The following is a 56,153-nucleotide window of genomic DNA, read 5'->3' as shown; positions in this document are numbered from 1 at the left end:
GACCGCGGAGACCGCGACGTCGATCCTGACCTCCTGCCGGGAGAAGCTGCCGCCGTTCAAACGGATCCGACGCATCGAGCGGATCGAGCTGCCCAAGACGATCTCCGGGAAGATCCGCCGCGTGGAGCTCCGCGCGCTTGAGGAGAGCCGCGGCGGCGAGCGGGGGGTCGAAGAATTCCGCGACGCCGAGCTGCCAGCCTTCCGGAGGTGATGCGCCACGGATGTCCTGAGCGCCTCAGGTGGTGGCGGACCGCCAGACGAGCAGCACCACGGCGACCGTCATCACCCCGAGACCGACCCAGAGCAGCCAGAACGTCGGGTACCCCAGAGACCCGGCGATGCCCCAGACCATGAGCGCTGCGGCGAAGGCCAGCCAGATCAGCGAGGTCTCCCCCAGCCGGTAGAGCCGCTGGACGTTCTCGCTGGTGAGCACCTGGGGGAAGTTGAACAGCCGTGGGTGGCGGGAGAGGATCGCCATGCCGAGCACACAGGTCCCCCAGACGAGGAGTGCGGTCCAGAACAGCTCCCAGGGCGAACCGTCACGATTCACCGTGCCGTCGAAGCCGAAATGCACCGGCACCCGGTCCGGGCCGTTCATGGCGTGCCAGGCGATCAGCACCACGGGCAACGCCCCCAGAACGACGCTGACCTCGCGCAGCAGCCTCAGCCCTGCGCCCAGCTCATAGTCCCGGGCCGGACGCTCCCGAAAGCTTCCGTAGACCTCCGGCGACTCGGTGCTTCCCGCCTGCTCACGTCCGTGCGTCATGCTTCTCCCCTCCAGCGTCCTGCTGGTGTGTGATTGTCCAGATCCTCGCTCCAGAGCCCCGCGCACGCGGTGCCACGGCCGAACACTAGCGCCACCGGGAGGAATCACGACGGCGGCACCACCGAGTGCCCGACTCACGGCAGACTGCCGCCGGTCGAAGGCGGCGACGCGGATCAGTCGGAAGGATGATTCCGGCTGAGCTACCGGTGCTTCCAGCTGGGCTTGCGCTTGTTCGCGAAGGCGTCCATGCCCTCGGCCTGGTCCTCGGTGGCGAACAACGAGTGGAAGATCCGGCGTTCGAACTGAAGTCCGCTGGCCAGCGGCATCTCAAAGGCCGCCGCCACGACCTCCTTGGCCATCTGCGCTGCCGGTTTCGACTTCGAGGCGATCAGCTCGGCCACCGTCCTGGCCTCGGCGTCGAGCTCTCCGTCAGGCACCACGCGGGAGACCAGGCCGATCCGCTCGGCCTCCTCCGCGTCGACGTGCCGACCGGTGAGCACCATGTCCATCGCCTTGGCCTTCCCCACGGAGCGGGTCAGTCGCTGTGAGCCGCCCATGCCGGGGATCACTCCCAGGTTGATCTCCGGCTGACCGAACTTCGCGCTGGTGCCGGCGATGATGATGTCCGCCATCATCGCCAGCTCACATCCGCCGCCGAGGGCGTAGCCGGAGACGGCGGCCACCACCGGGGTGCGCAGCCGGGTCAGCTCCTCCCAGCGGCGGAACCAGTCGGCGGCGTACATGTCTGTGAAGGACTGCTCGGACATCTCCTTGATGTCCGCGCCCGCGGCGAAGGCCTTCTGCGAGCCGGAGAGGAGGATTGCCCCGATGTCCGGGTCGGCGTCGAAGGCGACGGCCGCGGTGACCACCTCCTCCATCGTCTCGGCATTGAGCGCGTTGAGCGCCGCCGGCCGGTTCAGCTGGATCTTCCCGACCCGTTTGGCGGAGGAGACCTTGATGGTGGTGTACGTCGGATCAGTCATGGGGCAGCTCCAAGATCTTGTGGGGCACCGGGGTGAAGAAATGGTCGAGCAGGTCGTCGTCGACGTCGGCCAGGCGGGCCGGGTTCCAGGAGGGGCTGCGGTCCTTGTCCACCAGCTGGGCGCGGATGCCTTCCCGGAAGTCGTGGGAGCGCAGCATGTGCATTCCCACCGTGTACTCCTGGATCAGCGCCCCACGCAGTGAGAGCTCGGCCGCCGTGGTGATCGCCCGGTGGGCCACGCGCACCGACAGCGGGGACCGAGCACGCAGCTCGGCCGCAGCCTCGGCGGCCTCAGGCACCTCACCGGCGACCCCGTCCAGGCGGGCCAAGATGATGTCGACGTCATTGCCGGAGTACACATGGTTGATCCACTCGGCCGCCCCCAGCGAGGAGTCGCCAGGGTCCACGGCGAACTGGGGAAGGACCTCGTCCGCCGATTCGCTGGTCAGCTCGGCGATCAGCCGATCGATGGAGGCTGAGTCGATGCGGGTGTCCGCCAGGCCGGCGTGGATCGCATCGGCGGCGTCCAGGTGTGCGCCCAGCATCCCGGCGTGCAGCCCCACCTTCCGCGGCGCATGGCCCAGCAGGTAGGAGCCTCCGACGTCAGGGCAGAAGCCGATGGTGGTCTCCGGCATGCCGGCCCGTGTGCGCTCGGTGACGATCCGGTGCGACCCATGGGCGGAGATCCCGATCCCGCCGCCCAGCACCAGCCCGTCCATCAGCGCGATGTACGGCTTGGGGTACTGCGCGATCAGCAGGTTCATCCGGTACTCGACTGCCCAAAAATCCTCGGTGGCGAAATGCGCCCGGTAGGCGGGAGTCCCGTCCGGCAACAGCGGACCGCCGTCACGCTCCTGATGCTCGACCATGTCGCGGTAGACACCGATGACGTCACCGCCGGCGCAGAGCCCCCGCTCCCCCGCGCCTCGGACCAGGACCTGAGCGACGTCGTCGTCGGAGGCCCACTCCTCCAGCTGGATGTGCACCGACTCGCACATCAGCTGGGTCAGGGCGTTCATCGCCTTGGGACGGTTCAGCGTGATGATCCCGAGATGACCTCGAACCTCGAATGCGACGTCGCCGGTGAATGTCTCCCTGCCCATCACGCCTCCTTGCCGGTCCTGGAACCGTCCGTCGGTGAGACCCGACGGTCACAGGCCGTGACCCGGGTCTCACCACAATGTACCGGCAGGCAGAGGCGCGTTCAACGCGTGACAGGAGCACCGGCACCCGGGCTGATCAGGACGTTCCGGTCGGCGGAGCAGCTCGGCTCAGTGGGGGACGGTCCCCTCGCCGGTGGGCGCGGCCTCCACCTGCCAGGGCCGCACCACCAGCAGGGCCACGAGTGTGGCCGCCGCCATCCCGCCGGCGATCACCACCGCCATGGAGGTCGCCCCGGTGCCCAACACTCCGACCAGCGGAGCTGCCGCGGCGGCGACGCCGAACTGGACCGCACCCAGTAGCGCCGCGGCCGTGCCTGCCGCCTCGCCATGCCGGGACAGCGCCAGGGCGGGCGCGTTGGGCAGCGCCAGCCCGCAGGCGGCGAGCACCAGCCAGAGCGGCACCAGGAGCCCGACCAGCCCGCCGAAGCCGGTGAGTGCGCACAGCAGCAGTCCCAGTCCGGAGAGGGTCCCGCCGAGCAGGGCGCCGGTCATGATCTGCGCGGGCCCGAAGCGGCGCAGCAGTCGGACGTTGCACTGGGTGGCGATGATCAGCCCGACCGCGCCGAGCCCGAAGACCACCCCGTACTGCTGCTCATCGAGCCCGTAGACCTGCTGGAAGACGAAGGATGAGCCGGAGACGTAGGCGAACAACGAGGCCATCGCCAGCCCGGCCACCAGGATGAGCCCCACATAGGGCCGGTCGCGCAGCAGCCGGCTGCAGTCGCGCAGCGTGCCGAGCGGGCCTCCCCGACGTCGGCGCTCCTGCGGCAGAGTCTCGGGAAGCATCGCTGCGGCCATGACCATGATCGCCACGCCGAACACCGCAAGCACCACGAACACCCCGCGCCAGGAGACCAGCGCCAGCACGAATCCCCCCAGGGTGGGGGCGAGCACCGGAGCTGCGCCCATCACCAGCATGAGTCGGGAGAGGATCTTCGCCGCCGCCATCCCCACGAACAGGTCCCGCACCACAGCCATCGCGACGACGGCGGCCGCGGCGGCACCCAGCCCCTGCAGCACACGCATCCCGCCGAGGGCCGCCAGGTCCGGGGCCAGCACGCAGCCGATGGAGGCCACGATGTGGACCGCCACACCGATCAGCAGCGGACGACGGCGCCCCACCGCGTCCGAGAGCGGACCGATCAGCAGCTGACCCACCGACAGCCCCACCAGCGTGCCGGTCAGGGTGAGCTGCACGGCGGCCTCGGTGGTCATCAGGTCATCCCTGATCGCCGGCAGCGCCGGCAGGTACATGTCCACCGTCAGCGGACCGAGGGCGATGAGGACGCCCAGCACGAGGATCAGCCGGAGCCGCTGGCCCGGGGTGTATCGCTCTCCGGCGGTCGGGGCGGCCTTCAGCTGGGCGTCCTGCATGACTCAGGCGTTCCAGAGCCCGTAGGAGTCCGCCAGGGAGGCGATCTTCTGGGCACGGGCCAGACGCGGCAGATAGGAGCCGTCACCGATGGAGGCACCGCTCTCATGGGCGGTGATCAGCTCCCGGGCCCAGTTCAGCTCGTCCTCCGAAGGGCTCAGACCCAGGTTGACGGCGTCGACCTGTCCACGGTTCAGCGAGAGCTTGCCGGTCATGCCCATCGAGGCGGTGACCGCGCAGGCCGCGGCCACGGCGTCCTCGTCGGCGTCCGGCGGGGTCGGGCCGTCGATGGCGCCGGGCAGCCCGCCCACCCGGGAGGCGATCACCAGGCGGGAGCGGGCATACGCCAGCGCCATCGGATCAGCGGAGACACCCACGTCCTTGCGGAAGTCATTGGTGCCGAACGCGAGGCGGAAGGTGCCCGGGGCCGAGGCGACCTGGGTGGCGTTCTCGACGCCGAGCGCGGACTCCACCAGGGCGATCACCGGGGTGCCGGCCCTCAGCCGCATGGCGGTGTAGGTGACCTGCTCAGGCCGTTCGGTCTCCGCCAGCATCACCCCGCGCAGGCCTCCCGCCTTGGAGAGCGCGGCGACGTCGTCCTCCCAGTGGGGGGAGGAGGTGGGGCTGATGCGCACCCAGGCGGTCATGCCCCCGTTGAGCGCCTCCAGCACCGCGGCCCGGGCGGCGTCCTTGCCGTCATCGGGCACCGAAGCCTCCAGGTCGAAGATCACCGAGTCCGCCTCACTGGCGAGGCCGGGGGCGAAGTCCTCCTGCTTGGCCGCGTTGATCAGCAACCAGGAACGGGAGAGCTTGGCAGGCAGAGCGGCGGCACGTCGGTTGCGAATCGGCATGACCCCAGCCTATCGCTCCCCCGCCGCGCCGGGGGGACTGATGCACCGTGGGACCGCATGCTGAGAACAGGCCTCATGGGCCCCGCGGCCCAGCGCGTCGTCTCCGCCGAAAGCCCAGGTGACGAAGGTCTCCAGAAGCCCTCCCACCAGGCCCCGCGCGCGGATTGACAGGGGCTCTCGGGCGGAGGAATATGGGGTGCGGGCCGACCTTCACACTGTGAAGCGTCGAGGAGACACCCCCCCCCCTCGTCTCCCGCCCGACAGAAATCGACGTCTGAGAATCCGTTCCCTCGGGCGTCGTGTTCTGCCCCGCGAGAAGGGCTGCTGACCGGCTGAGCGTCATCCCACCCCTGAGACGCACCCGGTTTCCTTCTCGCCCGCGGGCGGGGGCCATCCCCCGTTCCGGCCCCCGCCCGCCCTCCTCCTCCGGACCCCTGCGTGCCTGAAGGCATCCACACGGTCGGACCCGCGGATTCGCCGAACCCTGCCGCGGCTCGTATTCTGGCATCTATGACCATCCGCCGATCCCACCGCCTGTGCGGCGTCGCCGCGGCCGCGACGCTCCTGCTCGCGGCATGCGGGGGAGACGAGGACGATTCCCCTCAGGATCCCGAGCAGGCGATCCCTGTCCCGGAGCACGAGGCCGATGACTCGGTCCGCCTGCCCATCGGGCTCGTCAGCCCCGAAGGCCACAGCGTCAACGCCCCGATCAGCGAGGACGGGCAGGTGGAGATCCAGGAGGAGGCCGGCAGCGTCCAGCAGACCGAGGTCGCCCGGACCGCCCCTTTCGGCTGTGACGACACCGTCTCGGTGATCGCCACGGTGCCGATGGTGACCGACGACCCCGCCCAGGCGGCCGTCGAGTTCCTCCTGCAGGACCAGCACTACCATCACGGGGAGCCGGCGTTCCGGAACCCGCTGGCGATCTCGGATGACCTTGAAGTCGAGACGGTGGCCGTCGACGGCGACGTCGTCACCGTGGAGCTCAGCGGCCAGCCGGCGGTGCGCAGCACCTGCGAGTCCTGGCAGATCTATACGCAGCTCGACGCCACGGCGCGAGCCGCCACCGGTGTCGACCGGTCCGAGATTCTGCTGGACGGCGAGCCGCTGACGATCAGCCTGGGCATCGACGTCGGTGAGGTCCCGGTGACCCTTCAGCGGGTCACCGAAGTCCTCCGCTGAGCGTGTGCTCGGCCCCGCACGAGCAGCAGGCGACGCTGCCGCTCGGCGAGACCGCCCACCTCACTCCAGCAGCAGACCCGGCTGCTCCAGAACCGCGCCGACGTCGCTGATGAAGCGACCGGCGTGCTCTCCGTCGATGAGCCGGTGGTCGAAGGAGCCTCCGATGGTCATCACATCGCGCGGGACGATCTGCTCGTCCACCACCCAGGGCTTGCGCCGGACCGCCCCGAGGGCGACGATCGCGGCCTGACCGGGAGGCAGGATCGGGGTGCCGCCGTCGAGTCCCAGCGGGCCGATGTTGGTGATCGAGACCGTGCCGCCCTGCATGTCCGCCGGGGCGGTCTTGCCGTCTCGGGCGTCCACGGTGAGCTGGGTGATCGCCGCGGCGAGCCCCTTGGTGCTGTAGGTCTGGGCATCGTGGATGACCGGCACCATGAGTCCGCGCGGAGTCGCCGCCGCGATGCCCAGGTTCACGTAGTTGCGCACTGTGAAGTAGGTGTCATGCCAGGTGGCGTTGACCTGCGGGTTGCGGCGTGCCGCCCAGATGATCGCCTTGGCGGCGAACAGGAGAGGCGAGACGCTCAGACCCTCATAGCTGGGGTCCTTCTTCAGCACGGTGCGCAGCTCCATGGTGCGGGTGACGTCGATCTCCTTGAACACGGAGACGTGCGGGATCTGCGAGGCCGAGGCGCTCACGTTGGCCGCCGTGGCCTTCCGCACGCCGCGGACCTGCACATCCTCGTCACGTGGGCCTTCCCGCAGCAGCCCGGTGAAGGGCGGCTCCGCCGGGGTCGACGGCGGCGGGGCCTTCTCGCCGTTCTTCTGGCGCGCGCGACGTTCGACGTCGTCGCGGGTGATCTTCCCGTTGCCGCCTGAACCGACCAGCTCCCAGACTGCGACGCCGAGACGCTTGGCCAGTGCCCGCACCGGCGGGCTGGCCTTGGCGACCAGATCCCCGATGTCGGGTGCACCGGTGCTCGACGCCGGAGCAGGGACGGTGTCGGTGAGGCCCAGGTCTGTGACGTCGACCAGGTCCGGGGCGGTGGACCTGGTCCGTGGCCGGCGCCGGGCGGAGTCGGCCTTCGGGCCGGAACCCACCAGAGCGTCCTCCCCGCCGGCCTTCTTCTGGTCCTTCCGCGCGTCCTTTTGTGGGGTCCGTTGCGGGGCCGTCGGGGTGGTGTCCGAGGTGACCTCCTGCGCGGGGTCCGGGCCCTTCGCATCTCCGGAGCCCGAGCCACCCTGCTCCGTGCCCGGGCTCTCCGCGCCGCCGTCGGAGGATTCTGCGCCGGAGGATTCTGCGCCGGAGCCCGCCGCGGTGATGCGGATCAGCGGACTGCCCACCTCGATGGTCTCGCCCTCCTCTGCGACGAGCTCCTCGACCTGCCCCGCATACGGGATGGGAAGCTCCACCAGGGACTTGGCGGTCTCGATCTCGACGACGATGTCGTTGACCTCGACCGTGTCCCCCACTGCCACCCGCCAGGAGACGATCTCGGCCTCAGTGAGGCCCTCGCCGACGTCAGGCAGGTTGAAGGTGTCGACCATGCTCAGTCTCTCCTCGAATCTCAGGGGTCCAGGATCAGCGGCGCGGGTAGCTGAAGCTGCGATCCACAGCCTCCAGCATGCGGTCGATGTCCGGCAGGTAACGGTGCTCCTGCTGCGAGGGCGGATACGGCATGTGGAAGCCTCCGACTCGGAGGACCGGCGCGGCCAGCCGGTGGTGCGCCCGTTCACCGACCCGGGCGGCGATCTCTGCGCCGAAGCCGCCGAAGGTGGGCGCCTCGTGCGCGACGACGAGCCGCTGGGTCTTCGCCGCGGATCGTGCGATGGTCTCATCATCGAGCGGGCTGATCGATCGGACGTCGACCACCTCGATGCTTCTGCCGTCCTCTGCGGCGACCTGCGCCGCAGCCAACGCCACCGGCACCAGCGGCCCGTAGCAGGCGATGGTCGCATCGGTCCCCTCACGCACCACCTGCGCGGTGAAGGCGTCCTGGGCCGGGGTGGAGAAGTCCACGAGGCCCTTGAGCCAATAGCGCCGCTTCGGCTCGAGGATGATCACCGGGTCGTCGCACCGGATGGCTTGGCGGGTCATCCAGTAGGCGTCGTGGGCGTTGGAGGGGGTGATCACCCGCAGTCCGGCCGTGTGCGCGAACAGCGCCTCCGGGGACTCCGAATGGTGCTCGATGGAACCGATGGAACCCCCGTAGGGCAGGCGGATGGTGAGCGGAGCCGCCACCTTCCCCAGGGTCCTGCTTCGGATCTTGGCCAGCTGGGTGGTGATCTGGTTGAACGCAGGGAAGACGAATCCGTCGAACTGGATCTCCACCACTGGGCGGTAGCCGCGCATGGCCATACCGATGGAGGTGCCGATGATGCCTGACTCGGCCAGCGGGGAGTCGACGACCCGCTGCGGGCCGAACTCCTTCTGCAGGCCCTCAGTGACGCGGAATACGCCGCCCAGGGCGCCGATGTCCTCCCCGATCAGCAGGGTCTTGGCGTCCTCGGTGAGCTCGTCGCGCAGGGCGGCGTTGATCGCCTTGGCCAGCACGAGTTCACGGGGAGGCGCCGGCTGCTCGCCGGTGTCGGCACCGTGATCGGCCGTCTCCTCCTCCCCGGGCGGGACGGCGACGTCGGGAGATGTCGGAGTGGGCTCGGCGGCACGCCCGCCGCGAGATCCGTGCCGTGAGCTGCGGGGCGAGGCCGGGTGGGAGTCCGCCCGGCGGGCCTGCCCATGGTTCATCAATGTCATCGAGCCCCACCCTCTCCACGGGCCGGCGCGCCGTCCTCGGCGAACCCGGCTTCGTACTCCTTCAACCATGACTTGTCGGTCTCGACCTGACGGTGCGGCTCCGCGTAGACGGCGTCCATGGCCTCCTCCAGCGGAAGCGGCTCCAGCTCCTGGACGGCGCGGCGCAGGTCGGCGGCGACGTCAGCGGCCTCCTGGTCCACCTCGGAGAAGTAGGTCTCATCGGCATGGCCCGCGGCCTGCAGCCACCGTCGATAGCGCTCGATCGGGTCCTTGGCCTTCCAGGACTCGACCTCCTCCGAGCTGCGGTACTTGCTCGGGTCGTCCGCCGTGGTGTGGGCGCCCATGCGGTAGGTGATCGATTCGATGAGCTTCGGACCGCCCTGACGCACCTGGCCGCCCAGGTGGGCGGCGACCGCGTAGCTGGCCAGCACATCGTTGCCGTCCACCTGCACGCCCTCGAAGCCATAGCCTGCGGCCCGGTCGGCCAGCGGCCCCCGGGACTGGGTCGAGGCGGGCACGGAGATCGCCCAGTGGTTGTTCTGGATGAAGTAGAGCACCGGCAGCTCGTAGGAGCTGGCGAAGACCATGGACTCGTGGACGTCGCCCTGGCTGCTGGCGCCGTCGCCGAGGCAGGCCAGGACGAGTTCATCCGCGCCGGGACCCTGATCGGTGCCCCCGGCCGCGACGTCGCGCTGGATGCCCATCGCCCAGCCGACGGCATGCAGCGTCTGGGCCCCGAGCACCACCATGTAGGTGTTCATCGCGTGGTCGTGGGGGTTCCACCCGCTGTGAGCGGTGGCGCGGAAGAGCTGGATGAGCTCGTCCGGGCGGATGCCGCGGTGGAGGGCCATGACATGTTCCCGGTAGGTCGGGAAGATCATGTCCGTGGACCTCAGCGCCGAGACGGTCCCGGCCTGGGCGGCCTCCTGCCCGAGGGCAGGCACCCACAGGGCGAGCTGGCCCTGGCGCTGGAGTGAGGTGGCCTCGGCGTCCATGCGCCGCTCCGTGGCCATGAGTCGATACAGATCGCGCAGGTCCTGCTCGCCGAGCTGGGAGATGTACGGGCTGTACACCTCGTGCTCGGCAAGAGTTCCGTCGGGCGCGAGCAGCTGGATGGGCTGCACGGCGTGCTCCTCTCCGGTGGCGTCAGGGTGGGCCACCGTTCATTCTGTCAGCTGCCGTCAGCTCTTCCGTGTGTAGGTCCTACACAACTCGATGAGCCGATCGTTGGCTTCGGATTCGCCGATGCTGACTCGTACACCGTCACCGTCGAAGGCCCGCACGGCGAGGGCACGGAGCCCGGCCTCGTGGGCGAAGTCGCCTGCATGGTCCCGCAACGGCAGCCATATGAAGTTGCCCTGCGCGTCCGGAACGTTCCACTCAGCCTCGAGCAGGGCGTTCCGGACTCTTTGTCGTTCTTGTACAAGATTCTGCACCCTGGCGGTCACCTCGTCCAGGGCTCTGAGCGAAGCGATCGCCGCGACCTCTCCGAGAGTGGAGACGCCGAAGGGCACCGCCACCTTGCGCAGATGTTGGGTGACCTCCTGCGAGGCGATGGAGTAGCCGACCCGCAGCGCCGCCAGCCCGTGCGCCTTGGAGAAGGTGCGCAGCACCACGACATTGGGGCGCTCGCGGTAGAGCGCGAGGGTGTCGACCGGGTCGTCGATGCGCACGAACTCCTGGTAGGCCTCGTCGATCACGACGACGACGTCGCGCGGCACCTGGGCCAGGAAGTCGACCACCTCCTGATGCCGCAGCGCCGGGCCGGTCGGGTTGTTGGGGGTGCACAGCAGGATCACCCGTGTGCGGTCGGTGATGGCGGCGAGCATCGCGGGGAGGTCGTGCCGACCATCCTCGGTGACGGGGACGGCCACGTCCCTCGCCCCGGCCGTGCGCACGACGATCGGATAGGCCTCGAAGGACCGCCAGGCGTAGAGCACCTCGTCGGCCGCTCCGTCGGGGCCGGTGCCCGCGAAGGCGTTGATGATCTGTGTGAGGGCGCCGAGGCTCCCGGTGCCCGTGACGATGTCTTCCTCCGGCACCTCGAGAGTCTCGGCGAGCACGGCCCGCAGCGCCTCGGCGCCCGGGTTCGGGTACCGATGGACGGTGTCCACGTCCGCGAGCGCCTGCTCCACCGCGGGCACGGGGCCCAGCGGGTTCTCGTTGGAGGAGAGCTTGTAGGGCGTGAGGCCCTCGGCCGGGCGAGGGGGCTTCCCCGCGGCATAGACCGGGAGCAGTGACAGCGCGGGACGCGGAGTGACCGAGCCCGCGACGCTGCGGGTCAGCCCGTGAGCCACTCGGGCGGTGTCGTGGTCAGTAGTGCTCATGGATGGCATGGTCCTCTCAGGGTTCTCTCATCTCTGTCATGAGATGATCGTCCTCGTGAGAATCCTACTGGCGATCGTGCTCAATGCCTGCGCTCTGGGCGCAGCAGCTCTCCTCCTGCCCGGAATCGGTGTCCAGGGCGTCGGAGACGAGATCGGGATGACCTTGCTGGCCTATCTGTTCGTCGGCGCGGTCTTCGGCATCATCAACGCCGTGATCAAACCGGTCCTCTCCCTGCTCGCGATGCCGATCACCTGCCTGACCCTAGGCCTGTTCGCGGTGGTCATCAACGCGGCGATGCTCATGCTCACCGCCTGGGTCACCTCCTTCTTCCCGATGAGCTTCGTGGTGGACTCCTTCTTCTGGGATGCCATCCTCGGCGCCGTCATCGTCGCGGTGGTCTCTGCCCTGCTGAACCGTTTTCTGATGGCACCGGCCGCTCGACCGGCCTGACGCCGCTGCGGGCCCTGCTCACCGGCCCTGCTCACCGGCTCTGCGCCCCGTGGACATGGACTGGCATCTCCACCTCCGCCCACGGGACCCCCGGGGTGTCCAGGTTCGGGATGTCCAGGTTCGGGATGTCGAGTTCCGGATGGCCCGGCCCCCGCACGCGCGGTCCGAGGAGGCCGGGGGACAGCGGCTGGGCCTCCCGCCCCGGCCTCTCTTCCTGCCCAGCGGCGCTCTCCTGTGCCGTGGTGGTCTCCTGCGCCAGAGGAGCTCTCACCTCGTGCGCGCCCTCGGCCGCCGTGGCTTCCGGCGCCTTCCCGGTGGAGCCGGCCTCAGCGGTTGCCGGGGAATCGACTGGGGTCAGCGGCCCGAACACGTCCCCGATGCGTGACATGCCCAGGCCGTCCAGGGATTCCTGCATGATCTCCTCGAGATCGGGCTCCTCCCAGAACTCCTTCTGGAAGGGGTGGTGCACCTCGTGATCTGGGTCCTCCTTCCACCCGGTCTCGAAGACGACGGTCTCCGCCTCGCCGTCGTAGAGCTCCGCGAAGTCACGCAGGAGCGTGTCACCGTCTTCGCCGAGGTGCTCCTGCGGGTCTGCCTCGAGCTCCTCGACGATGTCCAGGTAGTGCTCATAGGAATGGGCGTCGCCGAACAGGGACAGGCCCTCGAGGTCGAGGTCCTCGTTGTGGTGGGCGACATCGATCACCTGTCGGTTCGCTCCGGTGCCCTGGTGCTCCCCGAGGATGTGCGGGACGGGATCACGGCGATCCTGAATGTGGGTCGTGGAGGTCTGCGTCCCCGGAGGGTAGCTCCCCTGCTGCCCCGGGGCCCCGAGGCTCGTGGCGGCGAGCAGGTCGTACTTCTGCCCCAACCGGCCGTTGCGCACCACATTGGACGCACCGATCCCGCCCAGGCTGTAGCCGGAAAGGGCGACGGCGTCCCCCTCCTCGGCTCCGACGGCCTGCAGCGCCTGGTCCACCGCCTCGCTGACCTGCTCGGCGTCGTTGAACACGGCGTCGACCAGCCCCAGATAACCCCGCCCATCCTCGCGGTTCATGTCTGTCACATCCATGTCCAGACCCGGAAGGTGGACCAGATACGTGGTGCCGCCGTCATCGTCGGCGACCGAGGTGACAGCCAGGTCGCCCTGCGACGGGACCTCCTGCATCTGCGCGTACCAGGAATGCAGGGTGCCGTCTCCTTCATGGATGAACCGGCCGGTCTCACCACGCAGCTCCAGCAGGTGCCGGTCCATCTCGTAGGTGCTCAGGCCGTCGTTCTCCTTCAGCGCCTCGATCGCCAGGAAGCCGGTGCTCGAGGCTCGATCCCAGGCCTTGCCGAGCCCCTGCCTGCCCGCACCCCCGAGACCTGAACGACCCCGGGAGAGCGTGAGCATCAGCACCCGCATCGCTTCCCTGCCGCCCAGCACCCCGACACTGCGCGCCCAGTCGCCGACCAGCCCGGTGTCCCCCTGGACTCCCTGCCCCACGACGTAGGGTGTCTCCTCGAGGAGGCGCGCGAGCTGCAGCCAGCGACGGACCAGCGACTCCGCGTCACGGTAGGCGTCATGGCATGCCTGGACTCCGTGCAGATAGGCCTGGACCATCTCCCCGACGAGGACGATCCGGCTAGCCAGGACCACCCCACGCACGCCCAGCAGCGGGATGCGCCAATGCGGAGCCGAGGCCAGCGGGGTCATCAGCAGCGTGTTGTTGGCGGCGATGTCGGCGGACTGGGTGTCCGAGATCTCACGCGCACGGGACAGATGCGCCGCCGACTCCATGAGCGTCTCCCAGAAGACCTCCGTCCAGGTCGGACCGCCGGTGACCTGGGTGGTGAATGATCCGGGGTGGGTCCGCGCCGGAACAAGCGGTCCGGTGATCGTGGGCTTCAGGGACGAGGGATCCATGGTGGCTCCTGAGGGACGGTGGTCGGACCAGACAGGTCCGAGGAAAATGACAGGTGCAGCCGATGACGTTCTGCGGCGAGCTGTGGCGCGGCAGGCCTCAGTCTGAGTGCAGGACCTCGGAGACGGCCTCCCGGAGGCCTGCAGGCAGGCCTCCGTAGTCCTGGATGAAACTCACCAGGGAGGTGACGTCCTCGACCGCGGCACGCGCCCGCCGCAGCAGGGCCTCCCCCGCCACGCCAGCCACATCGGCACCGGTGATCGCCTCCAGGACGGCCGCGAGGCTGCGGCCCACCTGGGCCCACTCACGAAGGACCCCCGCGATGGCGGTGGCCTCACCGGCCAGGGCGGCGGCCTCCTCCTGGACCGCGGTGCTGTCGCTCACCAGAAGGTCCAGCACCGCCCGAAACGCGTCCCCCGCCTGGGAGTTCCACTGCACGACGTCGCGTGCCAGGACCAGTTGGGCGCGATGACCGGTGCCCTGGTCTGCGGCGCGCTGGTATCTCACGGCCACGCCGTCGTAGATCGCGGCGGTGCGGTCCAGGTGTGCGGCGGCTGCGCTGAACACGGAAGCTCCTCGGGACAGGGCCGCGAGTCGGCGGCAGAGCGGACGGCCCCAGGGGCGGGACGCTCCGCCGATGACGGCGACCACGGTGATGACCACGGTGATGGCTCCGACGCTATGCTCCTGCCCGGCTCCTCGCTCGCTACGGAGAACCCCTGTGGACATTCCGGGCGCGTCACGGTCTGGACGGGCTCTCTGTGGAGGAACAGCTCCTGCACCGGGGTGCGCGAGTCGTGGAAGAATGTCAGCCATGGCCAACTCTGTCTCCTCCCCTGCCGTGTCCACGCCACTGTCCGCTCACCAGGACCGCGTCAGCCTCGCGGCGGCCGAGCCGCAGATCGCACTCGGCGCCCTCGACGGCCGCTACCGCTCCGCCGTTGCGCCGCTGATCGACCATCTCTCCGAGGCTGCGCTGAACCGCAACCGCATCCATGTGGAGGTGGAGTGGTTCATCCATCTCTGCGCCGAGCAGGCGCTGGAGGGGCTGCCGAGCCTGAGTGAGGAGCAGGTGGCCGGGCTGCGCGGCATCGTCACGGACTTCGGTCCGGAGGAGGTTGCCGAGCTGGCCGCCATCGAGGCCGAGACCGTCCACGACGTCAAGGCCGTGGAGTACTTCATCTCCCGTCGGCTGGACGCCCTCGGCCTGGCCAAGCTGACACCTCTGGTGCACTTCGCCTGCACCAGCGAAGACATCAACAACCTCAGCTACGCAGTGGGCATCCGTGACGCCGTCGAGCAGGTGTGGCTGCCGGCCGCGCGCACGGCCCTGAAGGGCCTGGGCGACCTGGCCGCCGAGGCCGCCGAGGTGCCGATGCTCTCCCGCACCCACGGCCAGCCCGCCACCCCGAGCACGCTGGGCAAGGAGATCGCCGTCTTCCTGCACCGACTGACCCGGCAGCTCCGCCGCGTGGAGGCTCAGGAGCACCTGGGCAAGATCAACGGCGCCACCGGCACCTACGCCGCGCACCTGGCCGCCGCCCCCGGTCTCGACTGGCCCGCGCTGGCCCAGCGCTTCGTGGAGAAGCTGGGCCTCACGTTCAACCCGCTGACCACCCAGATCGAGTCCCATGACTGGCAGGCCGAGCTCTACGCGGACATCGCCCGGTTCAACCGCATCCTGCACGGTCTGTGTGTGGACATCTGGTCCTACATCTCCATCGGGTTCTTCCGCCAGATCCCCGTCGCCGGCGCCACAGGCTCGTCGACGATGCCGCACAAGGTGAACCCGATCCGCTTCGAGAACGCCGAGGCCAACCTGGAGATCTCCAATGCCCTGCTCGACTCGCTGGGCGCCACGCTCGTGGAGTCACGGTGGCAGCGCGACCTCACCGACTCCTCCGGGCAGCGCAACATCGGCACCGGCATCGGCCACTCGGTGCTCGCGCTGAGCAATGTGACCAAGGGGCTCACGCAGCTCGCCGTCGCCGAGGAGACCATCGCCGCCGACCTCGACGCCAACTGGGAGGTGCTCGGCGAGGCCATCCAGACCGTGATGCGGGCCGAGGCCATTGCCGGCACCGAGGGCATGGCGAACCCCTACGAGAGGCTCAAGGAGCTGACCCGCGGGCGTCGCGTGGACGCCGAGAAGCTCAAGGAGTTCGTCACCGGGCTCGGCCTGAGCCCTGCCGCAGAGGCGCGCCTGAAGGAGCTCACCCCTGCCCAGTACACGGGTCTGGCGGCCCAGCTGGCCCGGGAGTTCGCCGCCACGAGCTGACGCCGCCGTGGACGCCGGCCGTCCCGGACGATCAGTCCTGGTCGGGCAGCAGGTCGTGCTCCTGGACATGCCGGTAGTAGTCCAGATGCTCCAGCTGCGAGGCGGCCGCCTCGTCGAGCAGCACGACGGCGTCCTGATGCCATTGGATGATCGAAGCCGGGCACATGCTGGTCAGCGGTCCCTCCACCGCGCGGGCCACCGCCGGAGCCTTGTGCTCCCCGTAAGCGACCAGCAGCAGCTCGGAGGCCTCCATGATGGTGCCAAGCCCCTGGGTGACGCAGTGCAGCGGCACCTGCTCCTCCGAGGTGAAGAACCGGGCGTTGTCCCGCCGAGTCTGCGGGGCGAGCGTCTTGACCCGCGTGCGGGAGCTGAACGAGGATGACGGCTCGTTGAACCCCAGATGGCCGGTCGCACCGATGCCGAGGATCTGCAGGTCCACTCCCCCGGCCTCGGCGATCAGCTGCTCGTACTCACGGCAGGCCTTCTCCAGGTCCCCCGCCGTGCCATCCGGGACATGCACCCGCGCGGGGTCCAGCCCGAGCTTCTCGGTGACCTCCCCCCGGATGACGGCGTGGTAGCTCTCAGGCCGGTCCGGGGAGATCCCGACATACTCATCCAGGGCGAAGGCCGTCAGGCTCGCCGCTGCCCGTGCATCCTCATCTGACTCGGCGTCCGCACGAACGTTCCTGCCTCCCGAGTGTGGAAGGCGCTGAGCGAGTGCGTCGTAGACCGGCAGCGGGGAGGATCCGGTGGCCACGCCCAGAACCCGCAGGCGACCGTCGGCGAGCCGGCGCATGAGGTGGCCTGCGGCCCACACGCCGATGGCCGTGGAGTCGGGAAGGATGATGATCTGCACGGGTCCATCCTCGCTGAGTCGCACCCCGTTGTGCAGGGCTCGCCTCCCGGACCGATCCTCAGCGCGCGACCTTCCGTGGGAAGACCATCGCCGTCATCCACACCGAGATGACGATGAAGCCGATGCACCACAGTGTCCCGATCCACCAGTCCGAGCCGACCTCGCCCCCGGTGATCAGAGCCCGGGAAGCGTCGATGATCGGCGTCATCGGCTGGTGCCCGGCGAACCCCTGGAGCCAGCTCGGCATGGACTCCACCGGAGCGAAGCCGCTGGAGACGTAGGGAAGGAACAACAGGATGAAGCCGTAGCCGTTGGCCGCCTCAGCGGACCCGGAGACCAGCCCCAGCAGGGCGAAGACGCAGGTGATCACCAGGATCCACATCGCGATGAGACCCACCGCTGCCACCAGCTCCAGCGCACTCGCCTCCGTGCGGAACCCCAGCGCGAACGCCAGCAGGAGCACCACGGAGGTGGCGAGCAGGTTCCGGACCATCGAGGAGACCGTGTGCCCCAGCAGCACGCTCACCGCGGGAAAGGGCATGGTCCGCAGGCGATCCATGAAACCGGTGGTGACGTCGTTGCTGACGACGACGGCAGTGTAGGAAGCACCGAATCCGGCGGTGGTCAGGGCGATCGCGGGCAGCACGAAGGCCAGATAGTCGGCGCGGGTGCCATCACCGACCGCCATCGACTCGCCCAGCACGAAGGTGAAGACGAGCATCAGCATCACCGGCAGCAGCACGGCCATCAGCACGGATTCGGCGTCGCGGAAGGAATGCCGCAGGCTGCGCAGGGTGAACAGGCCGATGCTGCTGAGCAGCCCGGCACCGGGTGCGCCGCCGTCATCGTCTGGGAGCGGAGCCGTGCGGTGCCGCTCCTGAGTCAGCGTGGTCATGCCGGAACCTCCTCGTGGTGGGGGTGGTGCGCCGTGTCGGCGCCGCCGCCGGGCCGGGCGTGGGCACCGGTGAGCTGGAGGAAGACCTCATCGAGGGTGGGACGACGGACGGTGACGCGCAGCTCCGGCCGACGGGCAGCGACCTCCCGAAGGGTGCGGGCGACGTCGTTGACCTCCCCGCCGGTGGGGATCTCCTCCAGGACGTGGCCGGCGGCGTCGCGCAGTTCGATGGTGGAGCCGCCGACGCGGGCCTTCAGCTGCTCGGCGGTGCCGCCGGCGACGATCTTCCCGCCGTGCAGGACCACGATCTGATCGGCCAGCACATCAGCCTCCTCCAGATACTGGGTGGTGAGGAACACCGAGGTGCCCTGCTCCGCGAGCGCTGTGATCTCATCCCACAGGGCCTGCCGGCTGCGCGTGTCCAGGCCGGTGGTGGGCTCGTCCAGGAACATCAGCCGCGGTTCGGGGATGAGGCCGACCGCGATGTCCAGCTTGCGGCGCATCCCTCCGGAGTAGGTGCTGGCCCGACGCCCTCCGGCTTCGGTGAGCTCGAATCGGGCCAGCAGGGCCTCGGCGCGGGCCCTGGCCCGGTCCTTGCTCAGCCCGAAGAGCCGGCCCATGAGCAGCATGTTCTCCCAACCGGTCAGGCTCTCGTCGACGGCGGCGTGCTGACCGGTCAGTGAGATGAGCCGCTGGATCCGGCGGCGGTCTGTGGCGGGGTCGAGGCCGAGCACACGGACCTGGCCGGCGTCGTGTGGGATGAGGGTGGACAGGATGTTGACCAAGGTCGTCTTGCCGGCGCCGTTCGGGCCCAGCAATGCGTGGACTCCCGGCCGGAGGGTGAGGTCCAGCCCGTCCAGGATCCGCTGCCGCCCGTAGTTCTTGGTCAGCCCGGAGATCTGGATCAGCGGTGTCGTGCTGTCAGGGGGCGCTTCATGAGAGTGTTCTGTGTATCGCATATACCGAGTATGACATACACAGTGTAGTACGTACACAGTCATACCTGGGTCGTGCGCCGTCCAGGTGAGAGAATGCGCGCATGGCCGACACCACAGAGACCGGGCTCCCCCGCGCCGTCGCCGTGGCCTGGGGGATGCAGGAGACGCCCCAGCGCGGCCCCAGCCGCGGACTGAGCCACGAGCGGATCGTCGCCGCAGCCATGGAGATCGCCGACGCCGACGGGCTGAGCGCAGTCACCATGCAGGCCGTGGCCAAATCCCTGGGGTTCACCACCATGTCGCTCTACCGCTACGTCTCCGGCAAGGATGAGCTGCTGCGCCTGATGGGTGACGCCGGTGCACAGCTGCCCGAGAAGGTCCGCCTCTCCCCCGACTGGCGGCAGGCGCTGCGCCAGTGGGCCTCGCTCCTCCGGGAGGCGTGGCGAACCCACTCCTGGCTGCTCGAGATCCCCCGTGGACAGGCCTCCGTACTCATGCCCAACTCCGTGCGTATAGCTGACCTCGGTCTCGCCGCCATGGTGTCCCTGCCGCTGAGCCGGGACGAGAAGATCGGCATCATCCTGGTGGTCTCCCAGCATGTCGCCTCCATGGTGGAGCTGGAGCTCTCGCTGGCCGACGAAGGTGAGCTGCGGGTCTCCGAGGAGGGTGTCGATCAGCTGCGCGAGGTCATCACCGAAAAGCGCTTCCCTCATGTGGCCCCGCTCGTGCAGACGGGAGAGTACGTCCCCGGCGCCGCTCCGCCACCCGGGCCCGGGGACGCCGCGGAGGCCCCGGCGGAGGACGTGGAGGCCGAGTACGACTTCGGCCTGGACCTGCTCATCGCTGGACTCGAGATCCGCATCCAGGCGGCCAGCAGCACCTCCTGACTCCCCTGAGCCCTTCGGGCACGAAGGCTTCCCCTGGGGTGAGCAGGAGGAGCACGATGGGCGACGTCGACCCGCTCACGTCCCCCGGCACGCCATCCGGACCTCGGCCCGGCAGGCGCCCGCCGACGTTGGGCGTCCGACACCCACCCATCATCTGGCGCGCCCGCCGACAGGGCGCCACCTCGTGGAAGGCATCAACATGGCCGTCACTCTGACCCCCTACCTCCAACTCCCCGGCACGGCCCGGGAGGCGCTCGAGCTGTACCACTCGGTCCTCGGCGGCGAGCTGAGCACTCTGACCTATGCCGAGGGCATGGGTGCCGAGGACGACACCAAGGACCAGATCATGCACGGCTCGCTGTTCGTGGACCGCGGACTGCACGTGATGGCCGCTGACCTGCCGCCCGGAATGCAGAGCAACGGGCTGGGCACCCTCGCGCTGAGCGTGGGCGAGCCCGACGCCGCCGAGAACACCCGGCTCGAACGGTGGTGGACCGGGCTCAGCGCGCACTCCGAGGTGCTCATGCCATTGGAGGCCGCGCCCTGGGGAGACCGATTCGGGATGCTGAAGGACCGCTTTGGCGTCACCTGGATGTTCAACACCGCAGAGACCGCCTCCCAAGGCTAGGCGGGGTGGAGCCGGCCTCGACCCGCCGCAGCTGCTCCCGAGCACAGACGCTCTGCTACTCTCAAGCCCATGGGTTCCTTCAACGCCATCTACATCATCGCCGTGGCCCGTCCCCGCACGGGCTCAGCGGCGATGAGCAGCTGACCCCTCGAGATGTCGGCGCGATCTTCTCGCGCCCGGCGCTGATCTGAGTGCCGCCTCCCTCGAGGTTCTCTCCTCCCGCCGGATCACCGGTGATCTCCGCCTGCCCGCGCGCACGTGCACCCACTGTGGGCACCGTCGCGACCAGGCCGCCGACTCCTACGATCCCGCGCCGAGCAACTGTCTGCTGCTCCCGCCGCCTCAGCTGAACGTCATGCTGGGCGGCACTTCGTGCTGCCCGGGTGGTCCCTTCACCTCCCGGAGATCAACTGTGCACACCTTCACCCACGGCCGTCATGAGAACGGCCAGAACTTCCTCACCGACCCTCGATCCATCCGCTCCGTGGTGGATCTCGTCGCCCGCACCCACGGGCCCATCCTGGAGATCGGGCCCGGCGAAGGGGCTCTGACCCTTCCGATGCAGAGATTCGGACGTCCCATCACCGCCGTCGAGATCCATCCTCGGATGGTCCGGCGCCTGCAGTCCCGTGTGGGCAGGCGCACCCGCGTGCTCGAGGGAGACTTCCTGCGGCACCGGCTGCCGCGGGAGCCGCATGTCGTCGTCGGGAACCTGCCCTTCCACCTGACCACGTCCATCCTGCGGCGTCTGCTGCATGACTCCAGCTGGGAGGAGGCGGTCCTGATCACCCAGTGGGAGGTCGCGCGGCGCCGTGCCGGCGTCGGCGGCTCCTCGATGATGACCGCCCAGTGGGCGCCGTACTACGAATTCGGCCTGGGCGGTCGGATCCCTGCCGCGGCGTACCGGCCGCGACCCAGCGTCGACGCCGGGATCCTCACGATCTCGCGTCGCGAACGGCCGCTGATTCCCTGGAAGGACCGGAAGGGATACGCCGGATTCGTGCACGGGGCCTTCACCGCTTCGGGGCACGGGATGGGCCAGATCCTGCAGCGAGGCCTGCGGCTCTCCCGCCGGGAGGTCGGCCCGCTTCTGGGATCAGCAGGGGTCCGGCGCGACGCAACGCCCTCCCATCTGACTGCGGAGCAGTGGACGGCCCTCTGGCGCCGGGCACCGTGATGTGATCCGGGCGCGGAGCCTCGCGCAGCTCCTCAGCCGCCGTGGAAGGCGACGATCCGATCCAGCCCGCGGGCCACGGCCTCCGGGCCGGGTGCCAGGGAGAGCCGCACCCATTCATGTCCGGCCACCGGGTCGAAGTCCGTGCCGGGGACGATCGCCACCCCGGCCTGTTCCAGGACCGCCTGGCAGTAGGCCGGGGCGTCCCGGAACTGCGCGAGGTGCTCGCCGATGTGCGCATACACATAGAACGCCCCGTCGGCGGGCGCCACCTCGCCCCATCCGAGCTCCGGCAGCCGGTCCAGCACCTGCTGGCGGGCGGCGGCGTAATGCTCCACCTGGGAGGCGGCGAAGGCCATCGACTCCGTGCTGAACGCCTCCACGGCGGCCAGCTGCGAGCCGTGCGGCGGGCACAGCGAGACATTGCCGGCCAGCCGCGAGATCGGATCCACCAGGTGCTCGGGCAGCACCGCCCAGCCCAGCCGCCAGCCCGGCATGCCCCAGTACTTGGAGAAGGAGGACACGACGACGGCCTCATCGGTGAGCTCCAGCGCGCTCACCCCGGGCGAGGGTGGGCCGGTGGAGGCCTCGCGCGCAGCCCCGGTCTCCGCCCCTGCGTCGGCATAAGTGATGCCGTGGTAGATCTCGTCGCTGATGAGCTGCACCTCCCGCTCGCGGCACCATCCCACCAGCGAGTCGAGCTCCTCACGGCCGATCATGGTGCCGGTGGGGTTCGCCGGGGAGGCCAGGATGAGTCCGGCGATCGGACCGCCCTGGGCCACCGCCTCCTCGAGCAGCGCCACCGTCGGCTGGAAGCGGACCTCGGGGCCGCAGTCCAAATCCACGACCTCGATGCCCAGGCTGGCCAGGATGTTCCGGTAGGCCGGATAGCCGGGGCGCGCGAGGGCCACCCGGTCGCCGACGTCGAAGGCCGCGAGGAAGCTCAGCATGAACGCCCCGGAGGAGCCCGTGGTGATGGCGATGCGGTCGGCATCGACCTCGGCCCCGTACCAGTCCAGGCAGTGGGCGGCCACTGCCTCGCGCAGCGGCCGGATGCCCAGTGCTGTGCTGTAGTTCAGCACAGTGTCCTGGGCGTGGATCAGGGCGGCCGCGCGGTTGACCGCCGGCGGGGCGCCCGAGCCGGGTTCGCCGGCAGTGAGTGAGACGACGTCGCGGCCCTGCGCCCGCAGGGAGTCGATCTTCGCCAGGATGCTCATCACCTGGAAGCCGGGGACCTCGGAGCGCTGCGACGGTTTCATGCCCGCCAGCCTAACGGTCCGCAGACGACGTTGGCTCCGCGGTGTGGGCCCTTTTTCAGGCGCTGTCAGCGCTGAGAAGGGCCCACACCGCGGAGCCAACGCAAGAGGTGCCGCAGCGGGTGCGGGAGGTCAGTCCTCCGAGGCGGCGAGCTGCCCACAGGCGCCGTCGATCTCCTTGCCACGGGTGTCGCGCAAGGTGGTGGGCACTCCCTTGGCCTCCAGACGGGCGATGAACTCCCGGGTGATGTCAGGCTCGGAGGATGTCCAGATCGAACCGGGCGTGGGGTTCAACGGGATCGGGTTCACATGGACCCAGCCGCGGCCGCGGGCATTGAGCTTGTCCGCCAGCAGATCCGCGCGCCACCCGTGATCGTTCATGTCCTTGATCAGCGCGTATTCGATGGAGACCCGACGTCCGGTCTTCTCGTAGTACTCGTAGGCCGCATCGATGGCCTCATCAGCCTTCCATCGAGAGTTCACCGGGATCAGCTCATCGCGCAGCTCATCGTCAGGCGCGTGGAGGCTCAGCGCGAAGGTGATCGGCAGGTCCTCAGCGGCAAGCTTACGGATCGCCGGCACCAGGCCCACGGTGGAGATGGTGATGCCGCGGGCGCTCATGCCCAGCCCTTCGGGGGCGTCGTCGACCATGCGGTGGACCGCGTTCATGACCCGCTTATAGTTGGCCAGCGGCTCTCCCATGCCCATGAAGACGATGTTGGAGACGCGCTGGGGACCGGTGCGTTCGACCTCCCCGGCGAACTCGGCCTCCTCGCCCAGTCCGGCGTGGTCGGCCTCTTCGGCGATCTCTGCCGCGGTGGGAGCGTCCAGCTCCCCGGCGACGATCGCGCGATTGGCCTGCACGATCTGGTCGACGATCTCGCCGGTGGACATATTGCGAGTCAGACCGTTCTGGCCGGTGGCGCAGAACGGACAGTTCATCCCGCAGCCGCACTGGGAGGAGATGCACAGGGTGATGCGGTTGCGGTACCGCATGAGCACCGACTCGACCAGGGCACCGTCGAAGAGCCGCCACAGGAACTTGATGGTGGCGCCGTCATCGGTGCGGAGCCGCCGGACCTCGGTGAGCAGCGGGGGCAGGAACTCGTTGACCAGCTCATCGCGGGTGCCGGCCGGCAGGTCGGTCATCTGCGCCGGGTCCGAGGTGTAGTGCTGGAAGTAGTGCACGGAGAGCTGCTTGGCGCGGAAGCCGGGATAGCCGAGTTCCTTGGCCCGCTGGATGCGTTCCGGCAGGGTCATGTCAGCTAGGTGCTGCGGCGGCTGCTTGACCCGCTGGGACTGGGCGAACTGCAGCTGGGGACGGCCGTCAGGGCCCATCGGCTGCTTCCAGCCCTCAGGCTTGGGGATGACCTGGGGACGAGCCTCGTCCTGACGGGCAGGGCTCGACTGCTCGGTGGCGCGCGGCGTCTGCGGGGTGTTCGATGAAGTCGACATCGACACCAGTGTCCCATGCCTGGTGCCTCGGTGGCTCGCGCCGTGCGCCCCGGGAGCGCACTACCCCGGCGGACCGCTCAGGCGCTGGCGCGGCCCTTCTTCCAGTAGCCCATGAACGAGACCTGCTTGCGGCTCATGCCGATGCCCTTGACCAGGTGGCGGCGCAGTGCGGTGATGACTCCCGCCTCTCCCGCCAGCCATGCGTATTCGCGGAAGCCGTCCGGTTCGGCCACCTCCCACAGCACGGCGTCCTCGTCCACCTCGGGGAGCTCTCCGCCCTCGGGAGCGCCGACGGCGGTGCGGGCCGGCTCGCAGGCGGCCTGCCGCTCGGCGAAGATCTCCGCGCGGCGGCGCGCCCAGTCGCTGACCGCGGCCGTGAGCTTCTCCCCCAACGGTGCCCCGTCGCGGCCGATCCAGTGGATGGTGACCCCGCAGCGAGTCTCGACGTCGAGGGCGTCGGCGCTGCTGGGAACCTCCAGGTAAGCCTCACCGGTGATGCCCTCCGGCAGCGATTCGAGGATCGCGCACATGGCGGGCACGGCGGTCTCGTCACCGGCGAGCAGAACGTCCCGGGCGGTGCCGGGGTTCCACTCGATGCCCCCGCCGTGCTCCTCGGCGCGGGCATCGGGGCCGATGACGATCAGCTCGTCGCCCGGGCGGGCGGTGCTGGCCCAGGCGGAGGCCGGGCCCTCGGTGCCGTGGACGACGAAGTCGATGTCGATCTCCGCCTGCTCGGGGCGGATGGCGCGGACCGTGTAGGTGCGGATGGGGTTGCGCTCGGCCTCGTCCAGGTCCCGCCAGCGGTGGTACCACTCCATGATGCTCGGCGCAGGGTCGGCGAACAGCCCGATCTCCGGGTACTCGCCGTCCTCACGCGGGAGGAAGACCTTGATGCGCTGATCGAGCCCACCGGGGTGGAAGTGTCGCAGGTCATCGGCGCTCAGCGTGACGCGGATGAAATGCGGGCTGAGCGCGACGACGGCGGTCGCCGTGGTGCGGAAGGCACGGGTCGGCGGAAACTCGCGAACGTCGACGTCGGCGTCAGACTGCTCGGCGTCCGGGACTGCGCGGATCTGCGGACGGGCGGGCCGTTCCTCGGCGACGTCGACCGGCTGTGCGCTCATGGACTCCTCCATCTGACGGGGCACCTGCAGGATCACTCGGACACCACAGGGAAGGTTCGCCTCACCAGACTAGACGTCATTTAGCGAACCCCGCAATGACGAAACCTTCTGTGACGAGGGTGTCGTCTCAGCGCGCGAGACCACGGAAGCCGCGCAGGCGCAGACTGTTGCCCACCACGGAGAGCGAGGAGAGCACCATCGCCGCACCTGCGAGCATGGGATTGAGCAGCCCGAGGGCGGCCAGCGGGATCGCCGCCGTGTTGTAGAGGAAGGCCCAGAACAGGTTGGAACGGATCGTGGTGAAGGTCTTCCGGGAGAGCCTGACGGCGTCGGCCACGCTGCGCAGGTCGCCCCGGATGATGGTGATGTCAGCCGCGTCGATGGCGACGTCGGTGCCGGCACCCATCGCGATGCCGAGGTCCGACTGGGCCAGGGCGGCGGCGTCGTTGACACCGTCTCCCACCATGGCGACCGTCCGTCCCTGCCGCTGAAGCCGCTTGACGGCCTCGACCTTGTCCTCCGGCAGCGCCTCGGCGATGACCTCGGCGATGCCAACCTCCTCGGCCACGCGCTGGGCGGTGCCGGCGTTGTCACCGGTGAGCAGCACCGGCATCAGCCCGAGCTCCCGCAGCTGGGCCACAGCCTCCGGCGAGGTCTCCTTCACGGCGTCGGCAACGATCAGCACGCCGGCGAAGGAACCGTCGACGGCGACCATCACAGGGGTGCGGCCGTCGCGTTCGACGGCTGCGGACATGTCCAGGACCTCCGATGGCAGCTCCACGGAGCACTCGGTGAGGAAGCTGCGCCGGCCCACGGCGACCTTCCGGCCGTCGACGCGTCCCGAGACCCCTCGACCCTGATGGCTGCGGAAGTCCTCGACCTCCGGCAGAGAGCCGCTGCGGACGCCGTGGGTCTCGCGCGCGGCGGCGGCCACCGCCCGGGCGATGGGGTGCTCGGAGAATGCCTCCAGGGCCCCGGCCAGCCGGAGCAGCTGGCCGTCGGCCTCCGCGTGGTCCACCTTGGTCCGGTCACCGTCGCTCGTCACCTCCGCACCCTGTGCGGAGTGCACAGCGGTCAGCCGCATGGAGCCGGTGGTGACGGTGCCGGTCTTGTCCAGGACCACGGCATCGATGGTGCGGGAGGACTCCAAGACCTCAGGGCCCTTGATGAGGATCCCCAGCTGGGCCCCGCGGCCGGTGCCGACCAGCAGCGCGGTGGGGGTGGCCAGGCCCAGCGCGCAGGGGCAGGCGATGATGAGCACCGCGACGGCGGCGGTGAATCCGGCCTCCACCGGGTTTCCGAGCAGCATCCAGGCAACAAGGGTGAGGACGGCGACGCCGAGCACCACGGGCACAAAGACGCCCGAGATGCGGTCGGCGAGGCGCTGGACCTCGGCCTTGCCGGACTGCGCCTCCTCGACCAGGCGAGCCATCTGGGCCAGCTGGGTGTCGGCGCCGACGCGCGTGGCGCGCACCACCAGCCGACCGGAGGTGTTGACGGTGGCACCGGCGACCGAGCCTCCGGGAGCCACCTCGACGGGAAGGGACTCCCCGGTGAGCATGGACATGTCGATCGCTGAGACGCCGTGGAGGATCTCGCCGTCCGTGGCGACCTTCTCCCCCGGGCGGACGATGAACTCGTCGCCGACGTCGAGCTGCTCCACCGGGATGCGGATCTCCTGACCCTCCCGCAGCACTGAGACCTCCTTGGCACCCATCCGGAGCAGGGATCGCAGCGCGGCCCCGGCCTGACGCTTGGATCGCTTCTCCAGATAGCGGCCGAGCAGGAGGAAGGCTGTGACGGCGGTGGCCACCTCGAGGTAGATGTTGGCGGCGCCGTCGACATGCTCGGGGAAGAGACTGAACTCGTGGCGCATGCCGGGATCTCCAGCGGTGCCGAACACCAGTGCGTAGAGCGACCAGATCAGCGCAGCCAGGGTGCCCAGGGAGATGAGCGTGTCCATGGTGGCCATGCCGTGACGAGCATTGAGCGCGGCGGCACGATGGAATGGCCAGCCGGCCCAGAGCACCACAGGCAGGCTGAGCGCCAGGGAGGCCCAGCCCCAGCGGTCGAACTGTGTGGCCGGGACCATGGCCCAGACGACGACGGGCGCACTGAGCACGGCGGCCACCAGCAGGCGGAGGCGGATGCCACGCAGCTCGCGATCAGCTCGACCCTCCTCCTCGGCGTCCTCCCGGACGGGGATCTCAGCGGTGTAGCCGGTCTTCTCCACCGCGGCGATGAGGGACTTCACGAGGTCCTGACGGTCCGTGACGTCGTCGGCGCTGACCCAGGCCTTCTCGGTGGCATAGTTGACCGACGCGGTCACTCCCTCCATGCGGTTCAGCCGTTTCTCCACGCGGTTCGCGCAGGAGGCGCAGGTCATCCCGCCGATCGCGAGCTCGATGCGCTCTGCAGGCTCCGACTGCCCTGCCGCGTCCCCGTGGGGCACCTCGGTCTCCGACGTCATGCGGTGCGCACCGCCTGGTAGCCGGCCTCGTCCACGGCGGCGAGGACGGCGTCGTCGGTGACCTTCTGCGGGTCCTCCACGTCCAGGCGGAGGCTGCCCCGTGCGGCGCTGACCTCGACGCTCTGGACACCTTGGAGAGCTTCGACCTCCTGGCGCACGGCGTTCTCGCAGTGGGCGCAGGTCATTCCGGTGACGGAGTAGCTCAGCGTGGTGAACATGATGCTCCTTCGTTGGTGAGGACGGGGCGGTGCTCCGATACCGTCGACTATACCCCTAGGGGGTACATTTGCATACCCTCCTCCGGTACACTTCACAGCATAAGGAGGCCATGAGCCATGAGCGAGACGACGGCGGCCGATGCACCGGCCGAGAGCCACGCCCCCGCCGAGGGCAAGCACGGCGCGCACACGCACGATTCCCACCACGGGTACATGTCAGACAAGTCCCGGTACCTCGCGCGGCTGCGCCGGATCGAGGGGCAGGCACGCGGAATCCACCGGATGGTCGAGGATGACACCTACTGCATCGATATCCTCACCCAGATCAGCGCCATGACGTCGGCGCTGGAGAACGTCGGGCTGGCACTCCTGGACGACCACCTCAAGCACTGCGTGGCCGGCGCCGTGGCGGCTGGAGGCGATGACGCGGAGGAGAAGCTCAAGGAGGCGTCCGAAGCCATCCGACGGCTCGTGAAGTCCTGACCCTGCCTGTCTCGACACCTCCTGCCTGAGGGACACCATCCACCATCCGGACGGCACGGGGGACGGCTGAATCGTGGCTGCGGCCCTGTGCGAGACTGGCCGCATGGTCACTGCAAGGAAGGGCACGCTGCTGGTGATCGCCGGCACGTCAGCCCTGGGCGGGACCTCGCTGCTGATCTCCACGATCCCCGCAGATCCTTCCGTGATCGCCGCGCTGCGCTGCTTCCTCGCGGTCCCGATGCTGCTGCCGATGGTGGTCTGGGAGCTTCGTCGGATCGACCGGAGCGTCACGCTGCCGCGCCGAACCGTCGTCGGCGCCCTGATGGCCGGAGCCGCACTCGGAGTGGACTACAGCCTCTGGAACACCTCCATCGGACTGGTCGGACCCGGCATCGCCACTGTGCTGCTGAACATCCAGCTCATCGCCCTGCCGCTGATCGCCTGGCTGGTGGAACGGGCTCGGCCGATGCGGCAGCTGGCGCTGATCATCCCGCTGATGTTCCTCGGCGTGGTACTGACCGCCGGAGCGTTCGACGTCGGCGGCATCCAGCTGGGCGGCGTCCTCGCCGGGCTCGCCGCCGGCACGGCCTATGCCATCTACCTTGCGGTCATCCGTCGCACTGCCCCGGCCACCGCCAAGCCGGCGCCCTTCACGGTGCTGGCCCTGGTGTGTCTGTCAGCTGGGGCGGCCGCGAGCCTCGCCGCGCTGGTGACCGGCGGGCTTCACTGGCCGCAGGAACCGAGCACCTGGGTGAAGCTGCTGGCACTGGCCTTCCTGGGACAGGTGGTGGTCTTCTGGTGCTTGAACGTAGGCATGACCGGGATCTCCGAGACCGCCACCAGCACTCTCCTGCTGCTGCCGGGCGTCTTCGCCCTCGGACTCGCCGCCGTGGTGCTGCGCGAGATCCCGACCCCGTGGCAGCTGCTCGGCTGCGCGGTGATCATCGCGGGCGCATGGTGGGCATCCTCCGCCTCACACCGGGCTCACAGGTCCCGGAGAGCCCGCGGGCTGGGGCAGGACGTCACGAAGGAGTAGCCTCTGGGGCATGAGCACACGCCTCGACACACTGGCGGACCAGCTCCGCTCCCCCATCATGCAGGCTCCGATGGCCGGAGGCCCGTCGACACCGGCACTGGCCGCGGCTGTGCACCGGGCCGGCGGCTTCGGGCAGCTGGCCGGGGGGAACCTCACCCCCGCGGCCCTAGCCGGGCATCTCGATGACGTGGATGACCTGCTGGAGGGCGAACGCACGGAGTCCGGACTGTTGCCTGTGGGTGTGAACCTCTTCGTCCCGGACCCCGACACCGCCGACCCGGACGCCCTGGAGAGCTACCGCCTCGCGCTGAGGCCGGCGGCAGAGGCCCTGGGTGTGGAGGTCCCGCAGGTGCCGGCCTGGTCCGACGACGACTACCCGGCCAAGCTGGATCTGCTGCTGTCCCGCCCGCCGGCGGCGGTGTCCTTCACCTTCGGGCTGCCGGAGGCCCCGGCCGTGCGTGCTCTGCAGGAGGCGGGTGTCACCGTCGTGCTGAGCGTGGCGGATGTGCCGGGCGCCCGACGAGCTGCGGCGCTGGGCCCGGATGCGCTGGTGGTGCAGGGGCAGCAGGCAGGTGGGCACCGAGCGGTGCTCTCCATGCACGATGAGCCGGAGCCGGTCGACACCCTGGAGCTGCTGGGTGCGGTGCGCGCGGCACTGGGCGACCATCGCGGATCAGGCGGACACGACGGCGTCGGGACGGAGCCGCCGCTGATCGCCGCCGGTGGCGTGGGGACGGTGCAAGACGTGACCGACCTGCTGGCCGCGGGCGCCCGGGCGGTGCAGGTGGGTACGCAGTTCCTCACCGCACGGGAGGCAGGCACCCGCGCGGCGCACCGACAGGCGGTGCTGGATCCGGAGCGTTCGGAGACGGTGGTGACGCGAGCTTTCTCCGGCCGTCCGGCGCGAGGGCTGCGCAATCTGTTCATCGATGAGCTGGATGATCAGGCTGTGGTCGGCTATCCGCAGGTGAACCGCATGACGGCCCCGCTGCGAGCCGCAGCGAACGCCGCTGGCGATCCGGAGCATCTGAGCCTCTGGGCTGGCACTCGCGCATCAGAATGCCGGGAGGAGTCCGCCGCCGAGATCCTGGCCCGCCTCACGCCCTGAACGACGAAGAGATCCCGTTCAGCCTTGCTGGCCGATCCAGTTGCCGTGGTCGTCGTACTGATCCTCGAAGATCTTCGGGGGTGAATCGCCCTCGTCGAGCTCGATCGGACCATTGCAGCCCCAGGACCCGAGGTCTTCACATGGCCCGGAGACGTTCCGTGACGAGATGCGCCAGATGTCCGCCTCGCCGGGCTCGGAGGTCAGAGTCGCGCTGCCTGGGATCGCGATCCACGGGCCGCCGTCGATCCGGTACTCGCCGAGGAAGACGGTGTCCACTGTGACCGGGAAGCGACCGGTCTCGGAGTAGGCGTGCGAGGTGACCGTCTCCGTATCGGTCCTGTTCACCTCGAAGCCCGCTGAATCGAACTCCGGCAGCGGCGCACCGGGCTCGCTCGTGGTGCGCGTGGTGCCGTCGCCGTAGTCCCAGTGGAACTGCGACGGCAGAGCCCGAATGTCGACGTCGTAGCCGAGCATCTCCTGAGAGATCACCTGGGTCTCGACCTCGGCGAAGATGTTCACGTGCCGGTTGAGGTATCCGAAGCCGACCAGATCGGGCTCGAACGAGACACCGGCGGGCTCGAAGGGCAGATCCAGGAAGTCACTGGTGGTGATGGTCGGAGGAGGCGGCGGTGCATCCTCCGCCTCAGCCTCGTCCGACTCGGCGGCCTGCTCTTCCAGCTCCTCCGGCTCCTCTGACTCCTCCTCCGGCTCGTCCTCCTCCTCAGGCGGGCAGAAGGTCGGGGCGAAGTTCAGACCACCACTGGGATCCTCCGAGGTGGGCATGCTAACCGGACCCGGAACTCCACAGATGCGTTGGGACAGCTCAACGCACTCTCCGTTGACCACCTCGCCGTCGACACAGAGATTCTCCTCCTGGACGGCGGGCTGATTCTCAGCCCAGGGACCGGGGCTCTGCGAGCCGCCACCGCCTCCGGGCGACTCAGACGAAGGTGAGCCCGGATCCGGCTCCGCACCACCGTCATCATTCTGCCGAGATTCCGGATGGGAGCCCGGCTGCGAGACGTCAGGTTCAGCGAAGTCTCGGATTTCGACCCACGCAGTGTCGTTTATCTCATCCATATCCGCTTGTAGGTGTTCTGGCGCCGGCCCTGGGCTGCTACTCAACGGCCCAATGAAGGCCAGGACGAGGGCGCCCATACTGAGGAAAGCCCCAACACGCACAATCAGCCCTCCTCGCCGGAATCCTGCGTCGGCATCTCGTGCCGCACCGACAACACTTTCCATCCGTCCTCAGTGAAATCCAGATGACCTGTCCAGACTTGATCGTCGGTACCTTCAGTCGTTCCGTGATACTCGTTGTCCCAGTACGCTTCGAAGTCGGACGTATCGAGCAGGAAAACTCCGCCAACAGCTCCGGAGTCAATGTCCGTGAACTGCACGTGATGGGTCTTGTGCGACTCCTGGACGAACCAGCCGTTACCCTCGAACACCTCTTCCACAGTTTCGATCATCTTGTGGCATGAGAGGCAGTCTTCGTGGGAGAGGTCTTTGACCGGCCCCACGTCACCGGTATTACGTGCGTACACGAACAGGTCGAACCAGTGACGCATCCCCGCCTCGGCTCCCTCATGGCTGTCCTCATACAGCTCGTCCGGGGCCTCGGGCACCGGGAGGTTCTCCCCAGGCCCCTCCGAGGAAGCCGGCTTCGGGGTCGGCTCAGGCGTCTCATCCTCTTGGGCGTCACCTGCCCCCTCTGCGTCGTCGGCATCCTCCCCACCATGCGCTGAGGCAGACTCTCCGCCGTCAGGTTCCGCCGTCCCTGCCGCCTCCGGACCAGTCCCACAACTGGTCAGAGCCAGTGCGGCTACCAGCAGCAATCCCGTGATGGGTCTGATCCACCCCTGGCTCAGGCCCCGTGCGTCGTCGCTGACCATCCGTCCCTTTCCGTTCCTGTTCTGCAGTTCTCTGGTGTTCCGCGGCGCCACGCCGAATCTGGTCACGCACCGCACCCCTCTGGGCAGTGTAGACAAGCCCGCCGCCCGAGGGGCCGTCATGTCGCCACTTGTGGAAAACCTGATCCCGGAACCGCCCGACCATGCACAGAAGATCGTCTCTCTGTGGCAGATCGTCGCCGGATTCGGAGACGATCTGCCACAGAGAGACGATCTTCGGGCATGCTGGAGCCGGGGCAGCAGGCGGGAGCGACAGACGGAACACCCCACGCAGAACGGCGGCCCGACCCGGAGCCGAAGCTCCGTGCCGGGCCGCCGCCCACCTACCTTGCTCAGGGTGTTGTGCACCTCGCCGTCATCCCCAGGATCCGCCCAAGAATCCCAGGCGACGAGGCGCCACCCTCATCTCGCACCTGCCAGGAGGAGTCCGCTGACGATGTCAGCGGTATCGGGTCTGGCAGAACCACCCGAGTCCATCAGAGGCGCTCCACTCAGTGGTCACCCTCGTCGTCCTCGTGATCATGGTCATGATCGTCGTCATCATGGTCATGGTCGTCGTCACCGTGGTCATGATCATCGTCGTCATCGTGATCGTGATCCCCGTGGTCATCCTCGTCGTCCTCGCCCTCAAAGTCGTCGGACACGCCCTCCACCGGGCGGCCGTCGACGGCGGCGATCTCGTTCGGCGTGAAGTCGAACTCGGCCTCGTTGATGATCTCCAGCTCGGTCAGGTCCACCATGTGGATGGCCTGAGCGTCAGGCTCGGTGATGTAGGCGATGTCATCGACCACGCGGATCGCGGGGCGGGGCTGCTGCCACTCCTCCGGCTCGGTCCACTCGTCCATGACCTGCAGCTGGTCGATGTGCTCGCCGGTCTCCTCGTCGATGACGTGCAGCTGCCCGTCCTCGGCCATGACCAGCGCCTCACCCTCCGGGCCTCGCGCCAGGGAACGGAAGTTGTAGGGGGACTCGACGTCGGCGAGGACGATCTCCTCGGTCTCGGCGTTGACCAGTGCCACCGAGGTCATCGGCTCGTCACGGTCCTCGTCGAGCAGGTAGTCGCCCAGCAGCACCGGCGACTCGTCGTGCGGGAACAGGTTGCCGATCCGGGAGAACTCCTCGCCGGTCTCCAGCTTGGTGAACTCCTCCCCGTCGAAGAGCAGAACTCCGTCCTCGCAGCCGACGGCCAGTGAGTGGTCCGGCAGAGCCGCCTCGCCGTGAACCCCCGGGCAGTCCTCGCTGCTGGCGACCTCTTCTCCGTCGGCGTCCAGGAAGCGGGCGCCGCTGCGGTCGGCCAGAGTCTCGAAGCGGGAGCCGTCAGCGTTCACCACGGCCACACCATGGTGGGCATCATCGGTCTCTGAGACTTCGGCGTCGATCTCTGTCTCGGCGTCCAGCGTGGACAGGTCGTAGCTGTGGATCTCACCGTTGCCGTCGAAGAACAGCGTGCCGATGCCGTCATGGGACACCACGTGTCCAGGCTCTGGTCCATCGACAGTGATGTCTGTCAGCAGCGGATCGGTGGTGTGGTAGTGATCGTGGTCCCCGTGCGGAGAGCCCCAGCTGCCGCCGTCGATCAGGCGGAAGGACTCACCTTCGGTGAGGAAGAAGTGCCGCCCGTCTCCGGCGGGGTTGACTCGGGTGAACCCTTCGACGTCGAACTCCCCGAGCACCTCGAGGGTCGCACCGTCCAGGACCGCGACGCCGCCGTCGTAGGTCACGGCCACGCGAGTGGTCGGACCGCCGGCCTCATGCGTCTCACGGTCGGAGGGCTCGATGCGCTCCTCCTCGCCAGAGTCGCCGTCGCCGTCGCCGCCATCGGTGTCCTCTGTCTGAGCTGCGGGATCCAGCTCCTCGTCGTCGCTGTTCGTGGCGCCGTCGTCGCCGCAGGCGGAGAGGACCAGTGCCGAGGCCATGGCAAGGGAGGTGAGAGTGAGTGCGTTCCTATTCATGCGACTCATTATCACGAACGATTCGCAACAAATGCAAACCGTTCGCATTCCTGTGACGCCGGCCCGCCCCGCACCAGGTGTCGGATTGTGTCTGCCGCCTGCGACCCCAAGGACAGGCCTCCATACAATGACAACCATGCCCAGTACCCAGTGGAACCCGGGTGCCTATCTGACCTACGCGTCCGAACGCACCCAGCCCTTCATCGACCTCCTCCAGCGCGTCCGCCTCCCCCAGGCGGGAACCATCCTGGACCTCGGCTGCGGCCCGGGCAACGGCATGCCGGTGCTCCGCGGGATGTGGCCCCACGCGGAGATCACCGGGGTCGACTCCAGCGCCGAGATGCTCGACCGCGCGCGGGAGGCCACGGACGACGACCGCATCGACTACGTCCGCGCCGACATCCGAAACCTCGAGATCGCTGAACCGGTGGACTTGGTCGTCTCCAACGCCGCCCTGCAGTGGCTGCCCGACCACCGGAAGGTCCTGCCCCACATCCTGGACCTCGTCGCCCCGGGCGGCGCCCTGGCCGTGCAGGTCCCGGGGAACTTCAGCGCACCCAGCCACGCACTGCTGGCCGAGTTCGCCTCCCGAGAGCCCTACGCCCGCCACCTGGACCAGGCCTCCCTGCTCCAGCCCACCCACGAGCTGACCGACTACATGCTCGACGTCGCTCGCTCCGGCTGGGAGGTCGAGGCCTGGGAGACCCGCTATCACCACGTGCTGCAGGGGGAGGACCCGGTGTTCCAGTGGATCTCCGCGGCCGCCGCCCGGCCGGTGCTGCAGGCTCTGCCGGAGCCCGAGCTCAGCCGCTTCACCGACGAGTACAAGGCGGCCCTGCGCGAGGCGTATCCGCAGACCGCGTTGGGGACCATCCTCCCGTTCCGGCGGCTGTTCTTCATCGCGCGCCGTCCGCAGGAGTGAGCCGCCTCTCGGCCCTCCGCGACGTTTCCCCGGACACCGCCACGGAGGGCCGGCCCTGGCGTCGGGAGGTCGGCCGGAACCCGTATCATCGAGGGCTGGACCGCAACTTCCCCGACCCGTGAGACCAGCGAGGCCTCCCATGTCGCACCACAGCCCTGACGCCCCTCCGGCCACCGGAGGTCGGCACGACGACGGATCCGCACCGTCGGATGCCGCCGCCGGCAGGACGAGCCGGCGCACCGCACCGGCGACGCCGCGCACACCGCTGGTGCTGCTGAGCACCTTCGTGATCCTGACGCTGGCGCTGGGCTGGCTGATCGGCCTGCCGCTGGTGCTGATGGACCCGCCGGACCGCCTCGAAGCACCGCTGGACCTCTTCTACAACCTGTTCATGCTCAGCCCGGCGCTGGCCGCGGTGGTGGTCCACCTGCTGGAGCGGCGCCAGTCGGCACGGGTCCTCTACGGCCACCTCGCCTCCCCTCGAGGCCCTGACGACGACGCCACGAGCGCAGAGGCAGCAGAGGACCAGACCATGCGGCTGCGCCCACAGAGCTTCACCGACGCGCTGGGCATCACCCCGCTGCGCCCCGTCTCCCGGCTGATCAGCTGGTCGATCCTGGGGATCATGCTCTTCTTCGTCTTCAGCATGGCTGCGCTCCCCATCGGCGGGCTGCTCGGCGTCTACGCCTTCGACCCCTCCATGCCGCTGTTCGTCCAGGATTTGGGCCAGCGCCTGGGCCATGAACCCACCGAGTTCATCGCCACGGGGCTCCTCGTGGAGGCCGGGGTCATCTTCGCCTCCGCCATCGGCCTGGTGTTCCTGCACGTCGGCACGGAGATCGGCTGGCGAGGGTGGTTCTTCCCCCGTGCTCAGCTGCGCTGGGGCACGATGCGTGCCGTGCTGATCACCGGCGCCGCCAACGGCCTCTGGTACGCGCCGCTGCTGGCCGTCGGGTTCTTCTATGACCAGGCGAACGTGTTCCAGGCCATGGGGCTGATGATCGGGTTCTGCATCGTCATCGGAGGGATCCTCGCGTGGCTGCGGATGCGCTCCGGCTCAATCTGGCCGGCGGCCTTCGCCCAGTCGATGATCACGGCGGCCACGATCCTGGCCTACTGGTTCACCGCTTTCGGCGAGCAGATCGACTTCCGACACTCCACGCTGCAGGGCTGGTCCGGATGGCTCCTGCCTGCCGCCCTGCTGGGCGTGCTGCTGCTGGCCCGCCGCCGCAGCTTCGCCCCGGCGAGCGCCTGAGCAACCGCAGCAGGCGAGCCCGCCCCTCACCGGAAGTCGATCTCCTCGAGCGCCTCGATCTGAGCCTCCAGGTACTCCTCGGCGACGGCCTTGTCCTCCATGTCCTCGAGGAACATGTAGAAATGGACCCCGTCACCGTCCCAGACCGCCAGCCCGGAGCTCATCGCGTGGCCCGCGAAGACCTCCTCGGCCCAGAAGCCGCCGACGTCACCGTTGTCCCAGCCCTCCAGGAACGCCTCGTCCCCGTCCTCGGACTCCAGCTCAGGGCAGGCCTCGGGCAGTGCCCCGTAGGGTTCCACCAGGTTCAGGCTGCGATCTGAGGTGAAGACGTCGACCTCGACGGTGCCGAGACCGTCGTCGTAGACCACCGCCTCTGCGGAGCCCGTGGCCATCGCAATGAGATCGTCGATGTCGGCGAGCGCCTCCTCACAGGTCTCGTCCACCGCGTAGCCGGACCAATCGAGCGCGAAGTCATAGCTGATCATGTCCTCGTCCGGCTCGATCTCGGTCAGGTAAGGGGTCGGCCCGTCGTAGTAGCTCCAGCCGTCCGGCAGCTCAGACTCGCTGAGGTAACCGGAGAGGATGTCCTGCTCGATGGCGGGGCCGGCGCCGTCCTCCCCGCCGTCGTCGTCCTCGTCGTCTACGTCCTCGTCTTCACCTTCGTCGTCGTCGCCGTCGCCGTCGCCGTCGTCTTCATCTTCGCCGTCGTCTTCGTCGTCATCCTCGTCTTCGTCGCCCGCGCGGTCCGTGTCGTCCTCGAGCGAGCCTTCGTCGGCCGCGTCCTGCTCCTCCCCCTCGGGCTCCTCCTCAACCGGCTCCTCGACGTCCTGAGGCTCCTCGTGCTCCCCCTCGGCGGCCTGGTCCTCCTCCCCCAACGTCACGCAGCCGGTGAGCATCAACGCCGCCGCGGAGAGCACGCCGACCGCCCGTGCCGTGGACCCAGGCTTCAGCGCCCGTGTCGGCACTCCTGAGACCACCCGCTGCCCGCACTCCCTCTGTCTGCGCATGATGACCCCGCCCTTTCGCCCGGCGTCCGTCCGCCGCCGCTGGGCCTGACCATAGCAATCCCCGAACCCCTGCCGGGAGGGATGGGAGCCCACCTCCTGGGCACCTCACCCTGGGATCGCTCCGTGATGAGGCTGGTTTTTCCTGCCTGAAACTCCCCGATGCACACGGCGAAACACCACCTTGGCACTCTGGACATCACCGTGAGGACGATCCGTCCCTCCGAACGAGACCCCGCAGGTTCCATCACGTGCCCGCCACTGCGCGGAGGAGAGCAGGACATCATGACCCCGCAGCCCTACAGCACCGGACCCACCACCGACGCCGAGCATGAGCTCGCCGACACAGGCCGCAGCCCCGGAGCACCCGATGCCGCCCCGCCCCGCCCGGCGGAGGGCAGCACCGGCCCCGAGGACCGGCTGGTCGTGGAACGCGGCCGGTGGATCACCAACTGGCAGCCCGAGAACGTGAGGTTCTGGGAAGGTCCCGGCCGAGTCACGGCACGGCTGAACCTCATCTGGTCGGTGTTCTGCGAGTTCCTCGGCTTCGCCGTCTGGCAGCTGTGGTCGGTCACCGTGGTGTTCCTGCCGCAGGTCGGCTTCGACCTCACCACCTCCCAGCAGTTCTGGCTGGTCTCTCTGCCGCCGCTGGTCGGCGCGACTCTGCGCGTGCCCTACAGCTTCACCGTCGCCCTGTTCGGCGGCCGGAACTGGACGATCGTCTCCGGCCTTCTTCTGCTCATCCCCACTACCGCGATGGCCTTCACCCTCGGCAACCCGGAGACCCCCACCTGGGTGCTCTTCGCCATCGCCGCCACGGCCGGCTTCGGCGGGGGCAACTTCGCCAGCTCGATGGCCAACATCACCTTCTTCTACCCGGCTAAGGAGAAGGGCGCCGCACTGGGTGTCAATGCCGCCGGCGGAAACCTCGGAGTCGCCGTCGCCCAGTTCACCGTGCCCATCGTGGTCACCGCCTTCGCCTTCGGGACCTTCCAGCCCAACCTGCCCATGGCCGGGCTGTTCTGGATCCCGTTCATCCTGCTGGCCACCTGGGGCGCCTGGAAGTACATGCACAACCTGTCCCACGCGAAGAACGACATCAAGGGCTCGCTCTCCACGCTGAAGGAGAAGCACATGTGGGTCATCGCGGTGATCTACATCGGCACCTTCGGTTCCTTCATGGGCTTCGGCTCGGTGTTCCCCACCCTGATCAACATGACCTTCCCGGAGTTCTCAAGCTTCCAGGTCCTGGGGGCCGCGCTCTCGCTGGCGTTCATGGGTCCCCTGGTCGGCTCGCTGTCCCGGCCTTACGGGGGCAGGCTCGCCGATCGCATCGGCGGCGCGCGGGTCACCGTGGTCTGCTTCCTCATCATGGCCGTGGTGACCGCCGGCGTCGTGCTCACCCTGCCGATGGCCAGCTTCTGGCTCTACCTGCTGCTGTTCCTGATGCTGTTCACCCTCACCGGAGTGGCCAACGGCTCCAGCTACCGGATGATCCCGCTGGTCTTCCGGCTCTCCGTCAAGCCTGAGGACAGGGTCGGCCACGAGCGCAAGGCCTCGGCCGCGCTGGGCCTGATCGGCGCCGTCGGGGGCTACGGAGGGTTCGCCATCCCGCAGATCCTCAACTTCTCCCACAACGCCACCGGCACCTTCGACGTCGCCTTCTGGTGCTTCGCCGCCGCGTACATCGGCTTTGCATTCCTGACATGGGCCGTTTACATGCGACCAGGCACAATCTACGCCAAGGCCAACGTCTGAGCGGCCGAGCACCCCACGGCCAGGCAGACATAGCCCAGCTGATCGAGCAGGAGCTTCCCCGATGACCACGACGGCGGACACCCGCACCATGCAGCGCAGGACCGTGCAGACGCACTGCCCGTACTGCGCCCTGCAGTGCGCCATGAACCTGACCGTCACCGAACGTCCCGGCGAGCCGGACACTTTCGCGGTGGAGGGAGCCTCCTTCCCCACCAACAAGGGCCGGCTCTGCCGGAAGGGCAGCACCGCCGCTGAGCTGCTGACCCGCCGTCACGACCGGCTCACCTCCCCGCTGCTGCGCGGGGAGGACGGCGAGCTGCACCCAGCCTCCTGGGACGAGGCGCTGGAGCACGTGGCCACCGAGATCCGCCGCATCCAGGGCGAACGCGGCGCTGACGCCGTCGGCGTCTTCGGATCCGGCGGGCTGACCAATGAGAAGACCTATGCCCTGGGCAAGTTCGCCCGCGTGGCTCTGGGCACCGCACAGATCGACTACAACGGCCGATTCTGCATGTCCTCCGCCTCCAAAGCCTCCACCCTGGCCTTCGGCCTGGACCGTGGCCTGCCGTTCCCGCTCACTGATCTGGACTCCGCCTGCACCGTGCTGCTCCTGGGATCCAACGTCGCCGACACCATGCCGCCCTTCGTCCAGCATCTGGAGGGCGCCCGTGCCACCGGCGGGCTGATCGTGGTGGACCCGCGGCGCAGCAACACCGCCGAGCTGACCGCTGAGGGCGGCGGCCTGCACATCGCCCCCGCCCCGGGCGGGGACCTGGTGCTGCTGCTCTCCGTGGCGCAGGTTGTCCTGGAGGAGGGTCTGGCCGATGCCGACTACCTGCAGCAGCGGGTCAGCGGGCTCGACTCCTTCCGCCGTTCGGTCACCCAGTGGTGGCCCGAGCGCGCCCAGTCGCTCACCGGAGTCGGGGCGGATCAGATCCGCCTGATCGCCCGCCGGCTGGGCCACGCCGCCCGCGCGGCGCGCAACGGCGGCGACCCGGTGTACATCCTCACCGGCCGTGGGGTGGAGCAGCACAAGGACGGTACCGACACCGCCCGCGCGGCGATCAGCCTCGCCCTGCTGCTCGGCCTGCCCGGCACCCGCGCCGGCGGCTACGGCACCCTCACCGGCCAGGGCAACGGGCAGGGCGGGCGCGAGATGGGCCAGAAGACCGACCAGCTGCCCGGCATCCGTTCCATCACCGACCCCGCCGACCGCGCCCATATGGCGCGGATCTGGGGTGTGGAGCCCGAGGCACTCCCGGGCCCCGGCAGGCCCGCCGCGCAGCTGCTGCACACCATGGGCCACGACGACGGCGTCCGTGCGCTGCTCGTCCATGGCTCCAACGTGGCCGTCTCCGCCCCCGACGCCGCCCGCGTGGTGGAGAACCTGCGGGCGCTCGAGCTGCTGGTGGTCGCCGACTTCTTCCTCTCCGAGACCGCCGCGGAGGCTGACGTGGTGCTGCCGGTGCTGCAGTGGGCCGAGGAGGACGGCACGATGACCAACCTGGAGGGACGGGTGCTGCGCCGCCGGAAGCTGGTGGAGCCGCCGTCGGGCGCACCGAGCTCCGCGGGGTCGGGCACAGACGCACCGGACTCAGGACCACGCTCCGAACTGTGGATCTGGCATGAGTTGGCCCGTCGTCTCGGCTGCTCCAGCGCCTTCCCCGTGGAGCCCGCCGAGGTGTTCGCGGAGATCCGGCAGGCCACCGAGGGGGCGGCCGCAGACTACTCCGGGCTGGACTGGCAGCTCCTCGACGACGGCCACGCCGCCTATTGGCCGGTCCCGTCCGCGCTGCTCGGCGGGGAGTCCTCCCTCACCGGGGAGCCGATCATCGGCACCTCCCGAATGTTCCTGGAACGCTTCGCCCACGCGGACGGCAGAGCCCGGCTGGCCGCCATCACACCGGGCCGCACCCCGGCCCCGGCGCCCGGCGAGCTGACGCTGACCACCGGGCGGCACATGGAGCACTATCAGTCCGGCACCCAGACCCGACGCGTGGCGGCGCTGCTGGATGCCCACCCGGAGGCGACCATCGCCGTCCACCCCGCCACGGCGCTGGAGCACGGCCTCGAGGAGGGCACCGACGCCGTCGTCGCGAACGCCCAGGGCGAGATGACCGCCCGGGTGGTGTGGGACGCCGGAATCCGCACCGACACGATCTTCGCGCCCTTCCACTACGCCGGGCAGGGCACCGCGAACCTGCTCACCCGGGCGCTGACCGACCCGCAGAGCGGGATGCCCGAGTTCAAGAACACCCCGGTGACGATTCGCCCGGCCGGCGCCCCCGGCGCTGCTCGGTCCGAGACCACATCCTCGAAGGAGACCACCCCGTGATGTCCCCGTCGACCTCCTCCCTGCCCGCCGGCACCCGCTCCGGATCCGGCCCCGATGCCGCCCCGCATGTGGTGGTGCTGGGCTTCGGCCCGGTGGCCGCCCGACTGGTCGACGAGCTGAGCGGGCATGTCGCCTCGAGCCGACTGCGCCTGACCGTGGTGGGCACCGAATGCGTCCCGGCCTATCAGCGCATCAAGATCGGCGATGTCAGCGTGGGGCGGGCGGCACCGGAGGATCTGGCGCTGGCCGATGAGGCCGAGCTGCGCGCCGCCGGAGTCGAGGTGCGCTGCGGGGTCACCGCCACCGCGGTGCACGCCGCCTCCCGCATCGTCACCCTCGACGACGGCGGCATTCTGCACTACGACAAGCTGGTCCTCGCCACCGGCGCGGAGCCGACCACCCCGCGCATGACGCTGGAGATGCGCCGCGACGGACACATCGATGCCGAGCTGACCATGAAGGCCAATGGTCGTTCTGCCGGGCGCCGCTCCCGCGCGCCGCAGGCGCAGCCCGAGGAGCCGCGGCGCTACCCGGACGGGGTGATGGCGCTGCGTGACCTCGACGACGCCCGCCGGATCCTGACGATCGTGCAGCGCCGAGAGCCCGTGGTGGTGCTCGGCGGCGGCGTGCTCGGAGTCGAGGCCGCCCTGGCGATCGCCGAGGTCGGCGGCGCGGTGACCCTGCTGCACCGCGGGACCGTGCCGATGGGCCGTCAGATCGACACCGACTCCGGGATGCTGCTGCGCCGCCAGCTGCTCACCGCCGGGGTGGACGTGCGCTCCGCCTGCGATGTGAACACGGTGGTCGCCGACGACGGCCGGCTCTCGGCCGTGCGCACCTCCCTGGGCGAGAAGATCGAGACTTCCCTGCTGCTCACCTGCACCGGGGTGCGGCCACGTGACGGCCTGGCCCACGACGCCGGGCTGCCCACCGCCTGGGGCATCACGGTGGACCGGCAGTCCCGCAGCACCGGGGACCCCCACGTCTTCGCAGTGGGCGACTGCGCCGCCGTCGAAGGCCGTGACCCCAGCGGGCTGATCGCCCCAGGCTGGGAGCAGGCCGAGGCCGCCGCGGAGGCGATCCGCACAGACCTGGAGCTGGCCGCCGCAGTGGAACGTGATGCCGCCGGCCGGCCCGTCGACCTGGCCGGTTCCATGCCGCCCGCGGCCGAGGATGCGAGCACACAGCAAGAGGGCACGACGACGACGCGGAAGCTGGATGTGATCCTGGTGAAGTCGCGGACCCTCTCGGTGGCCTGCGCCGGGGAGACCGCCGTGGACCCCTGGGATCCGGAGTCCCCGACCGTGTCCACCTGGTCCGACCCCAAGGCCGGGCAGTACCTGCGGATCGTCACCGAAGACGAGCGCCTGCTGGGATTCGTCGCGGTGGGCATGCCCCGCTCGGCCGCGGAGCTGGCGCTGCACTGCACCCGGGGCACCCTGCCGGTGGCCGACCGCACGGCGCTGCTGGCCGCAGAGCACGCCACCAAGGAGGCCGAGCTCGGTCCCGACGACGTGCTGTGCCGGTGCTCTGGGGCGACCGCTCGCCAGGTGGAGGAGGCGGCGTCGTGCTGCTCCACCGTGGAGGAGGTCGGAGCCGCCTGCCGCGCCGGCACCGGCTGCGGCACCTGCCACCGGAACATCGAGAAGATGTTGGAGAGTGCGGCAGAGCCCGCCGAACCCGCGGTCGTCTGAGCATCCGTCGTCCCAGACACCACGTTCGGCCGATTCTTCCCCTTCCCGATGACGTTCGGCCGATTCTTCCCTTTCGGAAGCGCGTCAGCGACCCTCTGGAGCGCAAGAAACGGCCGAACGTCGCTCTGCGAGTGAGGTCAGCACGTGCAGGGTTCGGCAGGCATCCCTGCCGCACCCCGTGCGCTGGTATCGTCCGCACCATACCCACGGTACGGGCCGGGACCGCCACCACGTGTCGGCTCTCGAGGGAGGACAACGATGGTCATCGCATCGACCCCGTGGTGGCCTGCAGCCCTGCTGGCGGCCGTCGTGCTCAGTGATGTGCTCCTGTCACTCAGACCGGCCACCTTCATCGCCCGATGCCTCACCGGGGTCAACCTCCCCCGTGAGTGGTGGTGGGTCCTCATCTACGTCAAGGTCCTCGCCGTCATCGGACTCGTCGCCGGGTTCTGGTTCCCCGGCGTCGGCATCGCGGCGAACGTGGGCGTGATCGCCTACTTCATCGCGGCCGGCGTCGCCCACGTGAAGGCCCGTTTCCTGGAGTCAGAGTTCTGGATCAACTGCCTGGGCATGCTCACCCTGTCCACCGCCACACTGATCCTCACGCTCGTGCTCTGAACGGTCGGCCCCACCAAGGCTCGGCCAGAATGTCCCTCCCGCGTTGTTCGGCCGTTTCTTCCCCTCCGAAAGCGCATCAGCGCGCCTCTGGAGGGGAAGAAACGGCCGAACGTCGTTGTCTGGTCAGAATCGGCCGAACGTCGCCGGATGTCGGCGAACCGCGCCAGGAGGGCCGGAGGGGAGGGCGGAGCCCCGGCACGACTCAGGCCGTGACGTGGACGAGTCCCTCGGCATCGACGGCGACCGCGAAGACACTCAGCGCGAACCCGTCCTCGCTCAGACACCGCCCCGTCTCGAGGTCGTAGACCTGCTTGTGGATCGGTGACGCGAGCGTCGGGCGCCCGCCCTTGGTGCCCACGATCCCACGCGCCATCACGTGGGCCTTTGCGACCGGGTCCCATTGGGAGACGGCGTAGACGTGGTCCCCTGGCACGCGGATCAACGCGACCTGCGCACCGTCGACCAGCGCCGCCTCACCCCACAGCGGCTCGAGGTCCCCGAGCCGGCAGACCGCATGAGGACGGTCCTCGGGCGCCTGTCCCCCGGCCGTGCCGAGCCGCTGGGCCTGCTCTTCGGTGAGGTGCAGTGCTGTAGTCATGGCTCCACGCTAGGCGCACAGGGTTTCCCTCATCGTGCGCGCATGTTTCCAGGTGGTGAAAAGGGCTTCAGCAGCGGCCTCTCGGTCACTGAACACCCCGACATACTGGCTTTACAAAGGCGATACGGCGGGGAAATCGCGCCTCCCTAGGCTGGGACCACCCTGGAGCGCCGTGCACCCGCTGCGCTCCTCACGACCGGCAAGGTGAGGATCCATGTCTGCACCCAGCACAGCGAGCCCGAACCCGACCGACGCCGCCCCGCGGCACATCGTCATCGTCGGAGGCGGCCCAGCGGCCCACCGGCTGACCGAAGCCCTCGTCTCCCGGGAGCTCCCCGGCACACGGATCAGCGTCTTCACCGAGGAGGCGCTTCCCCCCTATGACCGGGTGGGCCTCTCCAAGCGCTTCGCCACCGACGACGACCTCCTCCTCGGCGAACCCGGCCTGTGGGAGTCCCCGAGCCTCACGCTGCACACCTCCCGGGCCGTCACCGGCCTGGACACCGCGGCCCAGACCATCACCACCGCCGACGGCGAAACCCTCGGCTACGACGAGCTCGTCCTGGCCACCGGGTCGTCGGCACCACGCCCCGGGCTAGAGGGCGCCGAGCAGATCGCGGTCTACCGCACCCTCGACGACGTCGACTGGCTGCGACTGCGCGTGGCCGAGCTCGGCGTCGAACTGGGACGCACCCCGAAGTGCGCGGTCATCGGCGGCGGACTGCTGGGCCTGGAGGCCGCCGGAGGGCTCAAGGGCCTGGGCGCCGAGGTCACCGTGGTGCACTCCAAGCGCTGGCTGATGAACGCCCAGCTCGACGAGTTCGGCGGCCGCACCCTGAACCGACTCTTGGAGAAGGAGGGCTACGACCTCCACTGCGGCGAGCGCCCCGCCGGCCTGGAGATCCGTGACGCGGCCGCCGAGACGTCCGCTGCCCCGGGCGCAGGATCAGCCCAGCCCCGCTACGCCCTGACCTTCCCCACCCTGGACACCGTGGAGGCGGACCTGATCGTCGCCGCCATCGGGATCACCGCCCGTGACGAGCTCGCCCGGGATGCCGGGCTGCAGCTCGGCTCCCGCGGGGGCGCGGTCATCGACGCCACCTGCGCGACGTCGGCGGATCATGTGTGGGCCATCGGTGAGGTCGCCTGCTTCGAGGACATCTGCATGGGCCTGGTGGCCCCGGCCAACGCGATGGCAGAGGTGGTCGCGGATCGGCTGGCCGGAGGGGCCGCTGAGTTCGACGGATTCGACACCGCCGCGAAGCTCAAGCTCGCCGGCATGGACGTGGCCTCCTTCGGCGACGGCTTCGCCGAGACCGAGGGAGCCCTGGAGGTCGTCTACGCCGACCCCGCGGACGGCGTCTACCAGAAGCTGGTCGTCTCCGATGACGCCAGGACCCTGCTGGGCGGCATCTTCGTCGGCGACGCCTCTCCCTACTCCTCGCTGCGTCCGCTGCTGGGCCGTGAGCTTCCCGCCGAGCCGGGCGCCTTCCTCTCCGCGGCCGGCGGCGACGTCGCCGAACTGGAGCTGCCCGACGACGCCCAGGTGTGCTCCTGCAAGGACATCTGCGCCGGGACCCTCCGGAAGGCCGTGGCCGGCGACGGCGCCACCCCGCCGTGCGCGGACATCGGTGCGCTGAAGAAGTGCACCAAGGTCGGCACCCAGTGCGGCTCCTGCCTGCCGATGGCGAAGAAGATCATGGAGAAGGAGATGGTCGCCCAGGGGATGGAGGTCTCCCACGCCCTGTGCGAGCACTTCGACCTCTCCCGCGCCGAGCTCTTCGAGGCGGTTCAGGCCACCGGGCTGTCCTCCTTCACCGAGATCATCGAACGCTTCGGCACTCCGGCCGATCCGAGCGTGAACTTCGGCTGCGACATCTGCAAGCCCGTCATCGCCTCGGTGCTGGCCGCCCAGCACGACGAGTACATCCTCGACGGCGGCCGCGGCGCCCTGCAGGACACCAACGACCGAGCCCTGGCGAACATGCAGAAGGACGGCACCTACTCGGTGGTGCCCCGCGTGCCCGCCGGGGAGATCACCCCGGCCAAACTCGCCGCCATCGCCGAGGTCGCCCAGGAGTTCGACCTCTACACCAAGATCACCGGCGCCCAGCGCATCGACATGTTCGGTGCCCGCCTGGAGCAGCTGCCGATGATCTGGCGGAAGCTGGTCGACGCGGGCTTCGAGTCCGGGCAGGCCTACGGCAAGGCGCTGCGCAACGTGAAGTCCTGCGTAGGCTCCACCTGGTGCCGCTACGGCGTCCAGGACTCCGTGGCGATGGCCATCGAGCTGGAGATGCGGTACCGCGGGCTGCGCTCCCCGCACAAGCTGAAGTTCGGAGTCTCCGGCTGCGCCCGCGAGTGCGCCGAGGCCCGCGGCAAGGACGTCGGCGTCATCGCCACCTCCGAGGGCTGGAACCTGTACGTCGGAGGAAACGGCGGCGCCACCCCCGCCCACGCCGAGCTGCTGGCCAAGGACCTGGACGATGAGACCCTGCTGCGCTACATCGACCGCTACATCATCTACTACGTGCGCACCGCCGACAGGCTCCAGCGCACCGCCCGGTGGATGGAGGAGCTGCCCGGCGGGGTGGAGCACATCCACGACGTCGTGGTGAAGGACACCCTGGGCGTGGCCGAGGACCTCGAGGCCGCCATGGCGACGCACGTGGACCGCTATGAGGACGAATGGGCGGCCACTCTGCGCGATCCGGAGAAGCTGCGGCGCTTCCGCAGCTTCGTCAACGCCCCGGACGCCCCCGACACCGGGCTGGCCTACGTGCTCGAGCGCGACCAGCGCCGTCCGGCCACCGAGGAGGAACGTGTCGCAGCGGCCGCCGGGGAGGGCCCGGTGCTGCTCTCCGGCCCGCGCATCCCGGTCCGTGAGAGCTTCGCGCTCAGCCGGACGGACGTCGCCCGGGCCGACGTCACACCGGCAGGGGTGCCGTCATGAGCGCCGCTGCCGCCATCGGCTCGGTGACCCTGGTCGGCGGCGGACCAGGTGCCGCGGACCTGATGACGGTCCGCGCCCGTGATGCGCTGGCCACCGCCGACGTCGTCTACTTCGACCGGTTGGCACCCACCGATGATCTCCTCAGCTGGTCCCCCCGTGCGGAGCTGGTCGACGTCGGCAAACGCCCTGGACATCACCGGGTTCCGCAGGAGACCATCCACGAGATGATGATCGACTCTGCGCAGGCCGGGAAGACGGTGGTGCGTCTTAAGGGCGGGGACCCGTTCGTCTTCGGGCGCGGCTGCGAAGAGGTCGCCGCCTGCCGCGAGGCCCACGTTCCGGTCACCGTGGTCCCGGGGATCTCCTCGGCCATCGCCGTGCCCGCGGCCGCCGGCATTCCGGTGACCGCGCGCGGCGTCTCCAAGGCGTTCACCGTGATCTCCGGCCATGACCTGCTCAGCGAGGAGGAGCTGGCCGGACTGGTCGGCGTCGGGGGCACCGCGGTGATCCTGATGGGCGTGGGCACCCTGGGCCACACGGTCACCGGCCTGCGCCGCCACGGAATGGCCGACGGCGTCCCGGTGGGCATCGTGGAGAAGGGCTTCAGCGCCGAGCAGCGCGTCACGATCGCGCCGCTGGGTGAGGTCCTGGGCGTCGCCGCCGCGGCACGGATCAGCTCCCCGGCGGTGCTGGTGATCGGGGAGGTGGTCCGGCTGGCCGCCGTGGAGCCCGACACCGGGGAGGCCGCCCGGCGGGGCCCGGAGCCGATGCACGTCAGCGAGGACGGCGTGCAGCGCATCCGCACACTCGCGGGGGCCGTGCGGTGAGTCCGGACGCCAGCACTCCAGCCTCCGCCGAGGTCAGGCCCACACCGCGGACCTCCCCTGCCGCCAGCACCTCCTCTGCCGCGAGCACCTCCTCTGCCGCCAGCGCCTCCTCCCCTGCGCTGCCGGCGGCCTCCGCACTGCCGCAGACGCTGGCCGGCTTCCGCATCGGCGTGACCTCGGACCGCCGCAGCGAGGACCTGATCTCCGCCTTCGAGCGGCGTGGCGCGGAGGTCATGCATGCCCCGGCGCTGCGCATCGCACCGATGACCGAATCGGTGACGCTGCAGCGGGACACCCGACTGGTGACCGAGGCGCGTCCCGATCACACGATCATCACCACCGCCTACGGAATGCGCCGGTGGGCCGAGGCCGCCGACGCCTACGGTCTGGGCACCGAGCTCCACGAAGCCCTGGAGGGCTCCAGCATCCTGGTGCGCGGACCCAAGGCGCGCGGCGCAGTGCGAGCCGCCGGGCTCGACGACGACGGCGCCGCCGACGACGAGCGCACCGCCACGGTGATCGACATGCTGCTGGCCCGGGACCTCACCGGGAAGACCGTGGCGTTCCAGCTGCACGGCCGCACCGACCACGAGCAGATCGCCCGCATCGAGTCGGCGGGCGCGCGGGTGATCACGGTCATGCCCTACGCCTGGGCGAAGCCGGAGGAGGACTCCGCGCTGCTGCGGATGATCGACGCCGTCATCGAACGGCAGCTGGACATCGTCACCTTCACCGCAGCTCCCGCGGTGGACGCGTTCCTGGAGGTCGCCCATCAGTACGGCAGGGCGGCCGCCCTGCTGGAGGCGTTCCGCTCGGACGTCGTCTCCGCCGCCGTCGGGGACGTGACGGCCGCACCGCTGCACGAGTCCGGAGTCCGGCCGATCACACCCCAGCGCTGGCGGCTGGGCGCGATGATCCGGCTGGTCTGCGAGCATCTCGAGGAGCATCAGACGCTGCGCCTGGAGACCCGCCACGGCCCGGTGGAGATGCGTGGCTCCGAGGTCCGCTTCCCGGAGGTCACCGAGCGGCCGGTGCGTCTGGCCCCAGGGCCCCTCGCGCTCATGCGCGCGCTGGTCAAGGCCGAAGGCGCGGTGCTCTCCCGGGAGCATCTGCTGCAGGTGCTGGGCCACTGTGACTCCGAGCATGCCCTGGAGATGTGGGTCTCGCGTCTGCGCAAGGCGCTGCCCGCCTCCGGAGTGGTGACCACGGTGGTCAAGCGCGGCTACCGGCTGGCGGTGTGAGCCGTCAGCCCTGCGCCTCGAGGCGTTCCCGCAGCGCCTCTCCGATGCGCCGCACCGCCTCCGGGTGCTCCTCGGGCTGCGGCCCCGAGTAGCTGAGCCGCAGATGGCTGCCCGCCGGTTCGGCGGGGAACCACTCGTCGCCCCCGGCGACGACGACGCCGCGGGCCTCGCAGGCCGCGATGAAGTCAGGCATGTCGCCGAGCTCCGGCAGCTGCAGCCACAGATGCAGGCCTCCGGTGGGGATCGTCTCCAGCCGGGCCTCGGGGATGTGCTGATGGACCGCCTGGACCATCGCGTCCCGGCGCTGCTCCAGCTCCCCGCGCAGATGCCGCAGATGCGTCTTCCAGGCCGGGCGGGTGACCACTTCCATCGCCACCTCCTGCAGGGCGGCGCTGACGTACATCGACTCTGCCTGGCAGGCTCCTTGGATGCGGGCCCGGGCCGGCCCGCGGGCGATCACCGCCGCCACCCGCACCGAGGGTGAGACGCTCTTGGTGAGCGAGCGCAGGTGCACGACGTGCCCGTCGGGGTCGTCGGCGGCCAGGGGCTCCGGGCCGGGAGCGATCCCGAAGTCACGGGCGTAGTCGTCCTCGATGAGGAAGGCGCCCCGGGATCTGACGATCTCCATGATCGCGCGCGCCCGGTCCGGGGCCCAGCAGGAGCCGGTGGGGTTCGCCCAGGCCGGCTGCGCGTAGAAGGTGCGGGCGCCGGTCTCTTCGAAGGCCATCCGCACCTGATCGGGATCCGGCCCCTGCGGGCCGGTCGGCACGGCGACGATGCGGGCGCCGATGTGCCGGGCGGCGAGGATCGCTCCCCAATAGGTCGGGGACTCCATGAGGATCGGACGGCCTGCGCCGACGAGCGCGCCGAAGGTGGCGGCCAGTCCGCTCTGGCTCCCGGGCACGATGGTGACGTCGGTCGACGACGGCGCCCCCGTGCCTGCGCTCCCGCCGATCGCCTGCGCGAACCATGAGCGCAGCTCCGGAAGCCCCGCGGCCGGGGGTCGTCGCAGCGCCGACTCTGTCCGGCCGACCCGGGACCAGGCCGACTGCAGCAGGCGCCGGGGCAGCAGATCCGGTTCAGGGTAGGCGGCGTGCAGGGCGATCCTGCCCTCGGCGGCAGGTCGCAGGGCCGCGGGGAGGCCGCGGGGCTCTCCCCCGGTCAGCGCCAGCGCGGCGGTCTGCCAGCGGTGGTCGCTGGCCGTGCGGGGGCCTGTGCCACGGAGGAAGGTCCCCGCACCGGGTCGGCTCTCCACCAGGCCCAGAGCGGCCAGGCGTCCGACGGCGCTCTGCACCGTGACCGGGCTGACGTGCAGGTGGGCGACTAGCGCACGGCTGCTGGGCAGCCGGCTGCCAGGGGGCGCCGACGCCATCCAGCGCCGCAGGTGCTCCTCCACACGAGTGCTACTATCTGTCATGAAAGAACATAGTAGCGATACTGTCACAATTGGGGAACCGCTACCGCTCCTCACACCACCCTCGGGCGTCTGGTGGGGGCTTCTCGGCGTCGTGGCCTTCTCCTTCACGGTCCCGCTGACCCGCATCGCCGTCACCGAGGGAGCCACCGGTGGCGGTCTCGACCCGCTCTTCGTCGGGGCCGGACGGGCCGTCGTCGCCGGGTTCCTGGCAGGCTCGGCCCTGCTGCTCGCCCGTCAGCGACTGCCCCAGGGGCGGCAGTGGCTCCGGCTGGGCATCGTCGCGCTGGGCATCGTCCTGGGATTCCCCGTGCTGACCTCCCTGGCGCTGACCACCGCGACCGCGAACCATGGGGCGGTGGTCATCGCGGTGCTGCCCGCGGCCACCGCCGTGGTCGCCGTCGTGCGGACCGGGGAGCGCCCCGGGCCGCTGTTCTGGACGGCCACCAGCGGCGGAGCGGCGGCCGCCGTCGCCTTCGCCTCAGTCCATGGCGGGGTGGGGTCCCTGCACTGGACCGACCTGCTCTTCTTCGCCGCGGTGGTCACCGCGGCGTTCGGCTACGCCGAGGGCGGTCTGCTGGCACGCGAGCTGGGGGCCTGGCAGACGATCTCCTGGGCGCTGGTGGCGGCCCTGCCCGTGACGATCCTGCTGACGGCCCTCAGCCTGGACGGCCAGGTGCCACAGGCCTCCCCCGCTCAGTGGGCCAGCTTCGGCTACCTCGCGGTGGTCAGCATGTTCCTGGGCTTCTTCGCCTGGTACCGCGGGCTGGCCATCGGGCCGATCGCCCAGGTCAGCCAGATCCAGCTCACCCAGCCGGTGATGACCCTGATCTGGGCCACCGTGCTGCTGGGAGAACGGATCACCCTGACCACGATGGTGGGCGGCCTGGCCGTGGTGCTCTGCGCCGCGGCGGCGGTGCGGGTGCGGCTGCGATCCGGCTGACCCCATGATCGGTAGATTGAGCCGCACAGCCGACCACGAGGAGAGCCCATGAAGGATCTGACCGCCTACACGACCCTCAGCTTCGACTGCTACGGCACGCTCATCGACTGGGAGGCCGGGCTCTCCTCCGTGCTGGCCCCCTGGGCGCAGGAGCAGGGCCTCGAACTCGACACCGAGGAGCTTCTGACGGCGTACTCGGCCCAGGAGGCCGCCATCATGCGGGAACACCCCTCCTGGCTCTACCCGCAGGTGCTCGCCGAGGCCTTCCGCCGCACCGGCCGTCACCTGGGCACGGCGGTCAGCGACTCCTGGGCGCAGCGGCTCGGTGACTCAGTCCCGAACTGGCCGATGTTTCCCGACTCGGCCGCCGCGCTCGCGTCCCTGCGCCGCCACTACGACCTGGTCATCCTCTCCAACGTGCACCGCGCCGGCTTCGCCGGCAGCAACCGGCACCTCCGCGGCGACTTCGCGGCGATCATCACCGCCGAGGACGTGGGCGCCTACAAGCCGGCCGCGCCCCCTTTCGAGTCGCTGGAGGCGTGGCTCGATGGTCGGGGAACACTTCGGTCAGAGCTGCTGCATGTGGCCCAGAGCCTGTTCCACGACCATGTCCCGGCACGCCGTCACGCGCTGGACTCGGTGTGGATCAACCGGCGCCACGATCGCCCCGGCTGGGGCGCGACGCCGGAACCCGCGGAAGGCTGGAGCTACGGCGCCGAATTCCGCTCGATGCAGGAGTTCGCCGAGGCGGCCGCCGCGGCCTTCCGGGACAGGAGCTGACACCACCACGAAAGCTCGACTCCACCCCGCACGTCAGCACCCTTCGTGTCACAGAGGCCAGGCATACTGGTGCCCATGCCGTTCACCTCGCACCCTCGTCGCCTGCTCAGTCTGAGCGTGGTGGCCGCCGGTACGCTGGCGCTGCTCACCGGCTGCGGAGACGCGCGCCCCACCCCTGAGTCCCAGGCAGAGGCGCTGGCCTCCGCGCTGCAGACCGGAGACTTCTCCGAGGTCGCCGTGCGCACCGACGCCGGGGCCCAGGAGCTCGACGACGCCGTGGCCACCCTCCACGCCCCCTTCGGCGACCTGGCCCCGGAGGTCACCGTCGGCGAGATCGCCGTGGAGGATCCCCCGGAGGATTCCCCCCGTCCGCCCAGCGCCGCAGTGGACCTGGAGCACTCCTGGAACCTGGAGGACCTCGGGCTGGATGAGGAGACCTGGAGCTACGAGACCCGGGCCGAGTTCACCTATGACGCTGAAGCGGAGCAGTGGCGGCTGGAGCCCGACTCCGAGATCGTCCTGCCCGGCTATTCAGGGCACGAGGGCATCGGCATCTCCACGGTGCCCGCAGAGCGCGGCAGGATCATGGACGACGCCGGCCGCGCGATGGTCTACAACCGGGACGTGGTGCGCATCGGCATCGACAAGTCCCAGCTCGCCACCGGCGAGGAGGCCCCCGAGGAGGACACCCAGCGCGATGCCGCCGAGCAGCTGGCCGAGGTGCTCGGCATCGACGCCGAGACCTATGCGGACCGCGTGGTCGCCCACGGAGACCAGGCGTTCGTGGAGGCCATCGTGCATCGGCGCGACTCCGACGAGGTGACCGCCTCCGACCTCGCCGACATTCCGGGGGTCCATATCGCCGACGACCAGCTGCCGCTGGCGGAGTCGGCCGACTTCGCGCCGATGCTGCTGGGCCGCGTCGGTCCGGTGACCGCCGAACATCTGGAGGAGGATCCCACCCTCAGCGCGGGGGACACGATCGGTACCTCCGGGCTCCAGGCGGCCTACGAGGAGTCGCTTCGCGGCTCCCCCGGCCTGCGCATCCATATGGATGGCGAAACGCTCTTCTCCACCGAGCCGGTGGCCGGCGAGGACCTGGACACCGGGCTGAACCCCCGACTGCAGAACCTCGCGCAGGACGTCGTCGACGGCGTCGAGGACTCCATCGCCTCCCTGGTCGCCATCCGTCCCTCCGACGGCGGGATCCTGGCCGCCGCCGATCACCACCCGGAGGACGCCTGGGTCTCCACCGCCACCCAGTCGACCTACGCACCGGGCTCGAGCTTCAAAGTCGTCTCCTCCCTGGCGATGCTGCGTGACGGCCTCACCCCCGACTCCACGGTCGAGTGCCCCGGCTCAGCCCAGGTCCACGGTCAGGTCTTCCGCAACTACGAAGGCTTCCCCGCCGAGCACACCGGTTCGGTGGAGTTCGACGAGGCGGTCGCCACCTCCTGCAACACTCTGTTCGTCAACGCGTGGGACGACGTCTCATCCGCCGAGCTGCAGGAGGCCGCCTTCGACCTCGGACTCGACGACGAGAGCCAGGGGATCGGACTGGCCAGCCGTTTCGGCAGCATCCCGGACGACTCTGAGCTGAACCTGCACGCGGCGAACCTCTTCGGTCAGGGAGTGGTCGAGGCCTCTGCCCTGGGCATGGCCACGGTGGCAGCCTCTGTGGCCGCCGGAGAGACCGTCCACCCGTATCTGGCGGGCCCCGCGGCGGAGTCCGAGGAGTCGGCTGAGGAGTCCGGCCTCACCGAGGACGAGGCCGAGGACTTGCGCACCCTGATGCACGACACCATCGAGTACGGCACCCTCTCCGGGCTGGTCGACGTCCCCGGTGAGCACATCTACGCGAAGACCGGCACCGCGCAGGCCGGGGACGGCGATGACGTGTACGCCCACACCTGGGTGATCGCCTTCCAGGGCGATCTGGCGGTGGCGATCTTCGTGGACGAGGGCGAGTTCGGCTCCTCCACCAACGGGCCGCTGCTCGAGGAGTTCCTCACCGGAGCCCGGGACATCCTCGACTGACCTGCTGGATCTGCCCCGGCTGACCGCACCTGCTGACGAACCCGACTCAGCCGATGCGACTCAGCCGATTCGCCGGCCGCACCAGGACGGGGCCGGTTCCAGGTGCGCGCGGATCGCCTCGGCGATCGCGTCCGGGAACGGCACCGTGCCGCCGGCCTGCTGATCCACGTACAGGCCCATGACCTCTTCCGTGGCGATCAGCTCGCCGTCGGCGTGCATCTCATGAGCCAGGTGCAGCTTCTTCGGCCCCTGGCCGACCACTCGGGTGCGCACGGTCAGGGACGTGTCGAGTCCGACCTCCCGCAGGTACCGGATGTGGGCCTCCACGGTGAACAGCGAGCAGCCCTGCGCCGCCCGATGCTCGGGGCCCATGCCGAGCCGATCCATGGTCTGGTCGGTGGCGTGGCCGAAGACCAGCACGTAGTACGCCTCGGACATGTGGCCGTTGTAGTCGATCCACTCCTGCGACACCTGGCTCTCATGGACCGGCAGCCGGGATGCGGTCATGACGGCACCTCCGGCGACTCGTCCCGGCCCAGCAGCCGCCGGATGGCGACGATCCCGGCATCGCGCTCAGCCACCAGATCGGTGACGCTGCGACCCTCGCTGGCCACCTCACAGCCGGCGACGACGTCGCCCCGCAGCTCCGGCGTGAGCTCCGGGGCCTGAAGCCGCGTCCAGGGCGACTTCAGCGAAGGGCCGAAATGATCGAGCATGTGCGCCATCCCTCCCTCGCCACCGGCGAGGTGGAAGGTGAGCATCGGGCCATGCATGGGCCAGCGCAGACCGGGCCCGTCCCTGATGGAGCGGTCGATCTGCTCGACGGTTGCCTCGCCGTTGTCCACCATGTGCAGCGCCTCCCGCCACAGGGCCTCCTGCAGCCGGTTGGCGATGAATCCCGGCACCTCGCGGTCCATGCGGATCACCGACTTGCCCAGCGCCGTGTAGAACCGCGCGGCCCAGTCGACGACCTCCGGGGAGGTACCCTCACCGCCGACGACCTCCACCAGCGGGATCAGGTATGGCGGGTTGAACGGATGTCCCACCACGAAGCGCTCCGGCCGGCTGACCTCCGCGGCCATCTCCGTCATCCCGTAGCCCGAGGTGGAGGACCCCACGACGATCTCGGGTGCAGTCACCGCATCCAGCTCGGCCAGCAGCCGACGTTTCAGTGTCAGATCTTCCGGGGCGGACTCCTGGACGAAGCCGACGCCGTCGACCGCCTCCGCCAGGTCGGTGTGGACGCTCCAGGCGTCCCGGTCCGCCCCCTCGAGCATGTCGAGCTGCTCGAGTGCGGGCCAGGCGGCGTCGATCAGCCGGGTCAGGCGGGCCTCCGCATCCGGTGCGGGGTCC

At 69.7% G+C, this 56,153-nt stretch carries 49 protein-coding genes (2 of these 49 only partly in view); 22 read left to right on the top strand and 27 right to left on the bottom strand.

The features are described from left to right. On the top strand, positions 1-211 hold the end of the coding sequence (locus tag ODE13_RS08620; RefSeq protein WP_322478905.1) for an AMP-binding protein. Its footprint begins 1,571 nt before the window's first position; only the last 211 of its 1,782 coding nucleotides appear in the window; its start codon lies beyond the left edge, outside the window; the stop codon is at positions 209-211. Between the two features lie 24 nt (positions 212-235). Here ODE13_RS08620 and ODE13_RS08615 read toward each other — a convergent pair whose 3' ends face one another. From ODE13_RS08615 to ODE13_RS08595, 5 genes are all read right to left on the bottom strand, one after another. Continuing rightward, positions 236-766 (bottom strand): DUF1648 domain-containing protein, encoded by a 531-nt coding sequence (locus ODE13_RS08615; protein ID WP_322478904.1) that lies wholly within the window; start codon positions 764-766, stop codon positions 236-238. 200 nt (positions 767-966) lie between these two features. Then, complete coding sequence (locus tag ODE13_RS08610) at positions 967-1,749, bottom strand: enoyl-CoA hydratase (RefSeq protein ID WP_322478903.1); 783 nt, start codon at positions 1,747-1,749, stop codon at positions 967-969. Continuing rightward, positions 1,742-2,851: a 3-hydroxyisobutyryl-CoA hydrolase gene (locus ODE13_RS08605; RefSeq protein WP_322478902.1), complete on the bottom strand. Its 1,110-nt coding sequence runs from the start codon at positions 2,849-2,851 to the stop codon at positions 1,742-1,744. Before ODE13_RS08605 ends, ODE13_RS08610 begins: the two co-directional genes overlap by 8 nt. 168 nt (positions 2,852-3,019) lie before the next feature. Continuing rightward, a complete protein-coding gene (locus tag ODE13_RS08600; protein ID WP_322478901.1) occupies positions 3,020-4,285 on the bottom strand; it encodes a multidrug effflux MFS transporter in 1,266 nt (421 codons plus the stop codon). Between the two features lie 3 nt (positions 4,286-4,288). Beyond that, on the bottom strand, positions 4,289-5,134 hold the full coding sequence (locus ODE13_RS08595; protein ID WP_179541898.1) for an HpcH/HpaI aldolase/citrate lyase family protein: 846 nt from the start codon (positions 5,132-5,134) through the stop codon (positions 4,289-4,291). A gap of 510 nt (positions 5,135-5,644) precedes the next feature. Between ODE13_RS08595 and ODE13_RS08590 the strand changes: the two genes are divergently transcribed. Then, entirely contained in the window at positions 5,645-6,316 is a 672-nt protein-coding gene (locus ODE13_RS08590) for a GerMN domain-containing protein (RefSeq protein WP_322478900.1), read from the top strand. A 60-nt stretch (positions 6,317-6,376) separates the two neighbouring features. Here ODE13_RS08590 and ODE13_RS08585 read toward each other — a convergent pair whose 3' ends face one another. Genes ODE13_RS08585 through ODE13_RS08570 form a run of 4 tightly spaced genes read right to left on the bottom strand, consistent with a single transcriptional unit; the run spans position 6,377 to position 11,395 of the window. Next, positions 6,377-7,861 (bottom strand): dihydrolipoamide acetyltransferase family protein, encoded by a 1,485-nt coding sequence (locus ODE13_RS08585; protein ID WP_322478899.1) that lies wholly within the window; start codon positions 7,859-7,861, stop codon positions 6,377-6,379. Between the two features lie 34 nt (positions 7,862-7,895). Then, a complete protein-coding gene (locus ODE13_RS08580; RefSeq protein ID WP_322478898.1) occupies positions 7,896-9,068 on the bottom strand; it encodes an alpha-ketoacid dehydrogenase subunit beta in 1,173 nt (390 codons plus the stop codon). After that, positions 9,065-10,228: a thiamine pyrophosphate-dependent enzyme gene (locus ODE13_RS08575; protein ID WP_322478897.1), complete on the bottom strand. Its 1,164-nt coding sequence runs from the start codon at positions 10,226-10,228 to the stop codon at positions 9,065-9,067. The genes ODE13_RS08580 and ODE13_RS08575 overlap by 4 nt, the downstream gene beginning before the upstream one ends. A gap of 21 nt (positions 10,229-10,249) precedes the next feature. Beyond that, positions 10,250-11,395 carry a histidinol-phosphate transaminase gene (locus ODE13_RS08570; protein WP_322478896.1) on the bottom strand — a complete coding sequence of 382 codons (1,146 nt, stop codon included), beginning with the start codon at positions 11,393-11,395 and terminating at the stop codon, positions 10,250-10,252. 55 nt (positions 11,396-11,450) lie between these two features. On the opposite strand from ODE13_RS08570, the gene ODE13_RS08565 reads away from it, so the two are divergent. Beyond that, the gene (locus ODE13_RS08565) at positions 11,451-11,846 is read left to right on the top strand and encodes a phage holin family protein (protein ID WP_322478895.1); all 396 of its coding nucleotides are present in this window, start codon (positions 11,451-11,453) and stop codon (positions 11,844-11,846) included. A 31-nt stretch (positions 11,847-11,877) separates the two neighbouring features. Here the strand turns inward: ODE13_RS08565 and ODE13_RS08560 are convergent, their stop codons facing one another. Together ODE13_RS08560 and ODE13_RS08555 are read right to left on the bottom strand one after the other, a co-directional pair. Further along, positions 11,878-13,752, bottom strand: coding sequence for a hypothetical protein (locus ODE13_RS08560; protein ID WP_322478894.1), 1,875 nt, complete (start codon positions 13,750-13,752; stop codon positions 11,878-11,880). A 97-nt stretch (positions 13,753-13,849) separates the two neighbouring features. After that, a complete protein-coding gene (locus ODE13_RS08555; RefSeq protein WP_322478893.1) occupies positions 13,850-14,413 on the bottom strand; it encodes a hypothetical protein in 564 nt (187 codons plus the stop codon). 151 nt (positions 14,414-14,564) lie between these two features. Here ODE13_RS08555 and purB point away from each other — a divergent pair, with 151 nt between their 5' ends. Next, positions 14,565-16,028 carry an adenylosuccinate lyase gene (gene purB, locus ODE13_RS08550; protein ID WP_322478892.1) on the top strand — a complete coding sequence of 488 codons (1,464 nt, stop codon included), beginning with the start codon at positions 14,565-14,567 and terminating at the stop codon, positions 16,026-16,028. A gap of 31 nt (positions 16,029-16,059) precedes the next feature. Here purB and ODE13_RS08545 read toward each other — a convergent pair whose 3' ends face one another. From ODE13_RS08545 to ODE13_RS08535, 3 genes are read right to left on the bottom strand one after another with little or no spacing between them, the layout of a single operon-like run. After that, on the bottom strand, positions 16,060-16,884 hold the full coding sequence (locus ODE13_RS08545; protein ID WP_416210617.1) for a glucosamine-6-phosphate deaminase: 825 nt from the start codon (positions 16,882-16,884) through the stop codon (positions 16,060-16,062). Between the two features lie 58 nt (positions 16,885-16,942). Then, a complete protein-coding gene (locus tag ODE13_RS08540) occupies positions 16,943-17,779 on the bottom strand; it encodes an ABC transporter permease (RefSeq protein ID WP_322478891.1) in 837 nt (278 codons plus the stop codon). Further along, positions 17,776-18,738: an ATP-binding cassette domain-containing protein gene (locus tag ODE13_RS08535; RefSeq protein WP_322478890.1), complete on the bottom strand. Its 963-nt coding sequence runs from the start codon at positions 18,736-18,738 to the stop codon at positions 17,776-17,778. The genes ODE13_RS08540 and ODE13_RS08535 overlap by 4 nt, the downstream gene beginning before the upstream one ends. Before the next feature lie 80 nt (positions 18,739-18,818). Between ODE13_RS08535 and ODE13_RS08530 the strand changes: the two genes are divergently transcribed. The 3 genes from ODE13_RS08530 to erm all read left to right on the top strand — a co-directional run bounded on the left by ODE13_RS08530 (position 18,819) and on the right by erm (position 21,409). After that, positions 18,819-19,604, top strand: coding sequence for a TetR/AcrR family transcriptional regulator (locus ODE13_RS08530; RefSeq protein WP_179541887.1), 786 nt, complete (start codon positions 18,819-18,821; stop codon positions 19,602-19,604). A 199-nt stretch (positions 19,605-19,803) separates the two neighbouring features. Then, positions 19,804-20,232, top strand: a complete 429-nt coding sequence (locus tag ODE13_RS08525) for a VOC family protein (RefSeq protein ID WP_322478889.1) — start codon at positions 19,804-19,806, stop codon at positions 20,230-20,232. A gap of 355 nt (positions 20,233-20,587) precedes the next feature. Next, positions 20,588-21,409 carry a 23S ribosomal RNA methyltransferase Erm gene (erm, locus tag ODE13_RS08520; protein ID WP_416210616.1) on the top strand — a complete coding sequence of 274 codons (822 nt, stop codon included), beginning with the start codon at positions 20,588-20,590 and terminating at the stop codon, positions 21,407-21,409. Positions 21,410-21,441: 32 nt separating this feature from the next. Here the strand turns inward: erm and ODE13_RS08515 are convergent, their stop codons facing one another. From ODE13_RS08515 to ODE13_RS08495, 5 genes are all read right to left on the bottom strand, one after another. After that, positions 21,442-22,665: a pyridoxal phosphate-dependent aminotransferase gene (locus ODE13_RS08515; protein WP_322478887.1), complete on the bottom strand. Its 1,224-nt coding sequence runs from the start codon at positions 22,663-22,665 to the stop codon at positions 21,442-21,444. A 129-nt stretch (positions 22,666-22,794) separates the two neighbouring features. After that, a complete protein-coding gene (gene rlmN, locus ODE13_RS08510) occupies positions 22,795-24,117 on the bottom strand; it encodes a 23S rRNA (adenine(2503)-C(2))-methyltransferase RlmN (protein WP_322478886.1) in 1,323 nt (440 codons plus the stop codon). A 77-nt stretch (positions 24,118-24,194) separates the two neighbouring features. Continuing rightward, positions 24,195-25,241 carry a siderophore-interacting protein gene (locus ODE13_RS08505; protein WP_322478885.1) on the bottom strand — a complete coding sequence of 349 codons (1,047 nt, stop codon included), beginning with the start codon at positions 25,239-25,241 and terminating at the stop codon, positions 24,195-24,197. Between the two features lie 127 nt (positions 25,242-25,368). Then, the gene (locus ODE13_RS08500) at positions 25,369-27,711 is read right to left on the bottom strand and encodes a heavy metal translocating P-type ATPase (protein ID WP_322478884.1); all 2,343 of its coding nucleotides are present in this window, start codon (positions 27,709-27,711) and stop codon (positions 25,369-25,371) included. Then, entirely contained in the window at positions 27,708-27,929 is a 222-nt protein-coding gene (locus ODE13_RS08495; RefSeq protein ID WP_322478883.1) for a heavy-metal-associated domain-containing protein, read from the bottom strand. Before ODE13_RS08495 ends, ODE13_RS08500 begins: the two co-directional genes overlap by 4 nt. Before the next feature lie 117 nt (positions 27,930-28,046). On the opposite strand from ODE13_RS08495, the gene ODE13_RS08490 reads away from it, so the two are divergent. The 3 genes from ODE13_RS08490 (at position 28,047) to ODE13_RS08480 (ending at position 30,556) form a co-directional block, all read left to right on the top strand. Further along, positions 28,047-28,412, top strand: a complete 366-nt coding sequence (locus tag ODE13_RS08490; RefSeq protein ID WP_179541880.1) for a metal-sensitive transcriptional regulator — start codon at positions 28,047-28,049, stop codon at positions 28,410-28,412. A gap of 103 nt (positions 28,413-28,515) precedes the next feature. Further along, entirely contained in the window at positions 28,516-29,448 is a 933-nt protein-coding gene (locus ODE13_RS08485) for a DMT family transporter (RefSeq protein WP_322478882.1), read from the top strand. A 10-nt stretch (positions 29,449-29,458) separates the two neighbouring features. Beyond that, positions 29,459-30,556 carry an NAD(P)H-dependent flavin oxidoreductase gene (locus ODE13_RS08480; RefSeq protein ID WP_322478881.1) on the top strand — a complete coding sequence of 366 codons (1,098 nt, stop codon included), beginning with the start codon at positions 29,459-29,461 and terminating at the stop codon, positions 30,554-30,556. Positions 30,557-30,574: 18 nt separating this feature from the next. Here the strand turns inward: ODE13_RS08480 and ODE13_RS08475 are convergent, their stop codons facing one another. From ODE13_RS08475 to ODE13_RS08465, 3 genes are all read right to left on the bottom strand, one after another. After that, complete coding sequence (locus ODE13_RS08475) at positions 30,575-31,339, bottom strand: hypothetical protein (protein WP_322478880.1); 765 nt, start codon at positions 31,337-31,339, stop codon at positions 30,575-30,577. A 401-nt stretch (positions 31,340-31,740) separates the two neighbouring features. After that, positions 31,741-32,517, bottom strand: coding sequence for a DUF6318 family protein (locus ODE13_RS08470; RefSeq protein ID WP_322478879.1), 777 nt, complete (start codon positions 32,515-32,517; stop codon positions 31,741-31,743). Positions 32,518-32,960: 443 nt separating this feature from the next. After that, a complete protein-coding gene (locus tag ODE13_RS08465) occupies positions 32,961-34,421 on the bottom strand; it encodes a hypothetical protein (RefSeq protein WP_322478878.1) in 1,461 nt (486 codons plus the stop codon). Positions 34,422-34,557: 136 nt separating this feature from the next. Between ODE13_RS08465 and ODE13_RS08460 the strand changes: the two genes are divergently transcribed. Beyond that, complete coding sequence (locus tag ODE13_RS08460) at positions 34,558-35,343, top strand: methyltransferase domain-containing protein (RefSeq protein WP_322478877.1); 786 nt, start codon at positions 34,558-34,560, stop codon at positions 35,341-35,343. Positions 35,344-35,482: 139 nt separating this feature from the next. Then, the gene (locus tag ODE13_RS08455) at positions 35,483-36,598 is read left to right on the top strand and encodes a type II CAAX endopeptidase family protein (RefSeq protein WP_322478876.1); all 1,116 of its coding nucleotides are present in this window, start codon (positions 35,483-35,485) and stop codon (positions 36,596-36,598) included. A gap of 26 nt (positions 36,599-36,624) precedes the next feature. On the opposite strand, the gene ODE13_RS08450 is transcribed toward ODE13_RS08455, so the two are convergent. After that, positions 36,625-37,605 carry a hypothetical protein gene (locus tag ODE13_RS08450; protein WP_322478875.1) on the bottom strand — a complete coding sequence of 327 codons (981 nt, stop codon included), beginning with the start codon at positions 37,603-37,605 and terminating at the stop codon, positions 36,625-36,627. 282 nt (positions 37,606-37,887) lie between these two features. Between ODE13_RS08450 and ODE13_RS08445 the strand changes: the two genes are divergently transcribed. The 4 genes from ODE13_RS08445 (at position 37,888) to ODE13_RS08430 (ending at position 44,007) form a co-directional block, all read left to right on the top strand. After that, positions 37,888-39,360, top strand: coding sequence for an MFS transporter (locus tag ODE13_RS08445; protein ID WP_322478874.1), 1,473 nt, complete (start codon positions 37,888-37,890; stop codon positions 39,358-39,360). A 61-nt stretch (positions 39,361-39,421) separates the two neighbouring features. Continuing rightward, positions 39,422-41,695 (top strand): molybdopterin oxidoreductase family protein, encoded by a 2,274-nt coding sequence (locus ODE13_RS08440; RefSeq protein ID WP_322478873.1) that lies wholly within the window; start codon positions 39,422-39,424, stop codon positions 41,693-41,695. Continuing rightward, on the top strand, positions 41,695-43,389 hold the full coding sequence (locus ODE13_RS08435) for an FAD-dependent oxidoreductase (protein ID WP_322478872.1): 1,695 nt from the start codon (positions 41,695-41,697) through the stop codon (positions 43,387-43,389). Before ODE13_RS08440 ends, ODE13_RS08435 begins: the two co-directional genes overlap by 1 nt. Positions 43,390-43,647: 258 nt before the next feature. Then, positions 43,648-44,007 (top strand): DoxX family protein, encoded by a 360-nt coding sequence (locus ODE13_RS08430; RefSeq protein ID WP_322478871.1) that lies wholly within the window; start codon positions 43,648-43,650, stop codon positions 44,005-44,007. 202 nt (positions 44,008-44,209) lie between these two features. On the opposite strand, the gene nirD is transcribed toward ODE13_RS08430, so the two are convergent. Next, entirely contained in the window at positions 44,210-44,605 is a 396-nt protein-coding gene (gene nirD, locus ODE13_RS08425) for a nitrite reductase small subunit NirD (protein ID WP_179541869.1), read from the bottom strand. A 214-nt stretch (positions 44,606-44,819) separates the two neighbouring features. Here nirD and nirB point away from each other — a divergent pair, with 214 nt between their 5' ends. The 3 genes from nirB (at position 44,820) to ODE13_RS08410 (ending at position 49,626) form a co-directional block, all read left to right on the top strand. Further along, positions 44,820-47,558 carry a nitrite reductase large subunit NirB gene (nirB, locus tag ODE13_RS08420; RefSeq protein WP_322478870.1) on the top strand — a complete coding sequence of 913 codons (2,739 nt, stop codon included), beginning with the start codon at positions 44,820-44,822 and terminating at the stop codon, positions 47,556-47,558. After that, the gene (cobA, locus tag ODE13_RS08415; protein WP_322478869.1) at positions 47,555-48,385 is read left to right on the top strand and encodes a uroporphyrinogen-III C-methyltransferase; all 831 of its coding nucleotides are present in this window, start codon (positions 47,555-47,557) and stop codon (positions 48,383-48,385) included. Before nirB ends, cobA begins: the two co-directional genes overlap by 4 nt. Before the next feature lie 119 nt (positions 48,386-48,504). Beyond that, positions 48,505-49,626 (top strand): uroporphyrinogen-III synthase, encoded by a 1,122-nt coding sequence (locus tag ODE13_RS08410; RefSeq protein ID WP_179543132.1) that lies wholly within the window; start codon positions 48,505-48,507, stop codon positions 49,624-49,626. A 4-nt stretch (positions 49,627-49,630) separates the two neighbouring features. Here the strand turns inward: ODE13_RS08410 and ODE13_RS08405 are convergent, their stop codons facing one another. Then, positions 49,631-51,043, bottom strand: a complete 1,413-nt coding sequence (locus ODE13_RS08405) for a PLP-dependent aminotransferase family protein (protein ID WP_322478867.1) — start codon at positions 51,041-51,043, stop codon at positions 49,631-49,633. On the opposite strand from ODE13_RS08405, the gene ODE13_RS08400 reads away from it, so the two are divergent. The 3 genes from ODE13_RS08400 to ODE13_RS08390 all read left to right on the top strand — a co-directional run bounded on the left by ODE13_RS08400 (position 51,042) and on the right by ODE13_RS08390 (position 54,800). Further along, positions 51,042-51,983, top strand: coding sequence for a DMT family transporter (locus ODE13_RS08400; protein WP_322478866.1), 942 nt, complete (start codon positions 51,042-51,044; stop codon positions 51,981-51,983). The genes ODE13_RS08405 and ODE13_RS08400 overlap by 2 nt on opposite strands. A gap of 48 nt (positions 51,984-52,031) precedes the next feature. Further along, entirely contained in the window at positions 52,032-52,763 is a 732-nt protein-coding gene (locus ODE13_RS08395; RefSeq protein ID WP_322478865.1) for an HAD-IA family hydrolase, read from the top strand. A 75-nt stretch (positions 52,764-52,838) separates the two neighbouring features. Next, positions 52,839-54,800 (top strand): penicillin-binding transpeptidase domain-containing protein, encoded by a 1,962-nt coding sequence (locus ODE13_RS08390; RefSeq protein ID WP_322478864.1) that lies wholly within the window; start codon positions 52,839-52,841, stop codon positions 54,798-54,800. 60 nt (positions 54,801-54,860) lie between these two features. On the opposite strand, the gene ODE13_RS08385 is transcribed toward ODE13_RS08390, so the two are convergent. Further along, entirely contained in the window at positions 54,861-55,307 is a 447-nt protein-coding gene (locus ODE13_RS08385; protein ID WP_322478863.1) for a thioesterase family protein, read from the bottom strand. After that, positions 55,304-56,153, bottom strand: partial view of a 3-hydroxyacyl-CoA dehydrogenase NAD-binding domain-containing protein gene (locus ODE13_RS08380; RefSeq protein WP_322478862.1) — the 3' portion only. 119 nt of this gene lie beyond the right edge of the window; only the last 850 of its 969 coding nucleotides appear in the window; its start codon lies off the right edge, out of view; the stop codon is at positions 55,304-55,306. Before ODE13_RS08380 ends, ODE13_RS08385 begins: the two co-directional genes overlap by 4 nt.

It is taken from the genome of Nesterenkonia sp. HG001 (assembly GCF_034438835.1).
GTDB classification, from domain to species: Bacteria; Actinomycetota; Actinomycetes; order Actinomycetales; family Micrococcaceae; genus Nesterenkonia; species Nesterenkonia xinjiangensis.
Note: the sequence above shows the minus strand (reverse complement) of the source record. Positions and strands in the feature narration are given on the sequence as shown.

What these genes read in the sequence shown, in the direction of transcription:
- ODE13_RS08615 (WP_322478904.1), bottom strand. Translation starts at nt 766, where the DNA reads ATGACGCACGGACGTGAGCAGGCGGGAAGCACCGAGTCGCCGGAGGTC.
- ODE13_RS08610 (WP_322478903.1), bottom strand. Translation starts at nt 1,749, where the DNA reads ATGACTGATCCGACGTACACCACCATCAAGGTCTCCTCCGCCAAACGG.
- ODE13_RS08605 (WP_322478902.1), bottom strand. Translation starts at nt 2,851, where the DNA reads ATGGGCAGGGAGACATTCACCGGCGACGTCGCATTCGAGGTTCGAGGT.
- ODE13_RS08600 (WP_322478901.1), bottom strand. Translation starts at nt 4,285, where the DNA reads ATGCAGGACGCCCAGCTGAAGGCCGCCCCGACCGCCGGAGAGCGATAC.
- ODE13_RS08595 (WP_179541898.1), bottom strand. Translation starts at nt 5,134, where the DNA reads ATGCCGATTCGCAACCGACGTGCCGCCGCTCTGCCTGCCAAGCTCTCC.
- ODE13_RS08590 (WP_322478900.1), top strand. Translation starts at nt 5,645, where the DNA reads ATGACCATCCGCCGATCCCACCGCCTGTGCGGCGTCGCCGCGGCCGCG.
- ODE13_RS08585 (WP_322478899.1), bottom strand. Translation starts at nt 7,861, where the DNA reads ATGGTCGACACCTTCAACCTGCCTGACGTCGGCGAGGGCCTCACTGAG.
- ODE13_RS08580 (WP_322478898.1), bottom strand. Translation starts at nt 9,068, where the DNA reads ATGACATTGATGAACCATGGGCAGGCCCGCCGGGCGGACTCCCACCCG.
- ODE13_RS08570 (WP_322478896.1), bottom strand. Translation starts at nt 11,395, where the DNA reads ATGAGCACTACTGACCACGACACCGCCCGAGTGGCTCACGGGCTGACC.
- ODE13_RS08560 (WP_322478894.1), bottom strand. Translation starts at nt 13,752, where the DNA reads ATGGATCCCTCGTCCCTGAAGCCCACGATCACCGGACCGCTTGTTCCG.
- purB (WP_322478892.1), top strand. Translation starts at nt 14,565, where the DNA reads ATGGCCAACTCTGTCTCCTCCCCTGCCGTGTCCACGCCACTGTCCGCT.
- ODE13_RS08540 (WP_322478891.1), bottom strand. Translation starts at nt 17,779, where the DNA reads ATGACCACGCTGACTCAGGAGCGGCACCGCACGGCTCCGCTCCCAGAC.
- ODE13_RS08535 (WP_322478890.1), bottom strand. Translation starts at nt 18,738, where the DNA reads ATGCGATACACAGAACACTCTCATGAAGCGCCCCCTGACAGCACGACA.
- ODE13_RS08530 (WP_179541887.1), top strand. Translation starts at nt 18,819, where the DNA reads ATGGCCGACACCACAGAGACCGGGCTCCCCCGCGCCGTCGCCGTGGCC.
- ODE13_RS08525 (WP_322478889.1), top strand. Translation starts at nt 19,804, where the DNA reads ATGGCCGTCACTCTGACCCCCTACCTCCAACTCCCCGGCACGGCCCGG.
- erm (WP_416210616.1), top strand. Translation starts at nt 20,588, where the DNA reads ATGCTGGGCGGCACTTCGTGCTGCCCGGGTGGTCCCTTCACCTCCCGG.
- ODE13_RS08515 (WP_322478887.1), bottom strand. Translation starts at nt 22,665, where the DNA reads ATGAAACCGTCGCAGCGCTCCGAGGTCCCCGGCTTCCAGGTGATGAGC.
- rlmN (WP_322478886.1), bottom strand. Translation starts at nt 24,117, where the DNA reads ATGTCGACTTCATCGAACACCCCGCAGACGCCGCGCGCCACCGAGCAG.
- ODE13_RS08505 (WP_322478885.1), bottom strand. Translation starts at nt 25,241, where the DNA reads ATGAGCGCACAGCCGGTCGACGTCGCCGAGGAACGGCCCGCCCGTCCG.
- ODE13_RS08500 (WP_322478884.1), bottom strand. Translation starts at nt 27,711, where the DNA reads ATGACGTCGGAGACCGAGGTGCCCCACGGGGACGCGGCAGGGCAGTCG.
- ODE13_RS08495 (WP_322478883.1), bottom strand. Translation starts at nt 27,929, where the DNA reads ATGTTCACCACGCTGAGCTACTCCGTCACCGGAATGACCTGCGCCCAC.
- ODE13_RS08490 (WP_179541880.1), top strand. Translation starts at nt 28,047, where the DNA reads ATGAGCGAGACGACGGCGGCCGATGCACCGGCCGAGAGCCACGCCCCC.
- ODE13_RS08485 (WP_322478882.1), top strand. Translation starts at nt 28,516, where the DNA reads ATGGTCACTGCAAGGAAGGGCACGCTGCTGGTGATCGCCGGCACGTCA.
- ODE13_RS08480 (WP_322478881.1), top strand. Translation starts at nt 29,459, where the DNA reads ATGAGCACACGCCTCGACACACTGGCGGACCAGCTCCGCTCCCCCATC.
- ODE13_RS08475 (WP_322478880.1), bottom strand. Translation starts at nt 31,339, where the DNA reads ATGCCCACCTCGGAGGATCCCAGTGGTGGTCTGAACTTCGCCCCGACC.
- ODE13_RS08465 (WP_322478878.1), bottom strand. Translation starts at nt 34,421, where the DNA reads ATGAATAGGAACGCACTCACTCTCACCTCCCTTGCCATGGCCTCGGCA.
- ODE13_RS08460 (WP_322478877.1), top strand. Translation starts at nt 34,558, where the DNA reads ATGCCCAGTACCCAGTGGAACCCGGGTGCCTATCTGACCTACGCGTCC.
- ODE13_RS08455 (WP_322478876.1), top strand. Translation starts at nt 35,483, where the DNA reads ATGTCGCACCACAGCCCTGACGCCCCTCCGGCCACCGGAGGTCGGCAC.
- ODE13_RS08450 (WP_322478875.1), bottom strand. Translation starts at nt 37,605, where the DNA reads ATGCGCAGACAGAGGGAGTGCGGGCAGCGGGTGGTCTCAGGAGTGCCG.
- ODE13_RS08445 (WP_322478874.1), top strand. Translation starts at nt 37,888, where the DNA reads ATGACCCCGCAGCCCTACAGCACCGGACCCACCACCGACGCCGAGCAT.
- ODE13_RS08440 (WP_322478873.1), top strand. Translation starts at nt 39,422, where the DNA reads ATGACCACGACGGCGGACACCCGCACCATGCAGCGCAGGACCGTGCAG.
- ODE13_RS08435 (WP_322478872.1), top strand. Translation starts at nt 41,695, where the DNA reads ATGTCCCCGTCGACCTCCTCCCTGCCCGCCGGCACCCGCTCCGGATCC.
- ODE13_RS08430 (WP_322478871.1), top strand. Translation starts at nt 43,648, where the DNA reads ATGGTCATCGCATCGACCCCGTGGTGGCCTGCAGCCCTGCTGGCGGCC.
- nirD (WP_179541869.1), bottom strand. Translation starts at nt 44,605, where the DNA reads ATGACTACAGCACTGCACCTCACCGAAGAGCAGGCCCAGCGGCTCGGC.
- nirB (WP_322478870.1), top strand. Translation starts at nt 44,820, where the DNA reads ATGTCTGCACCCAGCACAGCGAGCCCGAACCCGACCGACGCCGCCCCG.
- cobA (WP_322478869.1), top strand. Translation starts at nt 47,555, where the DNA reads ATGAGCGCCGCTGCCGCCATCGGCTCGGTGACCCTGGTCGGCGGCGGA.
- ODE13_RS08400 (WP_322478866.1), top strand. Translation starts at nt 51,042, where the DNA reads ATGAAAGAACATAGTAGCGATACTGTCACAATTGGGGAACCGCTACCG.
- ODE13_RS08405 (WP_322478867.1), bottom strand. Translation starts at nt 51,043, where the DNA reads ATGACAGATAGTAGCACTCGTGTGGAGGAGCACCTGCGGCGCTGGATG.
- ODE13_RS08395 (WP_322478865.1), top strand. Translation starts at nt 52,032, where the DNA reads ATGAAGGATCTGACCGCCTACACGACCCTCAGCTTCGACTGCTACGGC.
- ODE13_RS08390 (WP_322478864.1), top strand. Translation starts at nt 52,839, where the DNA reads ATGCCGTTCACCTCGCACCCTCGTCGCCTGCTCAGTCTGAGCGTGGTG.
- ODE13_RS08385 (WP_322478863.1), bottom strand. Translation starts at nt 55,307, where the DNA reads ATGACCGCATCCCGGCTGCCGGTCCATGAGAGCCAGGTGTCGCAGGAG.